The sequence below is a fragment of the Donghicola sp. XS_ASV15 genome (assembly GCF_041224595.1).
Taxonomy (GTDB): Bacteria; Pseudomonadota; Alphaproteobacteria; order Rhodobacterales; family Rhodobacteraceae; genus Donghicola.
Window position 1 is genome coordinate 1 of sequence record NZ_JBGFGN010000120.1, and the last position, 44502, is coordinate 44502.

42 protein-coding genes, 1 tRNA gene and 1 other RNA gene are annotated in these 44502 nt (G+C 58.3%); 14 read left to right on the plus strand and 30 right to left on the minus strand.

Features of this window, described 5'->3' with window-relative positions:
• Window positions 1–107 precede the first annotated feature (107 nt).
• From AB9K37_RS06700 to glpD, 11 genes are all read right to left on the minus strand, one after another.
• Window positions 108–257, minus strand: coding sequence for a LysR family transcriptional regulator (locus AB9K37_RS06700; RefSeq protein WP_369836286.1), 150 nt, complete (start codon window positions 255–257; stop codon window positions 108–110).
• 240 nt (window positions 258–497) lie between these two features.
• Entirely contained in the window at window positions 498–2213 is a 1716-nt protein-coding gene (locus AB9K37_RS06705; protein WP_369836288.1) for a methyl-accepting chemotaxis protein, read from the minus strand.
• A 160-nt stretch (window positions 2214–2373) separates the two neighbouring features.
• Complete coding sequence (locus AB9K37_RS06710; protein WP_369836291.1) at window positions 2374–3561, minus strand: iron-containing alcohol dehydrogenase; 1188 nt, start codon at window positions 3559–3561, stop codon at window positions 2374–2376.
• Complete coding sequence (glpK, locus tag AB9K37_RS06715; protein WP_369836294.1) at window positions 3525–5012, minus strand: glycerol kinase GlpK; 1488 nt, start codon at window positions 5010–5012, stop codon at window positions 3525–3527. Before glpK ends, AB9K37_RS06710 begins: the two co-directional genes overlap by 37 nt.
• Window positions 5013–5124: 112 nt before the next feature.
• Window positions 5125–6849 carry an ABC transporter substrate-binding protein gene (locus tag AB9K37_RS06720; protein ID WP_369836296.1) on the minus strand — a complete coding sequence of 575 codons (1725 nt, stop codon included), beginning with the start codon at window positions 6847–6849 and terminating at the stop codon, window positions 5125–5127.
• A gap of 68 nt (window positions 6850–6917) precedes the next feature.
• Window positions 6918–7190, minus strand: coding sequence for a DUF2160 domain-containing protein (locus AB9K37_RS06725; RefSeq protein ID WP_072709845.1), 273 nt, complete (start codon window positions 7188–7190; stop codon window positions 6918–6920).
• Window positions 7191–7214: 24 nt separating this feature from the next.
• A complete protein-coding gene (locus AB9K37_RS06730; protein ID WP_072709843.1) occupies window positions 7215–8066 on the minus strand; it encodes a carbohydrate ABC transporter permease in 852 nt (283 codons plus the stop codon).
• 3 nt (window positions 8067–8069) lie between these two features.
• Entirely contained in the window at window positions 8070–8939 is an 870-nt protein-coding gene (locus AB9K37_RS06735) for a carbohydrate ABC transporter permease (RefSeq protein ID WP_369836300.1), read from the minus strand.
• On the minus strand, window positions 8939–10015 hold the full coding sequence (locus tag AB9K37_RS06740; RefSeq protein WP_369836303.1) for an ABC transporter ATP-binding protein: 1077 nt from the start codon (window positions 10013–10015) through the stop codon (window positions 8939–8941). Before AB9K37_RS06740 ends, AB9K37_RS06735 begins: the two co-directional genes overlap by 1 nt.
• Before the next feature lie 11 nt (window positions 10016–10026).
• Window positions 10027–11115: an ABC transporter ATP-binding protein gene (locus tag AB9K37_RS06745; RefSeq protein ID WP_369836306.1), complete on the minus strand. Its 1089-nt coding sequence runs from the start codon at window positions 11113–11115 to the stop codon at window positions 10027–10029.
• Window positions 11116–11143: 28 nt separating this feature from the next.
• Complete coding sequence (gene glpD / locus AB9K37_RS06750; protein WP_369836309.1) at window positions 11144–12748, minus strand: glycerol-3-phosphate dehydrogenase; 1605 nt, start codon at window positions 12746–12748, stop codon at window positions 11144–11146.
• A 269-nt stretch (window positions 12749–13017) separates the two neighbouring features.
• Here glpD and AB9K37_RS06755 point away from each other — a divergent pair, with 269 nt between their 5' ends.
• Window positions 13018–13782, plus strand: coding sequence for a DeoR/GlpR family DNA-binding transcription regulator (locus AB9K37_RS06755; RefSeq protein WP_369836312.1), 765 nt, complete (start codon window positions 13018–13020; stop codon window positions 13780–13782).
• Window positions 13783–13842: 60 nt separating this feature from the next.
• On the opposite strand, the gene AB9K37_RS06760 is transcribed toward AB9K37_RS06755, so the two are convergent.
• Window positions 13843–13919 (minus strand) — tRNA-Met (locus AB9K37_RS06760).
• Between the two features lie 72 nt (window positions 13920–13991).
• Here AB9K37_RS06760 and AB9K37_RS06765 point away from each other — a divergent pair.
• Window positions 13992–15407, plus strand: coding sequence for an FAD-binding oxidoreductase (locus AB9K37_RS06765; protein WP_369836315.1), 1416 nt, complete (start codon window positions 13992–13994; stop codon window positions 15405–15407).
• Between the two features lie 24 nt (window positions 15408–15431).
• Here AB9K37_RS06765 and AB9K37_RS06770 read toward each other — a convergent pair whose 3' ends face one another.
• The 5 genes from AB9K37_RS06770 to AB9K37_RS06790 form a co-directional block, all read right to left on the minus strand.
• A complete protein-coding gene (locus AB9K37_RS06770) occupies window positions 15432–17024 on the minus strand; it encodes an ABC transporter ATP-binding protein (protein ID WP_369836318.1) in 1593 nt (530 codons plus the stop codon).
• Window positions 17021–18130, minus strand: a complete 1110-nt coding sequence (locus AB9K37_RS06775) for an ABC transporter permease (RefSeq protein WP_369836321.1) — start codon at window positions 18128–18130, stop codon at window positions 17021–17023. The genes AB9K37_RS06770 and AB9K37_RS06775 overlap by 4 nt, the downstream gene beginning before the upstream one ends.
• Window positions 18130–19281: a microcin C ABC transporter permease YejB gene (locus AB9K37_RS06780; RefSeq protein ID WP_369836324.1), complete on the minus strand. Its 1152-nt coding sequence runs from the start codon at window positions 19279–19281 to the stop codon at window positions 18130–18132. Before AB9K37_RS06780 ends, AB9K37_RS06775 begins: the two co-directional genes overlap by 1 nt.
• A 24-nt stretch (window positions 19282–19305) precedes the next feature.
• On the minus strand, window positions 19306–21231 hold the full coding sequence (locus AB9K37_RS06785) for an extracellular solute-binding protein (RefSeq protein ID WP_369836326.1): 1926 nt from the start codon (window positions 21229–21231) through the stop codon (window positions 19306–19308).
• Window positions 21232–21399: 168 nt separating this feature from the next.
• Entirely contained in the window at window positions 21400–21915 is a 516-nt protein-coding gene (locus AB9K37_RS06790; RefSeq protein WP_369836329.1) for a cytochrome c family protein, read from the minus strand.
• A gap of 113 nt (window positions 21916–22028) precedes the next feature.
• Here AB9K37_RS06790 and AB9K37_RS06795 point away from each other — a divergent pair, with 113 nt between their 5' ends.
• The gene (locus AB9K37_RS06795) at window positions 22029–22865 is read left to right on the plus strand and encodes a prephenate dehydratase (RefSeq protein WP_369836332.1); all 837 of its coding nucleotides are present in this window, start codon (window positions 22029–22031) and stop codon (window positions 22863–22865) included.
• 16 nt (window positions 22866–22881) lie between these two features.
• On the opposite strand, the gene AB9K37_RS06800 is transcribed toward AB9K37_RS06795, so the two are convergent.
• Window positions 22882–23343: an SRPBCC family protein gene (locus tag AB9K37_RS06800; RefSeq protein WP_369836335.1), complete on the minus strand. Its 462-nt coding sequence runs from the start codon at window positions 23341–23343 to the stop codon at window positions 22882–22884.
• Between the two features lie 55 nt (window positions 23344–23398).
• Window positions 23399–24367 (minus strand): NAD(+) diphosphatase, encoded by a 969-nt coding sequence (nudC, locus tag AB9K37_RS06805; RefSeq protein ID WP_369836338.1) that lies wholly within the window; start codon window positions 24365–24367, stop codon window positions 23399–23401.
• 143 nt (window positions 24368–24510) lie between these two features.
• On the opposite strand from nudC, the gene AB9K37_RS06810 reads away from it, so the two are divergent.
• The 7 genes from AB9K37_RS06810 (at window position 24511) to AB9K37_RS06840 (ending at window position 30637) form a co-directional block, all read left to right on the plus strand.
• Window positions 24511–26487 carry a bifunctional 2',3'-cyclic-nucleotide 2'-phosphodiesterase/3'-nucleotidase gene (locus AB9K37_RS06810; RefSeq protein ID WP_369836340.1) on the plus strand — a complete coding sequence of 659 codons (1977 nt, stop codon included), beginning with the start codon at window positions 24511–24513 and terminating at the stop codon, window positions 26485–26487.
• 68 nt (window positions 26488–26555) lie between these two features.
• Window positions 26556–27200 (plus strand): HAD family hydrolase, encoded by a 645-nt coding sequence (locus AB9K37_RS06815; protein ID WP_369836342.1) that lies wholly within the window; start codon window positions 26556–26558, stop codon window positions 27198–27200.
• 44 nt (window positions 27201–27244) lie between these two features.
• Window positions 27245–27343: signal recognition particle sRNA small type (ffs, locus tag AB9K37_RS06820), an RNA gene on the plus strand.
• Window positions 27344–27508: 165 nt separating this feature from the next.
• The gene (locus AB9K37_RS06825; protein WP_369836345.1) at window positions 27509–29260 is read left to right on the plus strand and encodes a DNA polymerase III subunit gamma/tau; all 1752 of its coding nucleotides are present in this window, start codon (window positions 27509–27511) and stop codon (window positions 29258–29260) included.
• 23 nt (window positions 29261–29283) lie between these two features.
• Complete coding sequence (locus tag AB9K37_RS06830; protein ID WP_072709799.1) at window positions 29284–29628, plus strand: YbaB/EbfC family nucleoid-associated protein; 345 nt, start codon at window positions 29284–29286, stop codon at window positions 29626–29628.
• 6 nt (window positions 29629–29634) lie between these two features.
• Window positions 29635–30228, plus strand: a complete 594-nt coding sequence (gene recR / locus AB9K37_RS06835; protein WP_072709797.1) for a recombination mediator RecR — start codon at window positions 29635–29637, stop codon at window positions 30226–30228.
• A gap of 67 nt (window positions 30229–30295) precedes the next feature.
• Window positions 30296–30637 carry a nuclear transport factor 2 family protein gene (locus tag AB9K37_RS06840; protein ID WP_369836350.1) on the plus strand — a complete coding sequence of 114 codons (342 nt, stop codon included), beginning with the start codon at window positions 30296–30298 and terminating at the stop codon, window positions 30635–30637.
• A gap of 63 nt (window positions 30638–30700) precedes the next feature.
• On the opposite strand, the gene AB9K37_RS06845 is transcribed toward AB9K37_RS06840, so the two are convergent.
• Window positions 30701–31462, minus strand: a complete 762-nt coding sequence (locus AB9K37_RS06845) for a DUF1013 domain-containing protein (RefSeq protein ID WP_293708486.1) — start codon at window positions 31460–31462, stop codon at window positions 30701–30703.
• A 129-nt stretch (window positions 31463–31591) separates the two neighbouring features.
• On the opposite strand from AB9K37_RS06845, the gene AB9K37_RS06850 reads away from it, so the two are divergent.
• The gene (locus tag AB9K37_RS06850) at window positions 31592–32215 is read left to right on the plus strand and encodes a ribonuclease T (protein ID WP_369836353.1); all 624 of its coding nucleotides are present in this window, start codon (window positions 31592–31594) and stop codon (window positions 32213–32215) included.
• A gap of 12 nt (window positions 32216–32227) precedes the next feature.
• Here AB9K37_RS06850 and AB9K37_RS06855 read toward each other — a convergent pair whose 3' ends face one another.
• Entirely contained in the window at window positions 32228–33211 is a 984-nt protein-coding gene (locus AB9K37_RS06855) for an NAD(P)H-quinone oxidoreductase (protein WP_369836356.1), read from the minus strand.
• Between the two features lie 12 nt (window positions 33212–33223).
• Complete coding sequence (locus tag AB9K37_RS06860; RefSeq protein WP_369836359.1) at window positions 33224–33916, minus strand: COQ9 family protein; 693 nt, start codon at window positions 33914–33916, stop codon at window positions 33224–33226.
• A gap of 111 nt (window positions 33917–34027) precedes the next feature.
• On the opposite strand from AB9K37_RS06860, the gene rpsU reads away from it, so the two are divergent.
• Entirely contained in the window at window positions 34028–34231 is a 204-nt protein-coding gene (gene rpsU / locus AB9K37_RS06865) for a 30S ribosomal protein S21 (RefSeq protein ID WP_072709771.1), read from the plus strand.
• Between the two features lie 119 nt (window positions 34232–34350).
• Here rpsU and AB9K37_RS06870 read toward each other — a convergent pair whose 3' ends face one another.
• Genes AB9K37_RS06870 through AB9K37_RS06900 form a run of 7 tightly spaced genes read right to left on the minus strand, consistent with a single transcriptional unit; the run spans window position 34351 to window position 39749 of the window.
• On the minus strand, window positions 34351–35259 hold the full coding sequence (locus tag AB9K37_RS06870) for a lysophospholipid acyltransferase family protein (RefSeq protein ID WP_369836363.1): 909 nt from the start codon (window positions 35257–35259) through the stop codon (window positions 34351–34353).
• 22 nt (window positions 35260–35281) lie between these two features.
• Window positions 35282–35560 (minus strand): HPr family phosphocarrier protein, encoded by a 279-nt coding sequence (locus tag AB9K37_RS06875; RefSeq protein WP_369836365.1) that lies wholly within the window; start codon window positions 35558–35560, stop codon window positions 35282–35284.
• Window positions 35561–35568: 8 nt separating this feature from the next.
• Window positions 35569–35961: a PTS sugar transporter subunit IIA gene (locus tag AB9K37_RS06880; RefSeq protein ID WP_369836368.1), complete on the minus strand. Its 393-nt coding sequence runs from the start codon at window positions 35959–35961 to the stop codon at window positions 35569–35571.
• Entirely contained in the window at window positions 35958–36860 is a 903-nt protein-coding gene (rapZ, locus tag AB9K37_RS06885) for an RNase adapter RapZ (protein WP_369836370.1), read from the minus strand. Before rapZ ends, AB9K37_RS06880 begins: the two co-directional genes overlap by 4 nt.
• 7 nt (window positions 36861–36867) lie before the next feature.
• Window positions 36868–37326 (minus strand): HPr kinase/phosphorylase, encoded by a 459-nt coding sequence (locus AB9K37_RS06890; RefSeq protein WP_369836373.1) that lies wholly within the window; start codon window positions 37324–37326, stop codon window positions 36868–36870.
• A gap of 3 nt (window positions 37327–37329) precedes the next feature.
• Window positions 37330–39048 (minus strand): sensor N-terminal transmembrane domain-containing protein, encoded by a 1719-nt coding sequence (locus tag AB9K37_RS06895; RefSeq protein ID WP_369836376.1) that lies wholly within the window; start codon window positions 39046–39048, stop codon window positions 37330–37332.
• Entirely contained in the window at window positions 39048–39749 is a 702-nt protein-coding gene (locus AB9K37_RS06900; RefSeq protein ID WP_369836378.1) for a response regulator, read from the minus strand. Before AB9K37_RS06900 ends, AB9K37_RS06895 begins: the two co-directional genes overlap by 1 nt.
• Window positions 39750–40084: 335 nt before the next feature.
• On the opposite strand from AB9K37_RS06900, the gene AB9K37_RS06905 reads away from it, so the two are divergent.
• Window positions 40085–41683 carry a phosphoenolpyruvate carboxykinase gene (locus AB9K37_RS06905; RefSeq protein ID WP_369836380.1) on the plus strand — a complete coding sequence of 533 codons (1599 nt, stop codon included), beginning with the start codon at window positions 40085–40087 and terminating at the stop codon, window positions 41681–41683.
• A gap of 107 nt (window positions 41684–41790) precedes the next feature.
• Here AB9K37_RS06905 and AB9K37_RS06910 read toward each other — a convergent pair whose 3' ends face one another.
• The gene (locus AB9K37_RS06910; RefSeq protein WP_369836384.1) at window positions 41791–42561 is read right to left on the minus strand and encodes a sulfite exporter TauE/SafE family protein; all 771 of its coding nucleotides are present in this window, start codon (window positions 42559–42561) and stop codon (window positions 41791–41793) included.
• Window positions 42562–42708: 147 nt separating this feature from the next.
• On the opposite strand from AB9K37_RS06910, the gene AB9K37_RS06915 reads away from it, so the two are divergent.
• The gene (locus AB9K37_RS06915; RefSeq protein WP_369836382.1) at window positions 42709–44397 is read left to right on the plus strand and encodes an acyl-CoA dehydrogenase family protein; all 1689 of its coding nucleotides are present in this window, start codon (window positions 42709–42711) and stop codon (window positions 44395–44397) included.
• The last annotated feature ends 105 nt before the right edge of the window (window positions 44398–44502 follow it).

Here is a 44502-nt window from a genome sequence, read left to right on the forward strand (position 1 = left end):
CGCACCTTCAAATACAAGTCCACGGTGTATATCCCCAAGCCCTCCCGAAATCCGAAAGGGCAAAAGTGGACGACTTTTACGCCGCCCGCGACAACACTATGCCGTCGCTACCGTGGCCGAGTATTGCTCCGCCGTTCACACTTGTGGATCCGACGCGAGACCGTCGCCACATTCGCCCCGATAACAGAGGCTGCCGCAGACATTGTTCCATAGCGGTGCAATGCCAGACAAATCCTCAGGTCATTCCAATTTTCCATCACAAATTCCGCCCTAGCAATTCGCGATCAAGGCGGCGGAACGTGCGCGATGCCACCTCAAACGTAAATCAAAGATGCATATATGCAGACAATTATATACCTATATACAAAGGTATATTTGCATATGTGCACTACAACTAGGGAAAAATTGAATAATTCAAGGAAAAATTCTTGTCCGTATTGCAATTTTACAAGAGCGGGGCGCACTCACACGCCCCGCATAAGGTATCGCCTACTTGATTATTGACCCTGCTTCATCAGATAGGCCTGTATCTGCGCTAGCATTTCGGGCGAGAGCCCCTGTATCGCGTCTGGCTGCGCCGCAGGTTGCGCTGTTTTGCGCTCCTGTGGACGCAAGCGGAACCGTTGCATCTGCGCTTTGACAGACTGGGTCGAGGCTTCCATCTCGGCAGCCGCCGCAGCAAGTTCATCAGACTGGTTTGTTACCGACATGCTGCTTCTGGTGATGTCATTCACCGCCTCGCTAATTTGCGTAATGCCGCGCGCCTGTTCGGCGCTGCTGCTGGCGATATTGCCCATCAAGCCGTCGATTTTCTCGATATCCGTCGTGATGCTCACAAAAGCTGCTTGGGTTTCATCGGCAAGCTCCACACCCGCTTTGACCTTGGTCCCAGAGCTTTCGATCAGGTCAGACGTTTCACTGGCTGCCTGCGCAGACCGCCCTGCTAGGTTCCGCACCTCTTGCGCCACCACCGCAAAACCGCGTCCATGTTCGCCTGCCCGCGCGGCCTCGACCGCCGCGTTCAGAGCCAAGAGGTTTGTCTGGAACGCAATCTCGTCAATGACCTTGATGATTTTGGCGATATCATGAGAGGCCCCGCGGATGTCATGCATCGCTGAAACCATTTCCGACATCTTCTGCTGGCCCGACTGGGTGACACCCCGCGCAGCCGTCACCACCTTGCTGATCGACGCACTCGAGTCAGCATTGCTGCGCACCATCTGGTCTGTTTCCTCGGTGGTGGCAGAGATTTGCTCGATTGCAGTGGACTGCGCCTGAGCATCGGTGGACAGCGCATTCGCCGACGAACTGATCTGCGAGATGGTCACAGAAATCTGCGAGATTTGGTCGTTGATCTCATGAATGGTCTGGTTAAGAGAGCCATAAGCCCGCTCGAACGCTTCGATAATCTCGCGGTATGCGCCCTCATAGGCCTCTGGGTGGATCACGCGGTCCAACTCGCCATCCACGATCGCCTGAGACAAGCCCTGAATATCGTTCACGACAGTTTTGAAGGCGTGTCGCACATCCTCGATCGCATCATTGATGAATTTGCGATCGCCGCTGAATTGCTCGATCTCGAAATCTAGATCACCTTTGGCAAAGGCCTGCATCGCCATGATGATCTTCTTTTTGGTGCTGATATGGCCATTCACCATATCATTCACCTGCGTCGCGATAGAGGCATATTCTGCATCCAGACCATCAGTCGCAATCACTTCTTTGATCATCCCGTCTTGATGGGCACGGGCCATCCCCAGAACGCCCTCGATCAAACGCTCAACTTGGGTCTGCGCCTCCTTCAGATCGGTCTGGTCTTTCCATTCGACAAAGATCGACACCAGATGCCCATCATCCGAAAACTTTGGTGTCGCACGAAAAGACAGATGCTTGCCCCCTACGGTGAACTTTCCATCGTGGGGCTTCACCATTCCGCTGACCAAGCGGCGCTGGAAGGCAGGGTTTTTGTGGAATTGGTCGATTGATTTGTTCAGCACCGAGCGGGCACGAAAATGGGGCAAATCCTTCTGGATTGCCCCTTCTATTGCCTCGAACATCTGGTAAGCGGCATCATTCACAAAGCGAATGACCATCTCGCTGTCTGCGATCATAACCGGGTTCGATAGAACGTTAAGCGCCTCTAGCGCGTCCACGTCCTCCCATTCTCCGTGCACAAGCTCCATCGCCGAGGGGCGGGCAGTCATTTGTACCATGTCTTTTTTCCATCGATTTATACATCTGGGGCGGACGGCTCGAGGAAACATCATACGTTCTAAAGAAGGCACGTTCGTCCGTGACTAGCCAAACAAACGTCCAAAACCATCGTCGGATTAGGTCGACGGTCTCAATTTCTGAAAAAGATATCTCCAGGTCTTACCTCTTGGTAAAGGCCACCCTGATCATTTGGCTTAACCGCTCATGCGGGATGGTTACCGGATTACCCTTCATAGAGGATGACAGGGCAGAAGCCGCCGCGACGGCATCAGAATCAACCGGCCCATCTACTAGGTCCGACAGCCAAGGCAGCCCAGCTTGGTCAATCCACGCCTCAAGTGCGTCAATTGAATTTTCTTTGGATCCGCCAAGTACAGTGGCCATCCAGAGCTTCACTTCCTCAAGGCGAGTACGGACAGGATCCGGCAGATCGGTGGCCTCGTCATGATCCTTCAGTACCAAGGGCAGGAACCGGCCGCAGAGCACACCGTGGGGAATACCGGTCGTGCCACCCAGAACCCCTGCCACGCCATGCACCGCACCAAGCCCTGAATTCGCCAGAGCAAGTCCGCCGTAAACGCTGGTCAACGCCAGATCATCCCGTGCCGCCGCATTTTCAGAACCCACCAAGGTGTGCAGTGCCCGAAGCCCACGCGGGATGGCATCGCGGCACAGTGCGTCCGATAGAACCGTCGCCCTAGAGGAAAGATAGGGTTCGATGACCTGCACAACAGCATCAAGGCCAGAGGCCAGCGTAACGGACGCAGGGCAACCATCCGTCAAAGCGGGGTCGATGACGGCCAGATCCGCGAGCATTCTGTTGTCGCGCAGGCTGACTTTGCGGCCTGCTTCTGGAATGCCGATCACCGCGTTCTTGGTGACCTCTGCGCCTGTGCCTGATGTGGTGGGGACCGCCACGAACGGCAGAGGTGCCGCCTCTAGGGGTTTGCCTTCGCCTACCACCTCGAGATAGCGCATCGGCCCTGCAGGGGCGGGTACCAACGCGGCCAAAGCCTTGGCCAAGTCGATAACCGATCCGCCACCCACTCCGACAACCACGTCGATCTGCGCTTCTCTGGCCTCTTCGACCAAATTAAGCAGTAACGGCAAGTCCGGCTCGCCAGAACCATAGACCACCGTGACCGCCGCGCCGCCGGACTTCAGGTCGCGCTCAAGCGTGTCCGCCCACGCGACCGACCGGCCCCGTACCAAGAGCACGCGCAGACCAAGCGCGGTCACCGCAGGGGCGACCATGCCAGACTTGCCACGGCCAAATTCGATGCGGGCGGGAGCGGCCAGAGCGAACTGCATCAGACGCTCATCGTGGCCTGAACAGCGCGTTTCCATGCGTCGTACTTGGTCGCGCGGGTTTCGTCGTCCATTGCGGGGTCGAAGTGCTGCTCAATCGCCCATGTTTTGGCAAACTCTTCCATGGGGGGATAGACGCCAGCCTTCATACCCGCCAGCCACGCGGCCCCGAGGGCAGTGGTCTCCAGCACGGTCGGGCGATCCACAGGGGCACCGATGATGTCCGACAGAAACTGCATGGCCCAGTCGTTGGCGCTCATCCCGCCATCCACGCGCAGGGTCGCTTCGCCGCCGTCGTTCTGCCAATCAGCGGTCATCGCTTCCAACAAATCGCGGGTCTGATAGCCAACGCTTTCCAGCGCGGCTTTGGCGAACTCGGCAGGGCCAGAGTTACGAGTCAGACCATAGACCGCTCCACGACATTCGGCGTCCCAATAGGGCGCACCAAGGCCGGTGAACGCGGGAACGAGGATCAGGTCCTGACCGTCATCCGCTTGCTTGGCGAGCGGCAAGGTTTCTGACGCACTGCGAATGATCTGCAACCCGTCCCGCAACCACTGGACCACGGCACCTGCGATAAAGATCGAACCTTCCAGAGCGTAGGTCGGCTTGCCATCCAGCTGGTAGGCGATGGTCGTCAGCAGGCGGTTGTTTGACCGCACCGGCGTGTCGCCCGTGTTCAGCAAGGCAAAGCAGCCCGTGCCATAGGTCGACTTCAGCATCCCGGGCTGAAAACACGCCTGCCCCACGGTCGCGGCCTGTTGGTCGCCCGCGACGCCAAGGATCGGGATCTCTTTGCTGAACAGGTCCGCGCGCGTCACGCCGAACTCGCTGGCGCAATCCTGAACGGTGGGCAGCATCTCCATCGGGATGTCTAGCAGATCGCAGATCGTCTGCGACCAGCGCCCTTTGCGGATATCATAGAGCAGCGTGCGCGCGGCGTTCGTGGCGTCGGTCACATGGGATTTGCCCCCCGTCATCTTCCAGATGAGGAACGTATCGACAGTCCCGAACAGAAGCTCGCCATTGCGGGCGCGTTCGCGTGCACCGTCCACATGGTCCAAGATCCACTTCAGCTTGGTCCCCGAGAAATAGGGGTCCAGCAGCAGGCCGGTGCGGTCGGTGAACATCTCTTCGTGGCCAGCGGCCTTCAGCTCTTTGCAGTATTCCGAGGTCCGGCGGTCTTGCCAGACGATGGCGTTGTAGATCGGCTTGCCGGTGTCTTTCTCCCAGACCAGCGTGGTTTCGCGCTGGTTGGTGATGCCGATGGCAGCGATGTCGTTGGCACTGATGCCGAGACGTTCGATCACTTCGCGGGCCGTGCCAGCGGTGGTGGACCAGATATCCGCCGGATCATGCTCGACCCAACCCGACTTTGGGAAATGCTGCGTGAATTCTTCCTGAGCGGTCGCGCGCAGCTTCATCTCGCTGTCAAACAGGATCGCGCGGCTGGATGTGGTGCCCTGATCGATTGCTAAAATATACGTCATCAGGGGGCCTCCTCTGCCTCGGTGCAACGTGGGGACTTTTTCTAATTTAACGGGAATTTGCAAACAACAAAGGGCGAGGCCATGACTGGCCCCGCCCCTGTTTCAAAACCGCTTACTTCCAGCTGGCGATCAGCTCGTCGTAGGACACGGTCTGGGGCTCTTCACGCTCGTTCTCGAGCTTGGCCTTGGGCGAGCCGGGCTGCGACAGCCAGTACTCGGGGTCCTGCTCCTCGTTCATCTTGGGACCAATGTCACCCTGAACGCCGGCGCGCTCTAGACGCTCCAGAACCTTTTCCTGATCGGCGCAGAGCGAGTCCATTGCCTCTTGAGGAGTCTTGGCACCCGACATTGCATCACCAATGTTCTGCCACCACAGCTGAGCTAGCTTGGGGTAGTCAGGCACGTTGGTGCCGGTCGGCGACCACTGAACGCGTGCGGGCGAACGGTAGAATTCGACCAGACCACCCAGTTGCGGTGCGCGCTCGGTGAACGAGTCGTGCTGGATGGTGGACTCGCGGATAAAGGTCAGACCCACATGCGATTTCTTCACGTCCACAGTCTTGGAGGTGACGAACTGCGCGTAGAGCCAAGCCGCCTTGGCGTTGTCGACGGGGGTCGACTCCATCAGAGTCCACGAACCAGCATCCTGGTAACCAATCTTGGTGCCTTCTTCCCAGTAAGCGCCGTGCGGGCTGGGAGCCATGCGCCACTTGGGGGTGCCATCGTCGTTCATGACCGGCAGGCCTTCTTTGACCATGTCGGCGGTGAAGGCTGTGTACCAGAACATCTGCTGCGCGATGCTACCCTGTGCGGGCACCGGACCTGCTTCGGAGAAGGTCATACCGGCTGCTGCGGGGGGCGTGTACTTTTCCAGCCATTCGATCGATTTGGTGATCGCGTAAACCGCTGCGGGACCGTTGGTTGCGCCGCCACGGGCCACGCACGAACCGACAGGCTGGCTGTTTTCGTTGACGCGAATACCCCATTCGTCGACAGGCAGACCGTTGGGCTCACCCTTGTCGCCGGCACCAGCCATGGACAGCCACGCGTCGGTGTAACGCCAGCCAAGGCTCGGGTCTTTCTTGCCGTAGTCCATGTTGCCATAGACGCCCTCGGACGGGCCGCCCGCATAGGACATGTCGCGACCGGTAAAGAATTCTGCGATGTCCTCATAGGCCGACCAGTTGACCGGAACACCCAGATCGTAGCCGTACTTGGCCTTGAAGTCCTCTTGGGTCTTGGGATCGTTGAACCAGTCGTAGCGGAACCAATAGAGGTTCGCGAACTGCTGGTCCGGCAGCTGGTACAGTTTGCCATCGGGGCCGGTGGTGAACGAGACGCCGACGAAATCGTCGATATCGAGGTTCGGGTTGGTCACGTCAGCGCCTTCGCCTGCCATCCAGTCGGTCAGGTTGCGGGCCTGCTGATAGCGCCAGTGGGTGCCGATCAGGTCGGAGTCGTTGATGTAGCCGTCGTAGATGTTCTGGCCCGACTGCATCTGTGTCTGCAGCTTTTCGACCACGTCGCCTTCGCCGATCAGGTCGTGGGTAACCTGAATGCCGGTGATCGCGGTGAAGGCAGGTGCCAGCACTTTGGATTCGTATTCGTGGGTGGTGATGGTTTCAGAAACCACCTTAATTTCCATGCCCGCAAACGGCTGCGCGGCATCCACGAACCACTGCATTTCGGCTTCCTGCTCGGCGCGGCTGAGCGCGGACAGCTCACCGATTTCCTCGTCGAGGAACTGCTTGGCAGCCTCCATATCCGCGAACGCGGGGCCGGACAGCAGGGTCAGCGCAATGCCCAGTGCCGTGGTTGATTTGAAAAACGGGTTCATAGTTTCCTCCCTATATTGAACCGTTCACATATTGGCCGGCGGTCGTTGCCGCCGGCAGAGGTCAGCCCTTAGACCCAGCGGAACACCGCCAGAGCGTAAACAAGGCAAACCCCCAGAGCGTAGGGCTGGTTGTCCCCCACCAACCCCAGCCATGCGAGGTTGATGAAAGCAGAGCCCAGAAGCGTGATGAACAGACGATCACCGCGCGTCGTTTCGATCCGCAGGACGCCCGTGCGGGGCGTCTCGGGGAATTTGATAGCCAGCACCGTAAAGGTGAGCAGCAGCATCGCAATCACACCAAAGAAGATTGCAGTCGGCCAAGTCCATGCCATCCAAGCCATTGATCGGTCTCCTATTCTTCGGGATTACACGCGGCCTAGGGCAAAACCCTTGGCGATGTAGTTGCGGACAAAGTAGATCACGAGCGCACCGGGCACGATGGTCAGGACACCCGCGGCAGCCAACACGCCCCAGTCCATGCCAGAGGCCGAAACAGTACGGGTCATTGTGGCGGCGATCGGCTTGGCCTCGACCGAGGTCAGGGTACGCGACAGCAGCAATTCGACCCAAGAGAACATGAAGCAGAAGAACGCTGCCACGCCCACGCCACTGGCGATCAGGGGCATGAAGATCTTGATGAAGAACCGTCCAAAGCTGTAGCCGTCGATATAGGCGGTTTCGTCGATCTCTTTGGGAACGCCGCGCATGAAGCCTTCCAAAATCCAGACAGCCAGCGGCACGTTGAACAGACAGTGCGCAAGGGCAACAGCAATGTGCGTGTCGAAGAGCCCGACCGAACTATAGAGCTGGAAGAAGGGCAGCGCGAACACGGCGGGCGGTGCCATGCGGTTGGTCAGCAGCCAGAAGAACAGATGCTTGTCCCCCATGAAGCTGTAGCGGCTGAACGCGTAGGCTGCGGGCAATGCCACCACGATGCTGATGAAGGTGTTCATCACAACGTAGATCAGCGAGTTCACGTAGCCCATGTACCAGCTCGGATCCGTCAGGATCGTCGCATAGTTCTGGAACGTCAGATCGCGGGGCCAAAGCGAGAAATCACCAAGGATTTCCGCATTGGTTTTCAGGCTCATGTTCAGCAGCCAATAGATCGGCAGCAGCAGGAACAACAGGTAGAGGCCCATGACGATGGCGCGGGTGTTTACCTTTACCGCGGGCTTGCTGCGGGCAGCGGATTGATTGACGGTCATATCGGCCATGGATCAGCTCTCCCGCTTATCAAGGTTGGTCATGACGGTGTAGAACACCCACGAAATCAAGAGGATCACCAGGAAGTACATCAGCGAGAAGGCTGCTGCCGGTCCCAGATCGAATTGCCCAAGCGCCATCTTCACGAGATCGATCGACAAGAAGGTGGTCGCGTTGCCGGGGCCACCGCCGGTCACAACGAACGGCTCGGTGTAGATCATGAAGCTGTCCATAAAGCGCAGCAGGATCGCGATCATCAGCACGCCCATCATCTTGGGCAGCTCGATGTAGCGGAAGACTTTCCAGCGGCTGGCTTGGTCGATCTTGGCTGCCTGATAATAGGCGTCGGGGATCGACTGCAGACCGGCATACGCGAGCAGCGCCACCAGCGAGGTCCAGTGCCATACGTCCATCACGATCACAGTGATCCACGCGGCGTAGAAGTCCTGAGTGTAGTTGTAGCTGATGCCCAGTTTATCCAGCGTGTAGCCCAGAAGGCCAATGTCCACGCGGCCAAAGATCTGCCAGATGGTACCCACCACGTTCCACGGGATCAGCAGCGGCAGGGACATCAGAACCAGACAGAAGCTGGCCCAGAAGCCTTTTTTCGGCATGTTCAGCGCGACGAAGATGCCCAGCGGGATCTCGATGGCCAGAATAATCGCGGAGAATACGATCTGGCGACCCAGCGCATCCCACATCCGGTCCGAGTGCAGCAGCTCATCGAACCAATCGAGACCGGCCCAGAAGAACTGGTTGTTCCCGAAGGTATCCTGAAACGCATAGTTCACCACGGTCATCAGCGGGATCACCGCCGAGAACGCCACAAGGATCAGAACCGGCAGGACAAGGAGCCATGCCTTCTGGTTAACTGTCTTTTCCATCAGGCGACCTCCCCCTTCACGCGCCAGTCGTTGGCGTAGACGTTGACGTGGGCGGGGTCGAAGCTGACGCGGTTCATGTCCGCGCTGATCGGAGTGCCCTCGTTCGCGATAATGTTGATGTCGCTGCCAAAGAACTCGGCGCGAATAATTTTGTGACGGCCCACATCTTCGACGCGGCGGATTTTCACCGGCAGACCCTCTGTCTCGGACAGGGTCGCGAACTCGGGACGCACACCGATCTCGACCTTGCCGTCGATTGGCGCATAGCCACGGCCCAATTGCACGTAGCTGCCGTTCAAATAGGCTTTGTCGCCCTGCACCTGCGCGGGGATGACGTTCATCCCGGGCGAGCCGATGAAGTACCCGACGAATGTGTGCTCGGGGGTTTCGAACAGCTCTTCTGGGGTGCCGATCTGCACAACGCGGCCGTCGTACATCACCACAACCTTGTCCGCAAAGGTCAGCGCCTCGGTCTGGTCATGGGTCACGTAGATCATGGTGTGACCGAATTCGTGGTGCAACTTCTTCAGCTGGGTGCGCAGCTCCCACTTCATATGGGGGTCGATCACGGTCAGCGGCTCATCAAAGAGCAGCGCGTTCACGTCCTCGCGGACCATCCCGCGACCAAGGCTGATCTTCTGCTTGGCATCCGCAGTCAGGCCGCGTGCCTTGCGGTCGAGTTCCGCTTCCATGCCGATCATGTTGCCGATCTGTTGGACTCGCTCGGCGACATACTTGGGGTCAGCGCCTCGGTTCTTGAGCGGGAAGGCAAGGTTCTCGCGCACCGTCATGGTGTCGTAGACGACTGGGAACTGGAACACCTGCGCGATATTGCGCTCGGCGGTAGGGGCGTGCGTTACGTCCTGACCATCGAACAGGATGCGCCCCTGCGACGGGGTCAGCAGACCCGAGATGATGTTCAAAAGCGTAGACTTGCCGCAACCGGACGAGCCTAGCAGCGCATAGGCTTCGCCATCGACCCAGTCGTGATCCAGCTGCTTTAGCGCGAAATCATCCTCGGACGTGGGGTTCGGCAGGTACGAGTGGGCGAGGTTATCAAGGGTAATCTTGGCCATGGTCCTCTCCCTTAAGCGGCGGCTGCGTAGGCGGCAGGGGCAACCAGCTTGCCGTCCTCGCCAAAGATGTAGACGTGGCTCGGGTCCAGATAGACATCGAGCGGCGCGCCAAGCGTCAGGTTGTGCACACCGTGCACCAGACCGACCCAGCGTTCGCCATGGTGATCAAGGTGAACAAAGGTTTCCGAGCCGGTCAGCTCTGTCACAACGAGGTCCGTGGTAAACTTCATCGCATCGGCGGTGTGCTTGCCGATCTCGACGTGGTTCGGACGGAAACCCGCGATGTAACGACCATCGGGCAGGTTCGCCAAAGCGCCGGTCGCAGGGGTTTTCTGGCCCTTGCCGAACATCAGAACGTGGCCGGTCTTGCTGATCTGCAAGAAGTTCATGGGCGGATCACTGAACACACGCGCGGTGGTCGCATCCACGGGCTGACGATAGACCGAAGGGGTCAGACCGAACTGGGTCACGCGGCCTTCCCACAATGTGGCGCAGTTGCCTCCAAGAAGCAGAGCCTCTTCGGGTTCGGTTGTCGCGTAGACGAAAATGCTGCCCGACTCTTCGAAAATCTTGGGGATCTCGATCCGAAGCTCTTCGCGCAATTTGTAGTCGAGGTTCGCCAGAGGCTCATCCAACAGCACCAGACCTGCGTTCTTTACAAGCGCTCGCGCCAGTGCGCAGCGCTGTTGCTGGCCGCCCGACAGTTCCAGCGGCTTACGCTGAAGCATCGGGGTCAGCTTCATCAGGTCGGCGGCTTGCTTGACCGCTGCATCAATCTCGGCCGAGGTTTTGCCCATCAGCTTTAGCGGAGAGGCAATGTTGTCGTAGACGGTCATCGAGGGGTAGTTGATGAACTGCTGGTAAACCATCGCAACCTGACGGTCCTGAACCCGCATCCCAGTCACATCCTGACCGTTCCACATGATCCGGCCCGAGGTCGGGACATCCAAACCAGCCATCAAACGCATCAGCGACGTCTTGCCCGACAAGGTCGGTCCAAGCAGCACGTTCATCGTGCCGGGCTGCAAGACCAAGTCGGTCTCATAAATATGGGTCTGGCCGCTCACGACCTTAGAGACCCGCTCAAGAGCGAGAGTCATTGTTCCTCCTCCCCTTCGTTCAATCGCATCACTGCGCCGCTTGCGCGGAGCCGATGCTTCGAACGTCACTCATCCAATGGTCCAGCGCCGCGACCTGTTCAGCCGTCAAACGCAGACCCAATTTGCTACGCCGCCACACGACGTCTTCGGCTGTTTGCGCGTATTCGCGTTCCATCAGCCAGCGGACCTCAGCCTCGGTCAAGGTTGCCCCGAAGTCACGCCCAAGTTGCTCCGCTTCCCGAACGTCTCCCAGCACTTCCGAGGCCTCGGCCCCATACGCACGAGTCAGGCGACGTGCCCAAAAGGGCGTCAGGAACGGATATTTCTGTTGCAGATCAGCGATCAGCTTTTCGGTGTCGCTGACCGCAAAGTTCCCCCCCGGCAAGGCAACACCGGCGGTCCAAGTGCTTGGCGCTTGTGGGAAATATTCTTGGATATGCTCCAGCGCGCTCTCGGCCAGTCGGCGATAGGTTGTGATCTTGCCGCCAAAGACGTTCAGCACGGGCGCACCGCCAACGGCATCAACCTTGAGCGTATAGTCGCGGGTCGCTGCCGTCGCACTGCTGGCACCGTCATCATACAGCGGGCGCACGCCAGAATAGCTCCAGACGATATCATCGCGGGTCACCGGCTGCTTGAAATAGTCCGAGGCAAAGGACAGCAGGTAATCACGCTCTTCATCGGTGCACTCGGGCTTGATCGAAGGATCGGTGTGCTCGGCGTCTGTGGTTCCGATCAGGGTAAAGTCCTGCTCGTAGGGGATGGCGAAAATGATCCGGCCATCGGTCCCTTGGAAGAAATAGCACTTGTCGTGATCGTAGAGCTTGCGGGTCACGATGTGGCTGCCACGGACCAGACGGACGCCTTCGGTGCTGTTCGAGCGGATCTTGCCGTGGATGATATCGCCGACCCAAGGCCCCCCCGCATTCACCAGCATCTTGGCGCGGAAACGGCGCTGAACCCCAGTGTTCGTGTCCTGCACGATCACTTCCCACATGTCATCGACACGCACGCAGGACATAACTTTGGTACGGGTCATGATCTCGGCGCCGCGCGCCTCGGCGTCACGAGCGTTCAGGACAACCAGACGTGAGTCTTCGACCCAGCAATCGGAATACTCATAGGCCTTTTCGAAGCGCTCCTGCAGCGGCGCACCTTCGGGGCCTTGGGTCAGATCGACAGTCGATGTACCGGGCAAAATTTCGCGCCCACCCAGATTGTCGTACATGAACAGGCCCAGACGGATCAGCCACGCGGGGCGGCGACCCTTCATCCAAGGCATCACGGTGTTCAGAATGCGCGAGGTCGGAGTCGAATTCTCGAAACGCATGTCCTTGTGGTAAGGCAGCACGAAACGCATGGGCCAGCTGATATGCGGCATCGCCTTGAGCAACACTTCGCGTTCGATCAGCGCCTCGCGCACCAGACGAATCTCGAAATATTCCAGATAGCGCAGGCCACCGTGAAACAGCTTTGTCGAAGATGAAGAGGTCGCAGAGGCCAGATCATTCATCTCGGCCAAGGCGACACTCAGACCACGGCCAGACGCGTCACGCGCAATGCCGCACCCATTGATGCCCCCGCCAATGATGAACAGGTCATAAATCTGCTGCGTTTCGCCAGATGCCGACACAGGGTCCTCCCTCAACCGCGCTTCGGTTCGAGGGAAAAGCTACGCCTGAACGCAGAAAAAGGAAACCGCAAATGTTCGTTTGTGTTCGCTTTTAGGTATCCGACTGAAAAATATTGTGAAATCTGTATGACATGATCTAATTTCCGCAGTGCAGCGCAAGATTATTGCGCCGCAAACCGCTCGCATTTGCGATTCGCGAGTGATTCGTTCGCTGATTCTTGAATAACGAACAAAAACGCGCATAATCGAGCGATGCTTGGAGGAGAGCCATGTCCCAGACACTACGTCATCCAGAAATTCTGGAGATTGCGCGCCGCGATGGCAAAGTCACGGTCGAGGGATTGGCCGCACATTTCGGCGTGACACTACAAACAATCCGCCGCGATCTGACCGATCTGGCCGACGGCGGCCATCTGGAACGTGTGCATGGCGGGGCCATCCTGCCCTCTGGCACCACGAACATTGAATACGAAGAGCGTCGTCTGCTGCAGTCCGACGCTAAGATTGCGATTGCCCAAGCCTGCGCCGCGCGGATCCCAGAGAATGCCTCGATTTTCCTGAACATCGGCACCAGCACGGAGGCCGTGGCCTCTGAACTCCTGCGTCACCGCGACATGATGGTGGTGACGAACAATCTGAACGTCGCACATATCTTGGGGCAAAACTCGGATTGTCAGGTGATTGTGGCAGGCGGCACCCTGCGGCGATCTGATGGAGGCTTGATCGGGAATCTGACAGTGCAGGCCATTGCCCAGTTCAAATTCGATCTGGCGGTAATAGGCTGCTCTGCGCTTGACGAAGATGGGGACATTCTGGATTTCGACGTCCAAGAGGTTGGCGTCAGTCAGGCCATCCTGCGGCAATCGCGCAAAACGTTCCTCGTTTCGGATGGCTCTAAATTCCAGCGGAACGCCCCTGCCAGAATCGGATCTCTCGCTGATCTGGATGCATTCTTCACTGATCGCCCCCTGCCCCGAGATCTCCACCAGAAATGCGAACGTTGGGGAACTGAAGTGGTCATCGCGAAGCCATAAACGGAGCGCTGCCACTCGGCATAACCAAGTGTTTCTTTAATCAAAACTGTCTGGGAAACCTGGTAGCGGAGGAGGGACTTGAACCCCCGACACGCGGATTATGATTCCGCTGCTCTAACCAACTGAGCTACTCCGCCATCTGGTGGACGCTGACTTAAGGCCACGGTAAAGGACCGTCAAGCGCCAAAAGCCCTAAAACGGAATTTTTAATGAATTTTCTCGCCAGCCTTGCCGAAGCCATGCCGCAAGTCCCCCTTTTGACCGGCGCGGATTGCGCACCGTGGGTCAAGGACTGGACAGGCGCGTGGACAGGCAACCCCATGGCCGTGATCCGACCCAGGTCGACAGAAGAGGTGTCGCGGATCATGCAGCTCGCCCACGCCCATGGCGTCCCCGTGGTTCCTGCGGGTGGTCTAAGCGGGTTGGTTGGCGGCACACACGCGCCGGATGCGCTGGTCCTCTCTGTCGACCGCATGACTCAGATCCACAAGATCGACCCTGTGACCCGCGTGGCAGTGGCGCAGGCCGGCACCATCTTGCAAACTCTTCGCGAAGCTGCGGCTGAACAGGGCCTGCAGTTCCCCATGACCTTTGGCGCCCAAGGATCAGCGACCATTGGCGGGATCCTCTCCACAAATGCGGGCGGCTCGAATGTCCTGAAATACGGGAACACGCGGGACCTCTGTCTTGGGATAGAGGCTGTCCTGCCCGACGGCACTGTTCTGGATCTGATGTCCGCGCTGCACAAAGACAACACAGGCTACGCGCTGAAACATCTGCTCATCGGGGCCGAAGGCACACTTGGGATCATCACTGCCGCCACGCTAAAGCTCTACCCAACGCCGCGCATCCGGACGACCGGCTTCTTGGCCTGCGCTTCGCTAGCCGACGCCTTAACCACCCTGAACCGACTGCAAGAGGCGAGTTCGGACGCAGTAGAGGCGTTCGAGTTTATGCCCGAAAACTACATGGTGGCCTATGCCGACCTGCACCCAACCGAACGCACGCCCTTTGACGCGCCCTACCCCGTAAACATTCTGGTCGAACTTGCCTCCACCGCGCCGCGCGATGCAGCGCTCAGCCCTGAGGGCGTTCCAATTCTGCAAAACACGTTCGAAGCCAGCCTTGCCGCACTGATGGAGGATGGTCTCGTCACTGATGCGGTTATTGCGTCGAACGACACACAGCGCGCCGCCTTCTGGAAAATCCGCGAAAGCGCCGCCGAACTTTCGCTCCATGGGCCGCGCGCAGCGATCATCAACGACATTGCTTTACCCCTCGACGAGATCCCCACATTTTTCGATCGCATGGCCGTGGCCCTGCCAAAGGTCGACGCCGGCGCGACGGACATGACGGTCGCACACTTGGGGGACGGGAATATCCATTACACCGTGCGTCCGACGTCGCCCGACTTGAAGGACGCGATCATGGCCATCGTCGAAGCAGAGGTTCGTGACCTTGGTGGCTCGTTCTCAGCTGAACACGGTGTAGGCCTGTCGAAACTAAACAGCATGGCACGCCACAAGCCCGCCGCAGCCTTGGCCACCATGCTAGCTATCAAGAATGCGATTGATCCGGCAGGCATCCTGAACGCGGGCAAAGTGATCCCGCCGCTGGAAAGCTAAGGGAGACTGGCTTAGCTGCCAGCTTCAAACAGCTTCGGAAAACGCCGCCGCCAGCAGATCGCGCGTATAGGGGGTCTGCGGGTTGGTGAAAACATCTTCGGCAGCACCCGCTTCGATCACATCACCATTCCGCATGACCATCACTTTGTGCGACAGCGCGCGCACCACCCGCAAGTCGTGACTGATAAACAGATAGGCCAGCCCGTACTTCTGTTGCAGGTTCCGCAGGATATCAACGATCTGTACCTGCACTGTCATGTCCAAGGCAGACGTCGGCTCGTCCAGTACCAGTAGCTTGGGCCGCAGAATCATAGCCCGAGCAATCGCAATCCGCTGACGCTGGCCGCCTGAGAATTCGTGCGGATAGCGGTGCATAAAGTCAGGGTTCAGCCCGACCTCAGACATCATCTCTGCCACCAGATCACGCGGGTTCTTGCCCGGATCGACACCGTGCACACCAAGCCCTTCGCTGATCACCTGTTCGCAGGTCATACGCGGGCTCAGGCTGCCATACGGATCCTGAAACACGATCTGCATGTCGCGGCGCAGTTTGCGCAGCTCTTTGGTTTTGTACTTCCGAACGTCTTTGCCATGCAGCCAGATACCACCTTGGCTTTCGATCAGGCGCATAATCGCCAGCGCGGCCGTGGTCTTGCCTGAACCGGATTCGCCCACAATGCCCAAGGTCTCTCCGGCATGTAGGGACAGGGTGGCATCATTGACAGCCTTCACATGGCCAACAGTGCGTTTCAGCAACCCCTGCTGGATCGGAAACCAAACCCTGAGCCCTTCCGTCCGCAAAACCTCGGGCGCATCCCCGGCTAATGGCAAGGCGGTGCCGGTCGGCTCTGCCGCCAGCAGCTTCTGAGTGTAGGGGTGCTGCGGATTGGCGAAAATCTCGGCCGTGGGGCCAGTTTCCACAATTTGCCCGTCCTTCATCACGCAGACGCGGTCGGCAATCCGGCGTACGATGCCCAGATCGTGGGTGATGAACAGCAGGCTCAGGCCTTCTGCCCGCTTCAACTCTGCCAGCAGTTCCAAAATTTGCGCCTGAATGGTGACATCCAGCGCAGTGGTCGGCTCGTCCGCGATCAGAAGATCTGGCTTATTGGCCAGAGCCATCGCAATCATAACGCGCTGCCGCTGCCCCCCCGAGAGCTGGTGCGGATAAGAGCCGAGCCGCTTTTCAGGGTCACGAATGCCCACGCGGTCCAGCAGGTCAATGATCCGATCCCGCGCCTGATTGCCTGAAATCCCTTGGTGTAGGGCCAGACTTTCCCCAAGCTGCTTTTCCAACGTGTGCAGCGGGTTCAAAGAGGTCATCGGCTCTTGGAAGATGAAACTGATGTCGTTGCCGCGGACCTTGCGCAGTTGCGCATCCGACGCCGTGACCATGTCCTGCCCCTGATACCGGACTGCACCAGACACTTCGGCAGCGTCCCCAAGCAGCTGCACCGTCGACAGAGCAGTCACTGATTTGCCAGAGCCGGACTCGCCCACCAGCGCAACAGTTTCGCCCTTGGCCACTGCAAAGGACACGCCTTTGACTGCCTGAATTGATTGACCGTCCTGCCGGAAACTTACTTTGAGGTTATCGACCTCGAGAACATTCGTCATTTGAAGGTTTTCCTCGGGTCAAAGGCATCGCGTATGCCTTCGAAGATAAAGACCAGCAGCGACAGCATGATCGCAAAGGTGAAGAAGGCGGTGAAGCCGAGCCAAGGCGCGTGGAGGTTCTGTTTGGCTTGCAACGTCAACTCGCCCAACGACGGCGCGGACGACGGCAGACCAAAGCCCAGAAAATCCAGCCCCGCCAGCGTGCTGATTGTGCCGGTGATAATAAAGGGCATCATGGTCAGCGTCGCGACCATCGCGTTCGGCAGCATGTGGCGGAACATGATGGTCCAGTTGCTGACCCCCAGCGCCTTGGCCGCGCGAACGTATTCCAGATTACGCGCCCGCAAGAATTCGGCCCGAACCACGCCGACAAGCGAGGTCCAACTGAACAACACGGTGAGCAACACAAGGAGCCAAAAACTGCGCCCCAAGATCGCGAACATGATGATGATGATGTACAAAGACGGGGTCGCACCCCAAATCTCGATCACACGCTGGAAGATCAGATCAAGCCATCCGCCAAAGAAGCCCTGAAGCGCCCCCGCGATGATCCCGATGATCGACGCACACGTGGTGACGATCAGGGTAAAGATAATCGACAGACGGAAACCATAGATCACACGTGCCAACACATCGCGCGTGGTATCATCGGTGCCAAGCCAGTGATCACCATCGGGCGGGCTGGGGGCCGCGCGTCCAATGTCATTCGGTGTATCGTAGCTGTAGGGGATCGGCGGCCAGAGCATCCAGCCGGTCTCGACGGGTTCGCCTTCGACTGTACCGTTTGTCTGCGCCTCTTCCATGTAGCCTTCGGGGTCATCCCAGCAGAACTCGGACCCGCCCGTCGCAATCAAGCACTTTACCTCGACATCGCGGTAGATGGCTTCGGTTTTAAAGTCGCCACCAAAGGCTGTTTCTGGATAGAAGTTAAAGACAGGCGTGTAGAATTCACCGCGATAGTTCACGAGGATCGGTTTGTCGTTCGCCAGAAACTCGGCAAAGAGCGACAGCCCGAACAGAACGCAAAACAGGATTAGCGACCAGAACGCGCGCCCGTTCGCACGGAAGTTCCGCCAACGGCGCTGGTTCAGAGGAGACAGAGCCATCAGCCTTCCCTCCGTTCGAAGTCAATCCGTGGGTCCACGACCACGTACATCAGGTCCGACAGGATGCCGACGACCAAACCGATCAAGCCAAACACGAAAAGCGTGCCAAAGATCACCGGATAATCGCGCGCGACTGCTGCTTCGAACCCCAAGCGGCCCAAGCCATCCAACGAGAACAGCGTTTCGATAATCAGGCTGCCGCCGAAGAACACGCCGATGAACACTGCGGGGAAGCCCGCGATCACAATCAGCATCGCGTTTCGGAAGACGTGACCATAGAGCACTGCCTTTTCTGACAGGCCTTTGGCGCGGGCGGTCATGACGTATTGCTTCTTAATCTCGTCGAGGAAGCTGTTCTTGGTCAGCAATGTCAGCGTTGCGAAGGCCGAAATCGTGCTGGCCAGCACTGGTAGCGCGATGTGCCAGAAGTAGTCGATGATCTTGCCCCCCAGACTCAGGCTATCCCAATTGTCGCTGGTCAGACCGCGCAAGGGGAAGATTTGCCAGTAGGAGCCACCCGCGAACAAAACGATCAACAGGATCGCGAACAAGAAACCGGGGATCGCATAGCCCACGATAATGGCGCTGCTGGTCCAGACGTCGAAACTAGTTCCATCGCGCACCGCCTTGGCGATACCCAGCGGGATCGACACGATGTAGGCGATCAACGTCGACCACAGACCCAGCGAGATCGAGACTGGCATCTTCTCCAGCACGATCGCAAAGACGGGCGAGTCTCGGAAAAAGCTCTCTCCGAAATCAAGGTGCATGTAATTCCACATCATGATGCCAAAGCGCTCGATGATCGGGATGGTCTCTTTGGTGCACTCTTCGGCCTGAATCGAGGGCGTGCCTTCGAAGCCGTCCTCACAGACGATGCGGGCAAACCCGTACTCAACCTCTAGACGGGCAATGAACTCTGGCGGAAGTCCGCGCGCACCAAGATAGCCGCTATCGGTATCACCGCCGACATTGGCATCGTTGCCACCGCCCGCGATACCTTCGAACACGTCGCCTTCGCCTTGGAAGCGCGCGATGGCCTGCTCAACCGGACCGCCCGGGACGAACTGCACCAGTGCGAAGTTGATGATCATGATCCCGATGAGTGTCGGGATCACGAGAAGCAATCGCCTCAGAATATAGGCGCCCATACGGCAAGTCCCCTAACGTCGTCCTTAGCGCAGCACGCCTGCGTCTTTGAGTTTTTCTGCTTTTTCAGCGTCGTACCACCAGAAATCCAGATACCCCAGATCAAAACGAGGCAACTCTTCTGGGTGGCCATACATGTCGTAATACGCGACCCAGTAGACATCGTTGTACCACGTCGGGATCAGGAACCGCTTGGCTCGGAAAACCCGATCCAACGCGCGGGTGGCGGGTTCAATCTCGTCCAGCGTGGTGGCTGCAACAATCTCGTCGATCAGTGCGTCCACACCTGGATCGGCGAGGCCGGCGGGGTTGAACAGGCTGTAAGCTGCATCAGCCGAGCCGAACTGCTGCATCAGACCGGTCGAGGGATGCTCATACATGCCATAAGCGGTGTAGATCATGTCGTAGTCGCGATCGCGACGGCGGTTGGTGAACTGCGCCGGATCAATGCGGTTGTAGGTGGCGTCGATTCCTAGAGCTTTCAGATTCTCGATGAAGGGCAGCACAATGCGGTCAAAGGTTGGGCTGTCTTCAATGATCTCGAGGCTCAGGACCTGACCATCTTTGCGGCGCATCCCGTCGTCTCCGGCAATCCAACCAGCATCTTCGAGCAAGCGTGACGCCTTGCGCAGGTTGCGACGATCCAGCTGGCTGTCACCCGAGGTATGGGGCATGACCGGCTCAGATGTTTGGATACCTTCGGGCAGCAGGTCAGCGTATTTTTCGAGCAAATCTAGCTCGTTGCCTTCGGGCAGACCCTTGGCTGCAACGGGGCTATTTTCCCAGAACGAGGTGCGCTGCTGGAACAGGCCAAACTGCACCTGCTTGTTGGTCCATTCGAAATTGTAGGCTAGCCCGATCGCCTCTCGGATACGGATGTCCTGAAACTTCTCTTTGTCCAGATTGAACACAAAGCCAGCCGCTGCGGGCACGTTGCCATTGGGCAAATCATCTTTGACGACATAGCCGTCATTCAGATTCGGAAAATCATAGGCCGTGGCCCAAGACCGCGAACTGTTCTCTTGGCGGAAGGTGTAGGCGCCTGCCTTGAACCCCTCCATCGCGGCGTTGGAATCGGCGAAGTATTCGACACGGATGCGATCAAAGTTATTGCGCCCCTGATTGATCGGCAGGTCATCACCCCAGTAATCATCACGGCGCTTGTACACAACGCGACGGTTGATGTCGTAGCTTTCCAGCATGTAGGGGCCGGACCCAAGCCCGGTTTCCATGCGGCTTTCATCCAAACGTGCGCCCGTTTCCTCGTACCATTTTTTCGAAAAAACCGGCTGACCACCAACCTGATCAATCAGCGATCGGCGCGGGATGTCTGGGGCAAAGGTGAATTTCACGGTGTAGTCATCAATGACTTCAGCCCCCAACACGCGCTTACCCACGGCTTCGCGGTAGCTTTGCAGGGATTGCTCCATCATCAGGTTGTGGCTGAACACCACGTCATGAGCGGTCACGGGGCTGCCATCCGAAAACTTCGCTTCGGGACGCATATTGAAGATCACCCACGATTTGTCTTCGGGATACTCGAGGCTCTCGGCAAGTAGGCCATAGTAGACCTCTTCTGCATCGGACACCCCGATCAACAACGATTCGAAGGGGATAGACGACAGCGACGCCGCCCGCCCCTTGCGCGAATAGGGATTCATGCTGTCGAACGTGCCGTCCGCGGAAATCGCGATCTCGCCACCGCGCGGGGCGTCGGGGTTCACGTAATCCAGATGTGCGAAATCCTGCGGGTAATTCAGCTCGCCAAAGAACGAGTAGCCGTAGGTTTTGATCGTGTCTCCTTCGGTCTCTTGGGCCTTGACCATCGAGGCGCCGGCCAGCACGGCCAGACCAACCAACCCTCCCCATAGCATCTGACGCATCTGCGGACGCGGATCAGGGCGCACGGCGCTGCGAGCGGCGGCCTGACGGGGACGATGGGGTTGGCGCATAGAAACCTCCTGAAATGTCGCTGTCACGATCATATAGTTCGCAACGCTAAAGCGTGAAGCGACAAAGGTGCAAGTCGAGGATGCGTGAGCGAGCGTGAACAACAGCTTAAAACGAAAAAGGGCTGCCCACGTGGACAGCCCTTTAGAATATCAAATTCAGGATAAACCTTAGTTGCTGACGCTCTGGAGGTAAGCAACGAGGTGAGCGCGGTCCTCAACCTTGCGCAGGCCAGCAAAGCCCATCGATGTGCCGGGCGCTGCGCCCTTGGGGTTTTCCAAGAATACGTTCAGGTTCTCGGGGCTCCAGACATCACCAACCGCGCTCAGTGCGCCAGAGTAGTTGAAACCAGCGACGCTACCGATGGCACGATCAATCACACCGTTCAGGTGCGGGCCGGTTGCATCTTCGCCGTCAACTTTGTGGCATGCTGCGCACTTCTTGAACACGCGTTCGCCTTTGCCCGCATCTGCGCTGGCAAGCAGGGTTGCAAAATCAGGGCCTTCTTCTTCCTCTGCTGCACCGCCTGCATCCGCAACTTCGATGACATAGCCCTGTGCGTGCTCGTCACCGTGGCCTCCGCCCATCGCGTAAACTTCTTCAGCAACCCACTTGCCGAGAAGGAAAATCAGAAAGGCGCCACAAAATCCGCCCAGAACCTTGGTGAAGGTCATCGTATCAAGCATGGCTCGCGTCTCACTTCGTTAGCTGTTGCGGCTTCATATGCGCTTCCCCCCAATGGACGCAAGGTGTAGTTACCGCGACCAAACGCCCGATTTGGCAGAAATGGACGAAAAACATGGTAAAACGCATCGCTTTCCAGGGGGAACTAGGCGCTTATTCCCATCAGGCATGCCGTGAAGCACGACCAAATGATGAAGTAATGCCCTGCGCAACGTTTGAAGATGCGATCACTGCCGTAAAATCGGGCGAAGCCGACCTCGCCATGCTGCCCGTCGAGAATTCGACCTATGGCCGAGTCGCCGATATCCACTACCTGCTGCCCGAATCCGGCCTGCATATCGTCGACGAAGCCTTCGTGCGCGTCCGAATCACCCTGCTCGGGACCAAGGGCACCAAGCTAGCGCAGGTGAAATCCGCGATGTCCCACTCGATGCTGCTGGGGCAATGCCGGTCATTCCTGACAGAACATGGCATTCAGCGTATCACCGGCGCCGACACTGCGGGGTCAGCCCGAGAAATCGCAGAGCGCAATGACCCCGAACAAGCAGCGCTGGCTAGCGAACTTGCTGGTGAGATCTATGGTCTGGATGTTTTGGCCAAGGACATTGAAGACGAGGGCACCAATACCACGCGCTTCCTGCTCATGCGCCCCGCGATTGACCTGACTCGCCGCGGCTCGGGCAAGATGATGACCACCTTTGTTTTCCGCGTCCGCAACATCCCCGCCGCTCTGTACAAAGCGATGGGCGGGTTCGCGACCAATGGCGTCAACATGACCAAGCTGGAAAGCTATATGGTGGGCGGCCATTTCACCGCGACCCAATTCTACGCGGATATCGAGGGCCACCCCGAAGACGACAACGTACGTCTCGCGCTCGAAGAACTGAGCTACTTCACCGATCATCTGAAAATTCTGGGGGTCTACCCCGCGTCGCCGCGCCGCGACGGCTAAGAAAGCGCGCCGCGCCCTAGCGCGCGGCGGATTTTTCCATTTCGCGGGCAAATTCACTGACCCGCTTCTTGAACTTCTTATTCAGCTTCTGCTTTCCCAGCTTGAACGACTGAATCAGCAGACGCGCTGGCAGACTGCGCGGTTTGAGTTCCAGTTCCAGCTGTAGTCGTGTACGCTTCTTAGAAAGCGGGGTCAGATCCACAGTCAGATGGTGCAGCATACCGCCGGATTTCCCCTCAAACATCATGCCATTAGGGGGATCGTAGCTGATCATCTGTGCGTCCAGATGACGTTCCTTGCCCCGCAGCACAAAGTCCATTTCCCACTGCATCCCGGCGCGGGCCTCGGCATGATTGTCGAGACGACGAATCTTGACCCCACGGCGCAGAGCCGCACGCTCGAATTGATCGAGGTCGCTGACCTGCTCGAATACCTTGTCGAGGGGCAGATCGATGTCTTCTCGTGTGCTGAACTTCATGCTTCCATCAATTCCGTATTTTCAAAGAAACTCAATCTATCTTTCAACGAATCCGTCAATCCAACTGGTCAGAAAGCCACTTCTGCAACAGGAACTGGGCAATCGCTCCCTTGCGCGCCGGCTTTAACGTCGGGTGCTGCCCAACAAAGGCTTTGGCAACCTCTTCGCGGGTGAACCACACCGCATCTTCCAACTCTGCGGGATCAAGCTTGATCTCTTTGGTCAGAGCTTCGCCACGGAACCCCGTCATCAAACTGGCCGGAAAGGCCCAAGGCTGACTTGCCAGATATTCGACGCGCCCGACTTTAATGCCCGCCTCTTCCATCACCTCGCGGCGGACGGCGGCCTCAAGCGTTTCGCCGGGCTCAACAAACCCAGCGAGCAGCGAATACATCCCCTCGGGCCAGCCCGGCGATCGCCCCAGAAGCACCGAATTGCCATGGGTAATCAACATGATCACAACAGGGTCGGTTCGCGGGAAATGCTGAGACTTGCATGCGTCACAGCTGCGCTGCCAACCGCCCTGCCCGATCTCGCTCTGTGCCCCGCAGCAGGCACAGAAACCGTGACGGCGGTGCCACTCGACCATCGCTCGCAAGGTCGCCGCCAACTCGGCGTCCCGCGCGGTCAAGCGGGTCATGATCATTCTCAACTCGGCAAAGACCTGATCACTCCGCAGCGTCGGATGGCTCTGTTGTGTGGTGTCGACGAATCCGCCCAATTCAGAACCATCCAGCCCCTCGGGCCAGTACTCCTTGAGCCAGTGACCGAACACAGGCCCACGCTCTTCCATGCCCAGAAAAAGGGCGTCCGTCTCGCATTCCGCTAAAATCGGGTGATCATGCGACAGGCGAACCAGACTGTCCATTTCATCGCCCTTGACCAAGGGCTTGCCTTGCCACAAAACGATATGCGTCCCGCTCGGGTCCTGCCGCAACTCCGCCAGAGCACTGACATCGCTACGCAAATGGGCCGCGCGATCTAGATCAGAGCCTCCGAATGTTACTGTCTCTGCGTCGCGCATTGCCGGTTCCTATTTTAATCTTCCAGCTTCATGCCACGCGGATGCACGCGCAGCAACGGCCTCTCTGCAGAAATGCTTATCGTCATGCACGCGTCATAGTTGCACTCTACCTGAATACCGGGAATGGATGGGAGTATGATGAAATGGTCGTTTCGAAATACAGAATTACACGTCGCAACTTTCTGGCAAGTACTGCAGCAGGCGCAGCGATGATCGTTCTGCATCCTTTTTCCGCACGCGCCGCTGCCAATCAGGCGCACCTACGGATCATGGAAACAACGGATCTGCACGTGCATGTGTTTCCCTATGATTACTACGCGGACAGGCCCATTGATACGGTCGGCCTCGCCCGCACTGCCTCTTACATAAAAGACATCCGTTCCGAGGCAACGAACAGCTTGCTTGTCGACAATGGGGATTTTCTACAAGGCAACCCTATGGGCGATTACATCGCTTATGAACGGGGCATGAAAGATGGGGATATGCACCCCGTCATCACAGCGATGAACACGCTGGGATTCGATGCTTCGACCTTGGGTAACCACGAATTCAATTATGGCCTCAGCTTCCTGATGAAATCACTGGCCGGTGCCAATTTCCCCGTCGTCTCGGCCAATGTGGCGACGAAATTAGGTGCCAACCCGACTCAGGACGAAACACTGTTGAAGCCGTATGTTCTGCTGGACCGGACGATCACCGACGGAGCGGGTGAGTCGCACAAGATCAAGATCGGCCTGATCGGCTTTGTCCCGCCGCAGATCATGAACTGGGATTCGAAGCATCTGGTCGGCAATGTCGAAGCCCGCGACATTCTGGAAACAGCCGAAGCCTATGTCCCCGAGATGAAAGAACAGGGCGCGGATATTGTGATTGCACTGTCCCACTCGGGCATCGGATCAGCCCAGCGAACTGACGGGATGGAGAACGCCTCGGTCCCGCTGGCCGAAATCGACGGAATCGACGCGTTGATGACCGGCCACAGCCACCTCGTATTCCCCAGCCCGACCTACGAAGGATATGCTGGTGTGGACGCCGAGGCTGGCACAATCCACGGCAAGCCCGCCGTCATGGGCGGGTTCTGGGGCAGCCATATGGGCTTGATCGACCTGATGCTGGAACGCGAAGGCGGCGAATGGCGCGTTGTAACCCACTCTGCCACCGTGCGTCCGATCTACGAACGCGGCGAAGACCGCAGCATCACTCCGCTGGTCGAAAGCGACGACGCCGTGCTCGCGTCTGTCCGCCAAGAGCATAACGAAACGCTTGAATATGTTCGCCGCGCCGTGGGCAAAACCAGCGCGCCGCTTTACAGCTATTTCGCTTTGGTTGCCGACGATCCGTCCGTCCAAATCGTGTCCAATGCGCAGATGTGGTATATTGAACAGATGCTCGCAGACACCGAGTACGCGGGGCTACCATTGCTCTCGGCTGCGGCACCGTTCAAGGCGGGGGGCCGCGGCGGTCCTGACTACTACACCGACGTGCCGGTCGGCGATGTGGCGATCAAGAACGTGGCGGACCTGTATCTCTACCCCAACACGATTCGGGCCGTGAAAATCTCTGGTGCACAGCTGAAAGACTGGTTGGAACGCTCTGCCGGTATGTTCAACCAGATCACCGCAGGTGAACAGGACCAGACCCTGCTGAACCCCGACTTCCCCAGCTACAACTTCGACGTCATTGACGGGGTAACCTATCAGATCGACCTAACCCAGCCCTCGAAGTTTGGCCCGAAGGGTGAAGACCTGAACCCAGAAGCGAACCGTATCGTGAACCTCTCATACGACGGCGCACCTGTTGATCCTGATCAGGAATTTATCGTCGCGACAAACAACTACCGCGCCAGCGGCGGTGGTGACTTCCCCGGAGCCAAGGGCGATACCATCATCTTCGAAGGGCCCGACACCAACCGCGATATCCTTGTCCGCTATATCGTCGATCAGGGTACGATCAACCCAACTGCCGACAACAACTGGTCATTTGCACCGGTGCCCGACACGACTGTGCTGTTCGAAACCGGCCCCAAAGCCAAAGCACATCTAGCGGACATCGCAGCCTTGGACATCACTGAGGCGGGCGAAGGCGACGAAGGCTTCACGCTCTTCCGCATCGCTCTCTAAGCTGATAGCGATAACCCGAAAGAGGGGCGGCCTTCGCGGGTCGCCCTTTTGGTTGTCAGGAGAGCGCGATGAAGTTTGACGCGGTTATTTTTGATCTCGACGGGACGCTGATCGACACAGAGGCTCTGGGCTGGCAAGCTGGACGTCGGGCCTTTGCCGAGCAAGGCATTGATCTGGAAGAAGACCTGTTCCACCAACTTGTCGGCCGCGACAAGCAAACCGGCGGCGCCATCATTCGCGCGCGATATGACCATGTGGATATGGCGCAGATCGAACGGCGCTGGGCCGAGATTGTCGGAGAGCTGTATGCGACAGACGGCATCCCTCATAAGCCGGGCCTCTTGGACGCGCTGGCGGCGGTCGATGCGGCGGGCCTGCCCAAAGCGATCTGCACCTCGTCCCAGCAGGGTGAGGCGGAACTCAAGATGACCGCGACCGGACTTCATGACCACTTCGACGTGGTGGTGACTGTCGCCCATGTCGAAAACGCAAAACCGGCGCCCGAGCCTTATTTGTTGGCCGCGCAACAACTGGGAGTTGCGCCCGGCCGTGCGCTTGCATTCGAAGATTCGGAGACCGGTGCGCAAGCGGCGTTCGCCGCAGGTTTGACGGTGGTTCAAGTGCCGGACGTCATCCCATCGTCACGCCGATTTGCACATTTCGTAGCCGACGACCTGATTGCGGGACTGAAATGGGCGGGGATCATCGGATAATCCGCCCCCTTGCATTCTGTTTTCGAACGCCCTAAATGACGCCTTGAGAGGTTGGCGCGGGCGAGCGCCTCGCCAACCCGGTCAGGTCCGGAAGGAAGCAGCCGCAACGAGCCCCGCTTGGGTCGCTGTTCAACCTCTCACCTTATTCCTCGACATCTTGATTTCGTGGAACCCACGCCAGTGGGGGCTTTGCCCCCGCCGCGCTGGTGCGCCTCTCCCCCAGAGTATTTTTGCCAAAGTGAAAGCGGCGGCGCTGGACCTTTGACAGGGTGAGCCTTAGGTTTGGCGCGGAAGAATTGGGAGGCCCCATGAGCGAGACCGGACAGACTGCCTATCAGGTGCTGGCGCGGAAATACCGCCCCGAAACCTTTGCCGATCTGGTCGGTCAGGACGCGATGGTGCGCACGCTGAAGAACGCCTTTGCTGCGGACCGTATTGCGCAGGCCTTCATCATGACCGGTATTCGCGGGACCGGTAAGACGACCACCGCGCGGATAATAGCCAAGGGCATGAACTGCATCGGGCCGGACGGAAACGGCGGGCCGACGACCGAGCCTTGTGGTCAGTGCGAGCACTGCACCGCGATCATGGAAGGGCGTCACGTGGACGTCATGGAGATGGACGCGGCTTCGCGCACCGGTGTGGGCGACATTCGCGAAATCATCGATTCTGTGCATTATCGGGCAGCTTCGGCGCGGTACAAAATCTACATCATCGACGAAGTTCACATGCTGTCGAACAGCGCGTTCAACGCGCTGCTCAAGACGCTGGAGGAGCCTCCGGCCCATGTGAAGTTCATCTTTGCGACGACAGAGATCCGCAAGGTGCCTGTGACGGTGTTGTCACGGTGTCAGCGGTTCGACCTGCGCCGGATCGAGCCCGAGGTAATGATCGCACTTTTGCGCAAAATCGCGGGCGCCGAACGGGCAGAGATTTCCGATGATGCCTTGGCGTTGATCACCCGCGCTGCCGAGGGTTCAGCACGTGATGCGACTTCGCTGCTAGATCAGGCGATCAGCCATGGGGCGGGTGAGACCACCGCAGATCAAGTGCGTGCGATGCTGGGCCTGGCGGATCGTAGCCGCGTGATGGATCTGTTCGAGATGGTCATGGGCGGGGACGCCGCCGGAGCACTAACCGAACTGGGCTTGCAATACGCGGATGGGGCCGATCCCTTGGCCGTTCTGCGCGATATGGCCGAGATCACCCACTGGATCAGCGTTGTGAAGATCACGCCTGATGCCGCCGAAGATCCAACCATCAGCCCGGATGAACGCCGTCGGGGTGTTGATCTGGCGAACCGTTTGCCGATCCGGTCTATGACCCGAATGTGGCAGATGCTGCTCAAGGCGCTTGAGGAAGTTAGCGCCGCGCCCAACGCCATGATGGCCGCCGAGATGGCAATCATTCGCTTGACCCATGTGGCAGAGCTGCCAAGCCCAGAGGAGTTGGTACGTAAGCTGCAGCAAGACCCGCCCCGCGGCCCCGCGCCGAACGGAGGCCCCGCTGGCGGCGGAGGCAACGTAGCAGCCCGCGGCTCTATGCCCACGCCAACCCATACTGGTCCAAGTGGTCCTGTGGCCCGTGGCGGCGCGCAGCCGGTGACCGCGCAGGCGAACCCGCTGGCCACCTATGCGACATTTGAGAACGTTCTGGACCTGATCCGCACCCATCGCGACGTAAAACTCTTGATCGAAGTTGAGAATTACTTCCGGCTCGCGAAATACAGTCCCGGTCGCATCGAGTGCGAAGTCACGGACCAGGCACCGCGTGATCTGGCGCAGCGCCTTGGGTCGCGATTGCAGGCATGGACTGGTGCGCGATGGGCCGTGATTGTGGTAGGCTCTGGCGGCGGCAAGACGATTGCCGAAGTGCGCGACGCCGAAGCCTTGGCCCTGCGACAGGAGGCCGAGGCACACCCGATGTTCGCGGCTGTGCGCGCCCTGTTCCCCAAGGCGCAGATCACAGAGATCCGCACGCAGGCTGAGCAGCAAGCCGAAGCGATGTCAGAGGCTCTGCCCGAAGTCGAAGATGAATGGGATCCTTTCGAGGATCAGTAACCACCCGAAACAGGAGAGACCCGATGTTCAAAGGTTTGGGCGCCATGGGCGACATGGCCAAGATGATGAAAACTGCCAAGGACATGCAGACCCGCATGACCGATCTGCAGGAAGAAATGAACGACATGACCGTCACCGGCGAAGCTGGGGCGGGTCTGGTCAAGGCGACCGCCAACGCCAAGGGCAAGGTGAAGTCGCTGGATATTGATCCTTCGATCTTTAGTGCCGAGGACAAAGAAGTGGTCGAGGACCTGATCCTTGCCGCGATCTCGAACGCACAGGACAAGGCACAAGAAAAGGCTGCAGAAGAGATGCAGAAGCTGGCTGCCGAAATGGGCCTGCCTGCGGACATGAAGCTGCCCTTCTAATCGCATATGAGCAGCACGCGCGATATCGACAAACTGATCGAGATGATGGCCCGCCTGCCAGGTTTGGGGCCTCGCTCGGCGCGGCGTGCTGTGCTGCAAATGATCCGCAAGCGGGGACAGCTCTTGTCCCCGCTCGCAGAACAGATGGCCAAGGTCGCGGCAACCGCACGCGAATGTCTGAACTGCGGAAATATCGGGACAGAGGACATCTGCGACATCTGCCGCTCTGAAAAGCGCGCAACCGGCGAGATTTGCGTCGTCCAAGACGTCAGTGATCTGTGGGCGATGGAACGCGGCGCGGTTTTTGGCGGGCGGTACCATGTGCTTGGCGGTACGCTATCGGCACTTGATGATATCGGCCCAGAAGATATCCGCATTCCGCAGCTGGTCGCGCGCATTGAAAACGAACAGATTTCCGAGGTTATTCTGGCGCTGAACGCAACTGTAGACGGGCAAACCACCGCTCACTACATCGCGGACCAGCTGGATGGCCGCGTGCGCATAACTTCGCTTGCCCAAGGCGTCCCGATCGGCGGAGAACTGGATTATCTGGACGACGGCACAATTTCTGCCGCTCTGAAAGCACGTAGATCAATTTAAATTTAATAACTTGGAACTATCTAAGCTTCATCGGGTTAAAAGCCCGGAATTTACTGAGGCAATTATAATGAATATTGAGCAAGCCCGCTGGCAGGACGAACAAAGGTTCTGGCTCGAAGGACCTGCGTTCTACAATGACAAAATCGCTGAGGACGCAGTCATGGTGCTGCCGAAGCCAACCGGCATTCTTTGCGGCAAAAAAATCCTGAATGTGATTGAAAAAGGTCCGCGCTGGGAAACAGTCGCGTTCGAGGATGAGATTGCGATGCGCCACGGATCGTCTTTTGTTCTGGCCTACGAGGCCCACGCCAAACGCGGCAACGACACCTACCGCGCGCTGTGCAGTTCAACCTACTGCGAAGCAGACGAAGGCTGGCAATTGATCGCACACAATCAGGTGCCTGTCTGACCCACCCGTCTGAACGCAAAAAACCCGGCGCTAGGCCGGGTTTTTCGTGAACGGTATTCAAACTTATTTATCGTCGTCTTCGTCGTCGCTCGAGTTCGGCAAGTTGAAGAAGCTGTCCGCATCGCGGGTGTCGTCGAATTTGTCTGCCTCTTCTTCCTGATCGTTCGAGTCCGATCCGAAGCTAAAGGTTTCCAAACCTTCGATCGCGGTGGGGATACGAGGCTCGGCTGAGTCCATGGACAGGCTTGCTTCGGTGCTGACCAGCGCGCGACGCTCGTCGTCCGACATCACGCCTTCGGCGCGACGTTTCTCGGCTGCTTTCTGAACGGCAAGGTCCAGCTCCGACTGCTTACACAGGCCCAATGCGACGGGGTCGATCGGGTTGATGTTTGCGATGTTCCAGTGGGTGCGCTCGCGGATCGCTGCGATGGTCGGTTTGGTGGTGCCGACCAGCTTGGCGATCTGGCTGTCTGCCAGTTCGGGGTGGAACTTGACGAGCCATAGGATCGACGCCGGACGGTCCTGACGCTTGGACAGCGGGGTGTAGCGCGGGCCGCGGCGCTTTTCTTCGCCTTGGGCAGCTTTGTTGAACTTGAGCTTCAACTTGTGCATCGGATTGTTTTCCGCGCGCTTGATCTCTTCGGCGTCCAACTGGTTGTTCGCGACGGGATCAAACCCACGCACCGAACCGGCCACATCGCCGTCGGCGATCCCCTGAATTTCCAGCTCGTGCATGCCGACGAAATCAGCGATCTGCTTGAACGACAGAGTGGTGTTGTCAACGAGCCATACAGCCGTTGCCTTCGCCATGATCGGTTTGCCCATGTGGTCACTCCTTGAATAGACTTCCCCCGTCGCCCGCCTTCGGGGCTGTCCTGCCTTGGCAGAACTGTTCACAATTTACGGGGAACTGAGGGGCGATATAGCGTGAAACGGGTAAAAGGAAAAGGGCAAATGCGTTGGATGATAGGACTGCTACTTTCAGCAGCTGTGGCACATGCCGAGGGCGAACCAGCTGGTGAGTTCGACTATTACGTCATGGCCCTAAGCTGGAGCCCGACGTGGTGCGCGATTGAGGGCGATGCGCGGGACGCCGAACAGTGCGACACCGATCTGGGATGGAGCCTGCACGGCCTTTGGCCGCAGTTTCACCGCGGATATCCCAGTTATTGCAACACTGTAGAGCGTGCGCCATCTCGCCGCGAAACCGGCGAAATGGCCGATATCATGGGCTCTGGAGGGCTGGCGTGGCATCAATGGAAGAAGCATGGGGTCTGCACTGGCCTGAGTTCAAACACCTATTTCGAACTATCCCGTGAAGCCTACGGGTCCATCACCCGTCCTGACGTCTTTCGCCGGTTGGAGGAAGAGGTCCGCCTGCCCGCCTCTCTGGTCGAAGAAGCTTTTATCCAAGCGAATCCCCAGCTTGAGCCAGATATGCTGACGGTCACCTGCCGCGACCGCCGCATCCAAGAAGTCCGCATCTGCCTGTCCAAGGATTTGGACCCCGTGCCCTGCGGGCAGGACGTGGTGCGCGATTGCACGCAAAAGGATGCGCTGTTCGCCCCTATTCGCTAGGGGCGATGCTCTTTAGCTGACTTTCAGGACAATCTTGCCGATGTGCCCGCTGCTTTCCATGCGGGCATGTGCTTCGCTGGCTTGGTCCAAAGCAAATTCGCTGTCCATCACGGGTTTGATCTGACCAGCGCTTAGCAGTGGCCAGACTTTTTCGCGCAATTCAGCCGAGATGCGCGCTTTGGCCAGATCACTCTGGGGGCGCAGAGTGCTGCCGGTGATCGTCAGGCGGCGCATCATGACTTGGGCAAAGTTCAATTCAACCTTGGGCCCCTGAAGGAAAGCGATCTGCACCAAGCGTCCGTCGTCGGCCAGCGATTTGACATTGCGCGGCAGATAGCTGCCCCCGACCATATCAAGGATCAGGTTCGCTCCGCCCTCGGACCGGATCACCTCGACGAAGTCCTCATCTCGGTAATTGATAGCGCGCTCTGCGCCCAGATCGACACAAGCCGCACATTTGTCAGCAGACCCGGCGGTGACAAACACACGGGCGCCAAAGTGGCGGGCAAGTTGAATCGCTGTCGTGCCGATACCTGACGACCCACCATGGATCAGGAACCGCTCGCCAGCCTGCAAGCCGCCCCGCTGAAAAACGTTCGACCAAACGGTAAAGAAGGTCTCGGGCAGGCAGGCCGCCTGATCCATCGACATGCCGTCAGGGATGGGCAAGCAGTGCGCTGCAGGCGTTGCCACGTACTCTGCGTAGCCTCCGCCAGGCAGCAGGGCGCAGACCTGATCGCCGACCTTCCACTCAGACACGCCCTCGCCCACGGCGCTGATCTCGCCCGAAGCCTCAAGGCCCGGCAGGTCGCTGGCACCCGCAGGCGGGTTGTAGAGACCCGCACGCTGCAAAGCATCGGGGCGGTTCACACCCGCATAGGCCACACGGATCACAACCTCGCCTGCTTTCGGCTCCGGAATGTTACGCTGCGCTGGGGACAGCACTTCGGGGCCGCCCGGTTGAGCGATTTCGATCACGCGCATGTCTTGGGTCATTTCGTCCTCGGGTCAGCTTTGGGATTTCGGGGCCATGTGACCCGGCAACCCCTGATCGTTCAAGCGCGAAGGGGCCTTGATGTGCGAAAGTACCGCATTCGGCCCCGCCATCAGTTTGGACAGAAATGGGCTTTTACGCACGGTCGCCTTCATCTTTTCGATCTGCATGACATTCTCGATCCTGCGGTCAAGGAAGACCCACGTCGCTTCGTGCCCTTCGCTTTCGTCTCCCAGCCAGTAGAGTACGGTCGAAGAGTAGACGCCGGCCAGTGTCGCGCGCTTGGTGTACCAGTTCACATCGTCCGATGTGTCACCAATCGAGTTCCAGATCGCGTCACAAGTCTGCCAGACCAGCTTGGTCCCGTCAGCGGCGTTCTGGGGTAGCGAAAACAGGGTCATGCCGCGGCGGACCAGCTCTTTGTCCTCGACCAGTTCCAGTCGCGTGCGCACAGCAAAGGTGATCTTTTCGCGGATTTTCATTTCCGCAGCATCGGGTTCCGCCATGCGCATCACCATTTGCGCGTCGCCTTCCTGATGAAACGCAATGGCTAGGTCGACGGCCCCACGAGGGCACACGGCGCTGGCCAAAACGGGATCAATCCCTGTGTCGGCAACAGCCGCCTGATAGGCAGGGCGGGTCCACCCATCAAAGGGGACGTGCATCTTGATCGCGTCGAGAAGCTGTGCTTTGGGCGAGTCAGTCATAAGGGTGCTCCGTCTGTTTCTCCGGATGCTAGACAAACTAGGGCGCCGATGCTATAGGGCCACTTCCTGCTATTGATTGAAACTCTAAACTAGAAAGGTGGTGACACCGGTATGCAGGTCAGTGTTCGTGACAACAATGTCGATCAGGCGCTCCGCGCCCTGAAGAAAAAGCTTCAACGTGAAGGCGTTTTCCGTGAAATGAAGCTTAAACAGCACTTCGAGAAGCCCTCTGAGAAGAAGGCACGCGAGAAGGCAGAAGCGATTCGCCGCGCTCGCAAGCTGGCACGTAAAAAGGCCCAGCGCGAAGGTCTATAAAGACATTCAGTCGCACTGAAAAAGAATTGAGACCCCCGAGGCCCGGCCGCGGGGGTTTTGCTTTGTGCGCCTATCGGCGCAGGCCTGCGGCCAATGGGTATTTTTACCAAGAAAGAGAGTTAGGCGGTGGTGCCTAAAGCGAGCGTTTGCTCGCGCAGCCAGCCCATGAAGCCACGCGGGTTGGTGGACCATTTCGCGATCTCGTCGCGGTCGAAGACGTTGCCAACCACGGGTGCCTGCGGTTTGTTCAGGGCATGCACGACTTCGTGCAGCAGCAGGCCCTGACGCAAGGTTGCTGAAGTCCGGTTTGCCATCTGGTACCAGCGCGAGTTTGAGCCCGGGAAGAAGATCGGCAGCACCTCCGCCTTGGAACGCTGGATCATTTTCGCGGTAAAGGGGTTCCATTCCCGCTCGATCGCGGGTCCGAACATGGTATCGGATGAGGCGACGACGCCTGACGGAAACAGAACAATGGCGCCGCCATCCGACAGGTGATCCATCGCCCGTTTGCGCATAAGCAGGTTCTTCTGCAAGGCGTCCTCTTCGTGTGCGAAGGGAACCGGGATCATGAATTCGTCGATCTCGCCCACGCCTGTCAGCAAAGAGCGCGTCAGAATTTTGTAGTCGGTGCGGCGGCGGCCCATGAGTTCCGCCAGCACCATACCGTCGACCAGCCCATGTGGGTGGTTTGCGACCACGATCAAAGGGCCCGTCTCTGGGATGCGGTTGATCTGCTCCTGTGGGGTCTCGAGCGGAATCCCCATCACTTCGAGCGCCTGTTTCCAGAAGGGCTGACCAAAGGGCACGCCCATCGCCTCGAAACGGCGGATCAAGCGCAGAAGACGTAGCTTGCCGGTCAAGAATTCCATCGTCTGAATGGTACGACGCTGGAACGCATTATCAAACGTGGTCGCATAGGACAGGCGACGGCGATCATAGGATTGATCGGACAACTTCCCACCATCGCCCTGACCGTGCAAATGCCCTGTCTGTACGGTGTCAGAATGGGAATCGGGTGTGTCCGTCACGTCGGTTGCCTCCTGCACCGGATCACATATCTTCGCCGAAGCGATCAGCGACCAGCGTTTCCAGAGCCTCGACCAGTTCAGCCGCTTGGGGGCCGGTGGTTTCGACGTCAATCGATGTGCCATGGGCAGCAGCGAGCATCAGAAGGCCCATGATGCTGTCGCCAGACGTCGACATCCCACCATGAGACACCTCTGCGCGTGCATCGAATTGCTCGACCACTTCGACGAATTTGGCCGAAGCGCGGGCATGTAGCCCTTTGACATTAATAATCGGAAAAGTGCGGCAGAATGAATGTGACATGGGACTTCTTAGTCTGCACTGACGTCGCAACTGTCAATATATTTCCGCCCCGCAGTTAGAGCGCATTGCGCCGCTTCGGGTACGTTCAAATGGCGGCTTTTCGCTAGCTTGATCAACATCGGCAAATTGGCGCCGTACAGGATACGCCGGTTCTTGGGGCTGCATGCGCGCAGGCTCAGATTTGAAGGCGAGCCTCCGAACATATCTGTCACGACGATCACACCATCACCGGAATCGACAGCATCCGCCGCCGCTGAAATTTCGCGCTGTTTTTGTGCACGGTCATGATCCGGTTCGATCGAAATTGCGCTGATCCCGCTCTGCGGACCCACCACATGCTCGACTACGGCCAGGTATTCTTTGGCCAACCCACCATGCGCGACGATTACGATCCCGATCACGCCTTGCCTAACTTACCCTTAGCAGACCCACCTTGGGCCTGTCGTTCCAATTCACGGTGTCTAATTGACACCTGCCATCCGGCAGTTGCAAGGGCTTTGGATAGGTTTTCTGCGAGTGCAACAGAGCGATGCTGCCCTCCGGTGCAGCCAAACCCTATCGATAGATAGGATTTTCCCTCCTGCGCGTATTGTGGCAACAGGAACTCAACCAGACCTTTGACCCGATCAAAGAACTCATCGTAGCGTGGATCAGCTCCGATGTAGGTCGCAACTGGTTCGTCCTGACCGTTCATTCCGCGCAAGGCGGGCTCCCAATACGGGTTTCGCAAGAATCGGGCATCAAAGATCATGTCGATTCCGCGGGGCGTGCCGCGCTTGAAAGAAAAGGACTGGATCGAGACTGCCAGATTTCCTTCTTCGCCCACAGCGAACTGGCGTTCGATCTCGGCTTTCAGATCGTGGGGCGTCATCTCTGATGTGTCGATCAGGATGTCTGCTCGTGCACGGATCGGAGCAAGCAGGTCAAGTTCACGCTCGATCCCGACCTCCGCGCTTTCTGCAGGCGACAGCGGGTGGCGGCGTCTGGTTTCGCTATATCGGCGCAGCAGGACTTCGGGATGGGCGTCCGTATACAGTAGCTGCACGCCGCTTCGGGGATTTCGGGCCAGATCCTCGAGCGCATCAAGCATCGCGTTCATGCTAAAATCGCGGTTCCGGACATCCAGCCCCAACGCCAGCCTGTCCCCCTCGGACGCGTCTTTCACAATCGCAGGCAAGAGCCGAAGGGGCAGGTTGTCGATGACTTCGTAGCCCAGATCCTCCAGCGCATTGATAGCCGTTTTACGTCCAGACCCCGAAGGTCCGGTGATCCAGATCACGCGTGGTGGTTGTTCGGACATGAGCCTATCACCCCTCAGCTATCCCTTGAGAGAGATATTGCATAAGCGCCGCAGGGAAATAACCCTCTTCTACTTTTTGCAGAACAGGGATGTGCAGTCCGAACACAGTTAGCGCTCGCGGGTCAGGCAATCGCTGGGTTTCGGCGCACTCCATGTCGACAAAGGCGACCACAGGCGCATCATGCGCGACCTCGGCTCTCAGAATGCCGACCCCACGTGCCTCAATCCGGCCTGTGATTGTTTTGGGACAACTCGCGATGATCTGCTCCTCGTGTCGCGTCAGGATCGTCCGATCATCGGCGATCAGGGTCGCGCCAAGCGCCATCAGTTGCAGAGCCAGACCGGACTTCCCGCTGCCAGATTGTCCAAAGAGCACCAAGGCCTGTCCATGCACCATGACACTAGATGCGTGGACCCATGCCGGCCCCTGCCCCTCTGCAATCTCTTCGATTCGAGAAACATTCATGACTTACAGAGGCAGACCAACCACAAAACGTGCCCCAAGGGGATCGGTGGACGGATCTGCGTGGGTCGCACGAATGTTCTCGGCCCAGATCACGCCGCCATGCGCTTCGACAATCTGCTTTGAAATCGCCAAACCCAGGCCTGAATTGTTGCCGAACTGTCCTTCGGGACGGTGGGAGTAGAAGCGTTTGAAAATCTTGGTCAGTGACTGTTCGGGAATACCTGGCCCAGTGTCTTCGACCACGACCAGAACCCGATTGTCGCGCTGCCGCGCCCAGACCCGGATCGCATCCCCCTCGTCACAAAAGGAGATCGCGTTGGTGATCAGGTTCACAAAGACCTGTGCCAAGCGGGCTTCGAGTCCCGTCAGCTCGATCGAGTCTTGCGGCAGGTCCGAGATGAAGTCGATGCCTTTGACCTTCGCATCCTCACCCAGATACTGAATCAGGTTGCCCAGCATGGTTAGCAGGTCAAAGGTTTCTTCTTCCTCGCGCACCAGTTCACTGTCCAGTCGAGAGGCGTTCGAGATATCGCTGACCAGTCGATCCAAGCGCCGTACATCATGTTCAATGACCTCGAGCAGCTTTTCTTGCTGCTCCTGCCGCTTGGCCACATGCAATGTCCCGACAGCAGACCGCAAAGAAGCGAGCGGGTTCTTGATCTCGTGCGCCACATCGGCGGCAAACTGTTCGTTGCTATCAATCCGCTCGTACAAGGCGCCCACCATACCGCGCAGGGCTTCTGACAGGCGACCGATTTCATCAGGGCGTGCAGACAAATCAGGAATTCTGACGCGGCCAGGACTGTAACGAGTGCGGTTGCGATCACGTCCAATCTCTGCGGCGGCCGCCAGATCGGACAGTGGGTTCGCAATAGTCGAGGCCAAGAGCAGGCTCAAACCGACCGAGACGAACAGCGCGACCACGAACATGCGCAAGACGCGCTCTCGCTCCACACTCACCAAACGGTCAATCTCGGTTGTCGAACTGGCCATTGCGATCGCACCAACTGGTAGGTCACCCACCATGATTGGCGTCGCAACTGTAAACACTGTATCGCCAAAAGCACCGACACCAGTGGCCATCCGAGTCTCATTAATGCGCGCACCACCGATCATGTCGCGCACGATCTCTTCGTTCTCGACCCCGGCGGCAACCGAATCAGTCGGCGCAAAAAATTGCACCATCCACTGCCATACTGTCGTCAGCGCATCGGTGATGTAGGTGTCGTTTTCGCCCACATCTGCGAGTTCCGCGCGACTGCGCGTCCCCTCAGCGACCGCCATCAGGTTCCCGCTGCCGTCGAATACGTAGACCTCGGTGCCGCGGTACAGTGTCATCGCGGCCAAGGTATCCTCGGCGCGAATACCGGTCACATTGTCGACACCGCCTTCGGCCTGCGACAGGAGCCGCGCCTCAAAGACATCAGCGACAAGCTCTGCCTCTGCGGCCAAAGAGGTTGCCCGCTGCAATGCTAGAGATTCCCTTGAGGGGTTCAGATAGAGAATACCCGCCAGCAATACGATCAGACCCAGCAGGTTGAAGGTGATGATCTTGCGGGCCAGCGGCGACGTGTTCAGCGTCAGCACACCGCGCTTGGCGGCTGTTTCCCGTTCGACCGTTTCGTGCAGAGCGTCCGGAGACACGTAATCATCACCCAGCACGATGTCAGCCGACCGAACGGCCCGCTTTTGCACTGCTGAGGTATCTCCGATGTCAGTCATCACTCTTCGTTATACCGGTATCCGACGCCGTACAGGGTTTCGATCGCAGAAAACTCCGAATCAACCATTCGCATCTTCTTGCGCAAGCGCTTGATATGACTATCGATTGTGCGGTCGTCTACGTAAACCTGATCATCATAGGCCACATCCATCAGCTGGTCGCGGCTTTTGACAAAGCCCGGACGCTGCGCCAGTGCCTGAAGGAGAAGGAATTCCGTAACCGTGAGTGACAAGTCCAGACCTTTCCAGGTCACAGCGTGACGCAGCGGGTCCATAGACAACTGCCCACGCGCCATCACTTTGCTTTCTTCGACTTCGCCTTCGCTGTCACTGTTCAAGGCATCCTGACGGCGCAGCAGCGCACGGATCCGCTCGACCAGAAGACGCTGAGAAAATGGCTTTTTGACATAATCGTCAGCGCCCATTCGCAAGCCCAGAACCTCGTCAATCTCGTCATCCTTGGAGGTGAGGAAAATGACGGGCATCGAAGTTTTCTTGCGAAGACGCTGTAGCAGATCCATGCCGTCCATGCGCGGCATCTTGATGTCCAGCACAGCCATGTCAGGCAGCTTTTTCTCAAAAGCCTCTAACGCTGCTTGGCCGTCGTTGTAGGTCTCGACTTCAAACCCTTCTGCTTCAAGGGTCATGGCAACCGATGTCAGGATGTTGCGATCATCATCCACCAGAGCAATTCTGGACATAACTCATTCCTTGTACTGCACGATTATTTTTTCTTACAGTTATGCAGGGATTTCGTATCTCTCCGCAATCCTTTTTGCGATTCGCGAATTTGGTACTATTCGAACGTGGTAATTATGTTAGCGGTCGAATTCTGACAGACTGTCGCAGACCAAAGTCCTTCTTCGAAGTCATGTTTGCGATAAACTGAATTTGGTTGCGCTAACAGGAGCTTAGCATCCTATTCATTTCCTTTTCCATCATGCTAAGGACGCCTTTACCGACACGTTGCATCGAGGCAACGACATCGGGGCCCTATCAAGTTTTGTGACCGCTGGCGCGGACAGGAGTGAAGAAAATGGCATTTGGACGGGTAAACCCGCAGCATCGGCTTGAAGATCAAGGGATCAGTGAGCTGGGTAATGTCTATTATAACCTCATGGAACCCGCGCTCGTGGAGGCAGCGGTAAAGAATAACGAAGGTCGCCTCGGTCGTGGCGGTGCTTTCCTGGTGACCACCGGCAAGCACACCGGCCGTTCGCCCAAGGACAAATTTGTTGTCCGCACCCCCAGCGTCGAAGACACGATCTGGTGGGAAAACAACGCCCCCATGGAGGCCGACAAGTTCGACATCCTGCACGAGGACATGCTCGCCCACATGAAGGGCAAGGATTACTACGTACAGGATCTGTTCGGCGGCGCCGATCCGGCCAACCGTCTGGACGTGCGCGTTGTGACCGAGCTGGCATGGCATGGCCTGTTCATCCGTCACCTGCTGCGCCGCCCCGAGCTGGACGAGCTGGACGAATTCGTTCCCGAATTCACCATCATCAACTGCCCCTCGTTCAAAGCAGACGCTGAAAAACATGGCTGCCGCAGCGAGACCGTGATCGCACTGAACTTCGACAAGAAGCTCATCCTGATCGGCGGTACCGAGTACGCAGGCGAAAACAAGAAGTCGGTATTCACTCTGCTGAACTACCTGCTGCCCGCCAAAGGCATCATGCCGATGCACTGCTCGGCCAACCACGCCACCGGCAACCCCGTGGACGCGGCTGTGTTCTTTGGTCTGTCGGGCACCGGCAAAACCACCCTGTCGGCAGACCCGTCGCGCACCCTGATCGGTGACGACGAGCACGGCTGGTCGGACAAGGGCACCTTCAACTTCGAAGGCGGCTGCTACGCCAAGACCATCAACCTGAACGCCGAAGCCGAGCCCGAAATCTACGCGACCACCACCAAGTTCGCGACTGTGATCGAGAACATGGTATTCGACGAAGAAACCCTCGAGCTGGACTTCGATGATGACAGCCTGACCGCCAACATGCGTTGCGCGTACCCGCTGCATTACATCTCGAACGCGTCCTACTCGGCTCAGGGCGGCCACCCCAAGAACGTCATCATGCTGACCTGTGATGCGTTCGGTGTTCTGCCCCCGATCGCGCGTCTGACACCTGCGCAGGCAATGTACCACTTCCTTTCGGGCTTCACGTCCAAGGTTGCAGGGACCGAGCGCGGCGTGACCGAGCCCGAGCCCACCTTTTCGACCTGCTTTGGAGCTCCCTTCATGCCCCGCCGCCCCGAGGTTTACGGCAACCTGCTGCGTGACAAGATCGCCAAGCACGGTGCAACCTGCTGGCTGGTGAACACCGGTTGGACCGGCGGCGCCTACGGCACCGGCAAGCGTATGCCTATCAAGGCAACCCGCGCCCTGCTGACCGCTGCTCTGGACGGCAGCCTGAGCGCAGTCGAGTTCCGCAAGGACCCGAACTTTGGCTTTGATGTGCCTGTGGACGTTCCCGGTGTGCCCGAAGTGCTGCTGGATCCCCGCCGCACTTGGGGTGATCCCGAAGCCTATGACGCGCAGGCAGAGAAGCTGGTCAAGATGTTCTCGGACAACTTCGAGCAGTACGTGCCCTACATCGACAAAGACGTTAAGGCCGCTGCAATCGGTTGATTGGAGTGAGGGGGCGCTGCCCCCTCTTGCCTATGGCAATTCACCCCCGGGGTATTTTGCCAACGTGAAGATAAGTCGCCGGTCCTGGTTGGGCCGGCGATTTTCGTTTAGCCCATCAGGCCACGACGGATCAGGTTCAGGCCTGCGATCATCAGGACCAACAGGGTCGCTTTGCGAAACGCGTTTTGGTCGATCCGGTCGTTGACCTTGAGGCCAAGCCACATCCCAATGATGGCAGGCGGAACGATAGCGATCGAGAACGGCAGGGTTTCGGCGCGGACGACCCCCGATCCAATATGAGCGAACAAGAGGACGATCGCGCCGAGGCCGTAGATTACGCCTTGGACGCGAATGTGGTCACGCTTGGGCGTATCCAAAGCCGTCAGGTACGCCACTGTTGGCGGCCCCCAGACACCGGACAGCCCCCCGATGAAACCGGCAAAAGCCCCGATCCCGATTTCGGTGGTTCGGGTCGGCGGAGAGGCGATGCGCAGGGGCATCCCAGCTAGCTGCGTCGCAGCGAAGATGACGATGGGCACCCCGATGATCAGCAGCATCAGCTCGGCAGGGATAGTACGCACCAACTGGGCACTGATGATCAGAACGATAAGCAGCGTCCCAAGGTATCTGCGGAACTTCAGCAATGATTCCCATGCGGCACGCGGGCCTTGGCGCATGGCCTGCATCCCGTTGGTGATCACGGTCGGCAGAATCAGCCCAGCGAGCGCCAATTCCGGCGAAATAACAGAAGAAAGGCCGGAAATTAGAATCATCGGCATGGCAAACCCCACCATACCTTTGACCACACCAGCAATGAAGGCGACACTCAGAGCCAGCACAAACGCCGACGGTGTCATAAGATGCGTTACGAGTTCCATTTCAGCCATTTAGCATGCCCCTGAGGGCGATAGGTAAAAACTTCAACGCGCAATAATGGGTACACTTTCGTCCCGTGTTCGGTATTTTTATTGCGCTGCGCCTGCAAAGGCTCTAGTTCTCTGCACAAGCATTATAGGAGATGACTCATGGCACATGACGGACAGGACTTCGCAGCGCAGACCGCGACGCTGCTTCCCGATTTGCTCAGCCTGACCGAGGCTGCGATCGCGCCCGCCGAGGCGATCCTTGAACAAGCGCTGAACAATGTCCGCGCGATGGTGACAGACGGCGACCGCGTTTCGAACGCTCTGGTCGAGCAGAACCAGACTGCCGCGCACGGTGTGGCGTGGCTGGCGACCTATGTCGAGGCGCTGCGCGAGATGCACCGTTGGGCAATCGCGCTGAAGGAAGAAGGCAAGTTCGGCGAAACTGAGCAGCTGATCCTGCAGATCGCGTTCGGCGAATACCTGAGCCAGATCGCTGGCGGCATCCAGATGAACCAAGGCGAGATCATTCGCGTGTCCGATATGGGCGTCTCGCCCGAGGCCGTCGCAGAGATGATGACTGACGCGGTCAAGACCTTGATCGCGAGTGGCAACTCTCAGGCCGCGCGCGTGCGCCTCGTCGAAATCATGCGCGACAGCCGTGCGAACGTGACCACAGGCCAATCCGGTCTGGACGAAGAGATGGAGATGATCCGCGAGCAGTTCCGCCGCTATTCGGTGGACCGCGTGGAGCCCCATGCCCACGAATGGCACCTGAAGGACGAGCTGATCCCGCTAGAGATCATCAACGAGCTGGCGGAAATGGGCGTCTTTGGCCTGACCATCCCCGAGGAATACGGCGGGTTCGGCATGTCCAAAACCGCGATGTGCGTTGTCTCGGAAGAGCTGTCGCGCGGCTATATCGGCGTTGGTTCGCTTGGCACCCGCTCCGAAATCGCGGCAGAGCTGATCCTTGCTGGCGGCACCGAAGAGCAGAAGCAGAAGTGGCTGCCCGAACTGGCCTCTGCCGAGAAGCTGCCGACTGCTGTGTTCACCGAGCCGAACACTGGTTCCGACCTTGGCAGTCTGCGCACCCGCGCGGTCAAGAATGCCGATGGCGACTATGAAGTGACCGGCAACAAGACCTGGATCACCCACGCGGCGCGCACCCACGTGATGACCCTGCTGGCGCGGACCGATCCGTCGACCGACAACTACAAAGGTCTGTCGATGTTCCTGGCCGAGAAGACCCCCGGCACTGACGAAGAACCCTTCCCGACCCCCGGAATGACCGGCGGCGAGATCGAGGTTCTGGGGTATCGCGGCATGAAGGAATATGAGCTGGGCTTCGATAAGTTCGCGGTCAAAGGTGAAAACCTGCTTGGCGGCGAAGAAGGCCAGGGCTTCAAGCAGCTGATGCAGACCTTTGAGTCGGCCCGTATCCAGACCGCAGCGCGCGCTGTTGGTGTGGGCCAGTCAGCTCTGGACGTGTCGATGCGCTATGCCGAGGACCGCAAGCAGTTCGGCAAGTCGCTGATCGAATTCCCCCGCGTGGCCAACAAGCTGGCAATGATGGCGGTGGAACTGATGATCGCGCGTCAGCTGACCTACTTCTCGGCCCGCGAGAAGGACAACGATCGTCGCTGTGACCTTGAGGCTGGTATGGCCAAGCTGCTGGGAGCCCGTGTTGCTTGGGCGGCGGCGGACAACGGTCTGCAGATCCATGGCGGCAACGGCTTCGCGCTGGAATACACCATCAGCCGCATCCTGTGTGATGCGCGCATCCTGAACATCTTTGAAGGTGCTGGTGAAATTCAGGCGCAGGTCATCGCGCGCCGTTTGCTGGGCTAAGGTTCGTGGGGGTCTGCCCCCCCCCCCCAAGGCCTTTTTCCCAAACGAAAAAAAAACCACCCTTTCTTTCTTTCTCTTCTCCCCCCCCTACACCGCCCACAAAAC

Coding starts and splice junctions, on each gene's coding strand:
- AB9K37_RS06700 (WP_369836286.1), bottom strand. CDS start 257: ATGGAAAATTGGAATGACCTGAGGATTTGTCTGGCATTGCACCGCTAT.
- AB9K37_RS06705 (WP_369836288.1), bottom strand. CDS start 2,213: ATGGTACAAATGACTGCCCGCCCCTCGGCGATGGAGCTTGTGCACGGA.
- AB9K37_RS06710 (WP_369836291.1), bottom strand. CDS start 3,561: ATGGAAACGCGCTGTTCAGGCCACGATGAGCGTCTGATGCAGTTCGCT.
- glpK (WP_369836294.1), bottom strand. CDS start 5,012: ATGACGTATATTTTAGCAATCGATCAGGGCACCACATCCAGCCGCGCG.
- AB9K37_RS06720 (WP_369836296.1), bottom strand. CDS start 6,849: ATGAACCCGTTTTTCAAATCAACCACGGCACTGGGCATTGCGCTGACC.
- AB9K37_RS06725 (WP_072709845.1), bottom strand. CDS start 7,190: ATGGCTTGGATGGCATGGACTTGGCCGACTGCAATCTTCTTTGGTGTG.
- AB9K37_RS06730 (WP_072709843.1), bottom strand. CDS start 8,066: ATGGCCGATATGACCGTCAATCAATCCGCTGCCCGCAGCAAGCCCGCG.
- AB9K37_RS06735 (WP_369836300.1), bottom strand. CDS start 8,939: ATGGAAAAGACAGTTAACCAGAAGGCATGGCTCCTTGTCCTGCCGGTT.
- AB9K37_RS06740 (WP_369836303.1), bottom strand. CDS start 10,015: ATGGCCAAGATTACCCTTGATAACCTCGCCCACTCGTACCTGCCGAAC.
- AB9K37_RS06745 (WP_369836306.1), bottom strand. CDS start 11,115: ATGACTCTCGCTCTTGAGCGGGTCTCTAAGGTCGTGAGCGGCCAGACC.
- AB9K37_RS06755 (WP_369836312.1), top strand. CDS start 13,018: ATGTCCCAGACACTACGTCATCCAGAAATTCTGGAGATTGCGCGCCGC.
- AB9K37_RS06765 (WP_369836315.1), top strand. CDS start 13,992: ATGAATTTTCTCGCCAGCCTTGCCGAAGCCATGCCGCAAGTCCCCCTT.
- AB9K37_RS06770 (WP_369836318.1), bottom strand. CDS start 17,024: ATGACGAATGTTCTCGAGGTCGATAACCTCAAAGTAAGTTTCCGGCAG.
- AB9K37_RS06775 (WP_369836321.1), bottom strand. CDS start 18,130: ATGGCTCTGTCTCCTCTGAACCAGCGCCGTTGGCGGAACTTCCGTGCG.
- AB9K37_RS06780 (WP_369836324.1), bottom strand. CDS start 19,281: ATGGGCGCCTATATTCTGAGGCGATTGCTTCTCGTGATCCCGACACTC.
- AB9K37_RS06785 (WP_369836326.1), bottom strand. CDS start 21,231: ATGCGCCAACCCCATCGTCCCCGTCAGGCCGCCGCTCGCAGCGCCGTG.
- AB9K37_RS06790 (WP_369836329.1), bottom strand. CDS start 21,915: ATGCTTGATACGATGACCTTCACCAAGGTTCTGGGCGGATTTTGTGGC.
- AB9K37_RS06795 (WP_369836332.1), top strand. CDS start 22,029: ATGGTAAAACGCATCGCTTTCCAGGGGGAACTAGGCGCTTATTCCCAT.
- AB9K37_RS06800 (WP_369836335.1), bottom strand. CDS start 23,343: ATGAAGTTCAGCACACGAGAAGACATCGATCTGCCCCTCGACAAGGTA.
- nudC (WP_369836338.1), bottom strand. CDS start 24,367: ATGCGCGACGCAGAGACAGTAACATTCGGAGGCTCTGATCTAGATCGC.
- AB9K37_RS06810 (WP_369836340.1), top strand. CDS start 24,511: ATGGTCGTTTCGAAATACAGAATTACACGTCGCAACTTTCTGGCAAGT.
- AB9K37_RS06815 (WP_369836342.1), top strand. CDS start 26,556: ATGAAGTTTGACGCGGTTATTTTTGATCTCGACGGGACGCTGATCGAC.
- AB9K37_RS06825 (WP_369836345.1), top strand. CDS start 27,509: ATGAGCGAGACCGGACAGACTGCCTATCAGGTGCTGGCGCGGAAATAC.
- AB9K37_RS06830 (WP_072709799.1), top strand. CDS start 29,284: ATGTTCAAAGGTTTGGGCGCCATGGGCGACATGGCCAAGATGATGAAA.
- recR (WP_072709797.1), top strand. CDS start 29,635: ATGAGCAGCACGCGCGATATCGACAAACTGATCGAGATGATGGCCCGC.
- AB9K37_RS06840 (WP_369836350.1), top strand. CDS start 30,296: ATGAATATTGAGCAAGCCCGCTGGCAGGACGAACAAAGGTTCTGGCTC.
- AB9K37_RS06845 (WP_293708486.1), bottom strand. CDS start 31,462: ATGGGCAAACCGATCATGGCGAAGGCAACGGCTGTATGGCTCGTTGAC.
- AB9K37_RS06850 (WP_369836353.1), top strand. CDS start 31,592: ATGCGTTGGATGATAGGACTGCTACTTTCAGCAGCTGTGGCACATGCC.
- AB9K37_RS06855 (WP_369836356.1), bottom strand. CDS start 33,211: ATGACCCAAGACATGCGCGTGATCGAAATCGCTCAACCGGGCGGCCCC.
- AB9K37_RS06860 (WP_369836359.1), bottom strand. CDS start 33,916: ATGACTGACTCGCCCAAAGCACAGCTTCTCGACGCGATCAAGATGCAC.
- rpsU (WP_072709771.1), top strand. CDS start 34,028: ATGCAGGTCAGTGTTCGTGACAACAATGTCGATCAGGCGCTCCGCGCC.
- AB9K37_RS06875 (WP_369836365.1), bottom strand. CDS start 35,560: ATGTCACATTCATTCTGCCGCACTTTTCCGATTATTAATGTCAAAGGG.
- rapZ (WP_369836370.1), bottom strand. CDS start 36,860: ATGTCCGAACAACCACCACGCGTGATCTGGATCACCGGACCTTCGGGG.
- AB9K37_RS06890 (WP_369836373.1), bottom strand. CDS start 37,326: ATGAATGTTTCTCGAATCGAAGAGATTGCAGAGGGGCAGGGGCCGGCA.
- AB9K37_RS06895 (WP_369836376.1), bottom strand. CDS start 39,048: ATGACTGACATCGGAGATACCTCAGCAGTGCAAAAGCGGGCCGTTCGG.
- AB9K37_RS06900 (WP_369836378.1), bottom strand. CDS start 39,749: ATGTCCAGAATTGCTCTGGTGGATGATGATCGCAACATCCTGACATCG.
- AB9K37_RS06905 (WP_369836380.1), top strand. CDS start 40,085: ATGGCATTTGGACGGGTAAACCCGCAGCATCGGCTTGAAGATCAAGGG.
- AB9K37_RS06910 (WP_369836384.1), bottom strand. CDS start 42,561: ATGGAACTCGTAACGCATCTTATGACACCGTCGGCGTTTGTGCTGGCT.
- AB9K37_RS06915 (WP_369836382.1), top strand. CDS start 42,709: ATGGCACATGACGGACAGGACTTCGCAGCGCAGACCGCGACGCTGCTT.